We start from the raw sequence: 57,671 nt of genomic DNA on the forward strand, positions 1-57,671 counted from the left end.
CATGTTCGATGCGGCTGGCCTTGTTTATTCTGGTTCAGCAGGAGACGAGCCGGCAGCGATTGTAGAACTTTATGAATTCGCGAAAACAATGGGGTTAGAAGTAGTCGTAGCAGGAAAAGGTAAAAACAACCCACTTAAGCCAACAGCAAATCCTGACACATGTGCAGAGGAAGCTAAACAGAAACATATGAGCGCACATATGCTGGCAGCATTCCAGGATGGCACAAAGACAATGGCTGAGATGAATTTGTTGAGCAATGCGATTGGACTTGTGCCGGATAAAGTCGGAATGCATGGAGTCGACGCTAACTTAGATAATGTCGCTAAGAAGCTAGATTTGAAAGAAAACGGTGGCGTCCTTGACTCACTTGGTGTTGTAGAATATGTAAACGGTTTAGCACCTGGGGTGTTTGTCATTGTCAAAAGTGAATTGGAACCTGTAGATGAAGAACTGCGCTACTTGTTAAAAGTCAACGCCAACCATGGCCCCCATTACACTTTATACCGTCCGTACCATCTGGCAAGCCTAGAAACGCCAATTACGATTGCTAAGGCAGTGCTTCATCATGATACGTCGATTCATCCCCTTGGCGCACCGGTTTCTGAAACCGTAGCAGTTGCAAAACGTGCGATTCAGCCAGGTGAGAGACTAGATGGAATTGGCGGCTATAGCGTAAGAGGCATGTTGGAAACACATCAGGATATGAAGCAGAATGGCCATATTCCGATTGGCCTGATTAGTGGCAATGTCGTCGCCAAACGAGCCATTGAAGAAGGACAGTTTTTAACGATGGATGATGTCGAACTCGACACAATGACTACCGTTTGGAAACTCCGTGCATTGCAAGACCATTTATTTGCTGAATAACAAGGAGAAGGTGGATATGAAGCTTGTACTAATTGCTTGCTGTCTGTTGCTCATTCAATCAGCGTTGACTGCCATCCAAGTTCGCTATTACCAAAAATCGATGAGAGCACTAGTCGGAAAATATAAAGGAGAAAAGGGATACCACCTCTTCTCAGGACAATCCCGCCGTCGAATCGGGCCTGGTTCTATCGTTCTCTTAGTAGTAGATGAGTCTTACATCATCCAAGAATGCCAGTGTATGCGAGGAGTAAGTATTCTGTCTACTTTTAAAGAGATGGAAGAATACGAAGGAATGCACTTGGGCGAGCTGTTGGACAGGCTTCACACTTCAGAAAAAAAACGCAAGTCGCCTGCATTGCAAACTGCCTTACAGGCGGCTGGCGAGCAAGCGCTTACGGCGATTTCAAAGATGAGGAGAACGACCTCGATTTCTTAAAAAGGAGTGAAAGAGATGGACTGGATTGAATGGTTCGGCGAGCATTTTATCGGCATGTTTAATGCAGGTGGAGAACAATTCATGAATCTCCTTACTGGCATTGTCCCAACGCTAGTCGTTTTACTAACCTTCACTTACGCACTAATTAAATTTATCGGAGAGGAACGGGTCACGAAAGCGATCCGTTTCACTTCAAAATACGCACTGCTACGTTACACCGTTATGCCAATCCTATCGATTCTACTGCTTACGAATCCAATGGCTTACACATTTGGGCGTTTTGTCGAAGAGCGCCAAAAACCTGCTTTCTTTGATTCGCTCGTGTCATTTTTGCATCCGGTTACAGCCTTGTTTCCATACGCAAACGCTGGGGAGCTATTTGTCTATCTCGGCATAGCAAATGGATTGACACAAGCAGGTTACTCGACGTCGGAGTTAGCAGTGCGGTTTTTCCTGGTCGGTATTCTGGTTATGCTGATCAGAGGGTTACTGACGGAGCAAATCACAAAATACCTGATGAAGAGAATGTGACAGGAGGGAAACCGGCATGGCATATAAAGCAGTATTTATCAGCAAAGGTTCAGGCGGGTGGGGGACTGGCCTCCGCATTGAACCGAAAGGGAAAAAGACGAAAGTCGTGTCGATCACAGGCGGGGGAATTCACCCTGTCGCCCAACGCATTGCTGAATTGACTGGGGCGGAAGCAGTCGATGGCTTCAAACATTCAGTCCCAGAAGATGAAATGATGTGTGTCGTGATTGATTGCGGCGGAACGGCCAGAATTGGACTATACCCAATGAAACGAATTCCTACAGTTGATATTCTCGCTTCTTCTCCATCAGGCCCATTGGCAAAACATATCAAAGAAGACATTTTCGTCTCTGGTGTTACACCGAAAGAAGTGTCATTGGCAGAAGCAACAGAGGAGAAGACCGATTCAGCCCCTGCAGAGGAAGAAAGTCGTTTCAACCCAGCAAATAAAGAAGAATTTAAGGAAGAGTACGAAAAAGTCAAAAATGAACATCGTTCTCAAAATGATAACTGGCTCATGCGATTTTCAAAAGGAATCGGAAAAGTCACTGGTGTATTCTATCAGGCCGGACGTGATTCGATTGAAATGCTTATTAAAAATATCATCCCATTCATGGCTTTTGTAAGCATGCTGATCGGCATTATCAATTACACGGGAATCGGCGATTTGATTGCGAATACAATGTCGCCGCTTGCTAGCTCCATTTGGGGATTGATCATCATTGTTATGATCTGCACACTGCCATTTTTATCGCCAGTGCTTGGCCCAGGAGCCGTCATTGCCCAAGTAATCGGTGTCTTGATCGGTAGCCAAATTGCGCTTGGGAATATTCCGCCGCAATTTGCGTTACCAGCATTATTTGCGATTAACGGCCAAGTGGGAGCCGATTTCGTACCAGTTGGGTTATCATTAGGGGAAGCGAAGCCAGAAACAGTACAGTATGGCGTACCTGCCGTCCTGTATAGCCGCTTGATTACAGGCGTGTTGGCTGTTGTCATTGCCTATGTGGCTAGTTTTGGTATGTATTAAGGAGGAAAAAGAATGTATCAAACAATCGTAAAAGAAATTGGACAGATGGCACCATCTTTTGCAGACGACAAAATCGTGATTCTTTTTGGGATGGAAGCGCCAGCAGAACTTAGGGAAATTTCATTCCTCCATGAAGTAGACGGGGAATTTGAAGGCAATCCCATTAAAGAAGGCGGTACACTTATTATTGATGAACAGGAATTTGTGATCGAAAAAGTCGGTTCGGCTGCAAATGAAAATTTGCGGACATTGGGCCACATCTCGATTTACTTTACAGAACCGCAAGAAGAGGTATTGCCTGGTGCTGTGTTTGCCAGTCCACATACATTTCCTGTTATAGAAAAGGGTAGCAAAATCACATTTAAGTAGTACAATAATAGTTGGAAATCTTGTTATGTAAAACCACAGGATAGGGTGGTCAAATGTCACTTTTGGGAGATCGAAGACTTTTAGTGAAAATCGCCCAAATGTATTACGAGGAAGGGGCGACACAATCGGAAATTGCCCAGGCCATTGGTGTAAGTCGGCCGCTTATTTCAAAGTATTTAGCAAAAGCAAGGGAGTTGGGTGTGGTAGAGATTATCATTCATGATCACGACACACATCCATTTACCGGATTGGAATCGAAAGTAGAGAAACGCTATGGATTACGGGAAGTTGTTTGTGTAGAATCCAATGAAAATGATGCTTCTAAAGCGCGGATGGGACAAGCGGCAAGCCATTATTTGTTGCGGATGATTCGCGATGGCCAGACGATTGGCATTAGCTCTGGGACAACTTTGTATGAAGTGGCGATGGCATTGTCATCTAGCCAGCACTTTCCAAACCTGCAATTCATCCCTCTTGTCGGTGGAATGGGCGATGAAAGACTCGACATTCATGCCAACCAAATTGTTGCCAAATTGGCTGATGTCCTTAAAGCGAAGTGCAAGTTGTTGCATGCTCCCGTATTAGTCGATTCAAAGGAAGCAAAGGAGATCATTGTCAATCAGTCTTCGATTAGAGAGATTTTTGAGATTGGCGCAAAAGCGGATATTGCCTTGGTCGGCATAGGGGGGACACCAGAGCACTCAACAATGGTAAAGTCTTATCTCCAGCAGACAAAAGGCGTAATCGAGTATGAGAACATCGTAGGCGACATTTGCTACAATTTCATTGGAGAAGATGGTTGTACGATTGATAATGATTGGAATTCCAGAGTCATTTCGATGGATTTAGACCATGTAAAACAAATTCCTCTCGTGATTGGTGTAGCAAGTGGGAAGGAAAAGGTCAAAGCGATTAAAGCAGCACTTGTTGCAAAGTTGATACACGTGCTTATAACGGATGATGGGACGGCGCGGATGTTATTGGATAGTTGAAAAGGAGAAGGCTATTGAGAAAACGAATCTCAACAGCCTTTTTTTGGTTTTCTGCCGATGTTCGGCTACGATGAGATTTGCCTACATTTGAGCAAACAGAGACATACCTGTTTTTGCAAACTGGCCGTGAGAGCTGGACTTAGCGAGAAATGCCGTGTTCAAACGATTTATTAATCGTTTTACGGGTACAAAAGTAGAGAACGAAGTTGATGCTCCCTAGAACGATAAAGCCAGCAACACCGGTAATCCCGTTGATTAGTTCGGGGTTTCCGCCTGCGACAAGAATGAGACCAATCCCAGCTGTCGCATTCATGACACCATGAAAGAAAGCGGCGGGGTAGATCGTTTTTGCTTTTATCGTTATAAAGCATAAAAGCGGCGACAACAGCATGCAAAAAACAGTCATCATCAAAATACCAAATAAAGGCGTACTTGGGTAATTGTGTCCTGCCAGCGTTAGTGGAGCATGCCATGGCCCCCACAGCAAGCCAATCGCAAAAGACGCTTTCCAGAAGCCAAGGCTTTTTAATTCAGTCAATAACAAGCCGCGCCAAGCTGCTTCTTCACCAAAAGCAAAGGCCGCATTGAGCGTGACACCGGCAAGCAAGGCGTTGATTGCCATCATCCATAGTGGATGAAAAGGCAACGCTTCAAAAGCAGCTTCAGTTGCATTCCTCGTATTCTCATCCATTGCGGAGTAATAGGCTTCCATCGTTAAGGAAAGGCTAGTTCCTGGGAAAACTAATGCGACTAAAAGTGTTGCTGAAACAAGGAAGAATGGTAGAAAGGCGGCGAGAACCCACCAAAGAGAAAAGCGCCCTTTTAATAGCAAAGCAGGTGCGAGCGGCTGTTTGAAGACCGCTTTTTGCGTTATCACGGCACTGGCAAACGGGAAAAGCATATACACCATCGCGAATAATTGAAAGGCTAGAGGATTTCTGTAGGCACCGCTCAGCAAAAATACCGCCCCTGTACCAAAGCTGATACCAAAAAGAATACAAACAAACACAATGAGTTTCTTTTTATCCATGGGCTTTCACGTCCTCGTTTTTTCTATATGTACGTAGAGAAGATAGAAAGGATTCATTTCTCTTGATATACCCCTATAGGGTATGTTATGGTTTAAGCAGATACTTCATTTTAGCCGAGAAGGTGAAATAGATGAGTGAGAAAAAAGCAGCGCTCTCGATTACCGGAATGACGTGTGCCGCCTGTGCAACGAGAATTGAAAAAGGGCTTAACAAGATCGAAGGTGTCTCACAGGCGACGGTTAATTTAGCGAATGAGAAAGCGACCATTATCTATGACAGCAACAAAACCGAGCCGAACGTTTTTGCTGAGAAAATCGACAAGCTTGGCTATGGCGTACGTCTTGAAAAAGCGATCTTTAATGTAAAAGGAATGACTTGTGCTGCTTGTGCAACGAGAATCGAAAAACGACTCAAAAAAATGACTGGTGTCACAGAAGCAAACGTAAATTTAGCGATAGAGCGGGCAACGGTTGTCTACAATGAGGCAGAAACAAACGAACAGGAAATGATTCGCGTTGTTGACAAGCTTGGCTACCAGCTTGAACACGAAGCGGCTAGTAACGGGAACGCCAAAGAAGAAGAAAGCCAGAAGCGTTTCGGATTGTTTCTTTTTTCAGCCATCTTGTCACTGCCACTTCTTTGGACGATGGTGACCCATTTTGAATTTACATCGTTTTTGTATGTACCTGATATGTTCATGAATCCATGGGTGCAACTGGCACTGGCGACGCCGGTACAACTAATTGTTGGCGCGCCTTTTTACAAAGGTGCCTACAAGGCATTGGCAAACAAAAGCGCCAATATGGACGTCCTTGTTGCCCTTGGGACGACAGTTGCCTATGTTTACAGCATTTTTCTTGGCTGGGAATGGTACCAGAGCGGCCAAGTTGGCATGCCTGAATTGTACTTTGAAGCGGCAGCTGTCATTCTTACATTAATTGTGTTGGGCAAATGGTTTGAAGCAAGAGCCAAAGGAAGAACAAGCAAAGCCATTTCTACTTTATTAGGATTGCAGGCGAAAACGGCTCGAGTGATCCGTAATGGCAGTGAAGTCGAGTTGCCGATTGAAGAAGTAAAGGCAGGCGATGAACTTGTCATTCGACCGGGAGAAAAAATTCCGGTCGACGGTTACGTAAAAAGCGGTGCCTCTTCCGTCGATGAATCGATGATTACAGGAGAAGCGCTCCCAGTCAGCAAGGGAGCAGATGATCCGCTAATCGGAGCAACGCTGAACAAGCAAGGGTCGCTGCGGATGATTGCTACAAAAGTCGGCAAGGATACAGCACTTGCGCAAATTGTCAAAGTGGTCGAAGAGGCGCAAGGGTCGAAAGCGGATATTCAACGTATCGCTGATAAGGTGTCTGGCGTTTTTGTGCCTGTTGTCGTTCTCCTAGCGGCAGCCACTTTTCTGATTTGGTATGTACTCATTGATCCAGGCAATATTCGAGCAGCGATTGTTCCATTTATCACGATTTTGGTCATTGCCTGCCCATGTGCGTTAGGTTTGGCGACGCCGACTTCCATTATGGCTGGATCTGGCCGAGCGGCTGAACTAGGGCTGTTGTTTAGAGGCGGCGAACATTTGGAAAATACACGATCGCTTACAACGGTTGTCCTCGACAAAACCGGCACTGTGACGAGAGGGACACCGCAATTAACGGACATTGTGCCTGCAGAAGGAATCGACGAAAACGAGCTACTTGCTGTAGTGGCAAGTGCTGAATTTGAATCGGAACATCCATTAGCGAATGCCATCGTGCAAGGTGCTGCTGACCGTGCCGTTTCCTTAAAGAAGGCTGAGGCGTTTGAAGCATTAACTGGCTATGGTATTCGCGCAAAAGTGGACGGCGTTGTTATTCATATTGGTACACGAAAGCTGATGGAACAGGCAACAATCGATTACACGGCGTTAGAAGAGCGTATGGAAGAACTGGAGCAGCAAGGGAAAACGGCGATGTTGGTAGGCATCGATACAAACATTGCTGGATTGGTTGCAGTAGCCGATACAGTGAAGGAAACCTCTAAGGAAGCGGTGGAACGCCTCCATGAACTTGGACTTGAAGTGATTATGCTTACTGGCGATAATGAGCGAACGGCAAAAGCGATTGCATATGAAGTGGGGATCAACCATGTGATAGCCGGTGTGTTGCCAGAGGAGAAAAGCGATGAAGTGAAACGTCTTCAAGCAGAAGGCAAACGAGTAGCAATGGTGGGCGACGGCATTAACGATGCCCCTGCTCTTGCGGTAGCAGATGTAGGGATGGCGATGGGAACGGGCGCTGATGTGGCGATTGAAACAGCCGATGTCACGTTAATGCGTGGCGATATAAACAGCGTCGCTGACGCGTTTCTCATGAGCAAAAAAACGATGCGCAACATTAAACAAAATTTGTTTTTCGCCTTTTTTTACAATTCGGCGGCGATACCAATTGCAGCGGCTGGACTCCTCGCCCCATGGGTAGCAGGAGCAGCGATGGCCTTTTCTTCTGTATCCGTTGTCGCAAATGCCCTGCGGTTGCAACGGATCCGTATGCCTCAGAGAGGAGCTGCCAGTAAATGACGATTAAACGCTGGGTACTAGCGGCTATCTGCTACATGATTCTTGTCGTGTCAGGCTACGGTTTGCTAACTGGAACCAATCCGTTCGAAAGCACGGACATTCATGAGAGCGAGCCTCACGAGTGAGAAATTGGATTAAAAAACCTCAAGCCCCTGGCAATTGCCAGGGGCTTGAGGTTTTCGACTGTGTAAGTTTTAGTTGAGAGCGGCGCGGAAGTAAAGCAGTCTCGTGATCAAAAAGTAAATCAATTGCAAGACGGCGTAGATGGAAATAACCAAGATCGCATTTAGCACTAGGTTGACATCTAGCATGTTGCTGAGCATGACATAAGCAAAGCTGGCATGGATGCTGCCGACAAGCACAGGCACGAAGAAAAGGAAGGCCATTTGCTTATCCAAAATCCGGCGTTTTTCTTTGTCTGTCAAGCCAATGCGGCTTAAGGCAAACAGTTGTTTTTTCGTATCGGCCAAGTCAGTAAACAATTTTAAATAGAGCATGCTTCCTTGAACAATGAAGAAAAGCAAGCTGACAAACAAGCCGATAAACAGAATTAAGGAATACATTTGCATCAGCATATGGTATTGATACGGCTTAGCTTGCACTAAATAACCGTGTTCTCCTGTTGCGTCCATAATCGCTTCGGATACTTCCGTTTCATTTTGCCAATCGTCAAGTTCATAGGCAATGAAGCGATCGTGTTGAACGGCAGGCGCTTGCTCAGCTTTGGCGAACGCTTCGTCTGAAAGGATAAAGGTACTGTTGCTACTAAACAAGACTTCATTGCGCACTTCAAGATCCGTAAAGGTTTGCTCTGTCTCGCCAAACGTAATCGTCAGTTCATTAAATTGATCAGCTGCAAACAGGTCGGCTTCTCTACTATAAGCGATGACCTCATTGCCTTCTAGGGAAACGGGCTCTAAACCAATGTCTGTACTAATGCGGTTATATGTGCTTTCTGAGATGGCTGAACCAAATAATACGCTAGGTTCGTTCATATAAGATGGCGTGCCTTGGAACATGGCGACCAGCGTTTGTTCATCAATTTTAAACAGAACCTCAGAGTCGTATTCTGCTAGCAATGATTCAACCTTTTCGGTCGTAATTATATCGGCCTCATCGTCAACTTCTTCAACCGTCCAGAAAATTGAGTACGGCATATTCCCCATTCCTTCAGTGAGGATCGCATTAAAAAACATATAAACGGTTCCCGAGGCTGTCAGGACGACAGCGCTAATGACAGATGTCAAAAACAGCATGCGTGCGTAATCTTTTAAACGAAACAAAATGTTTGTCCGCGTAATTAAAGTCGTGCCTGAGTATAAGGAGCGTTTGTTACTGTAAAGGCGCTTGTAAAGCGCTACCGTGCCCTGTGTAAATAGAAAATAAGTGCCGACTACCACAAGCCCTAATACTGGGAACATGGTTAGCATGACGGTCATCATGTTGGTTGTGACAGCTAGCCCATAGCCAGCTCCAAGGCAAATCACCGTAAGCACGGTGAGCCAAACGGATGTCTTTGGCATCATCTTTGGCTTGCTTGCTTCTTTCAGCATTTGAATCACTTCTTGGTTGCGAAGTTTCCAAAATGAAAGGAGCGAGAGAACCTGGAATAATAAGAAAAAGCCAACGCCAGTTACAAGATAAGCAGCAGGCACAAATTTGAACGTAATCGGCGCGTCTACAGCAAGCAACATGGTCATGAACATCAAAAACAATTTCGAGAAAAGCGTGCCAAGCAGAAGCCCGCAGATGATGGCGACAATCGAGATAATCGTTTGCTCATAATAGACAAGGGAGCGCAACTGGCGTCTGTTCATGCCAAAAAGCGTTAAAAGGCCAAACTCCTGTGAACGCACTTGCAAAAAGACATTGTTCGAATAGGCGATAAAAAAGATCGAAAATAAGACAATGATTACTTGTGCGGCCACCATGCCGTTTTTGACGACTTGGTGTATGCTTTCCTCGGCGATATCTGGGTGAAAAATAAACTGGGCATAGATAAAAAAGATCATGACGGTGAACACGCAACTTAGAAAATAAGCAGCATAGCGTTGGGCGTTGCCAGTGATGTTTCTACGGGCGAGTGTGCGCAGATTCATGGAAATCGCCCCCTAAAACGCTAAGCGTGTCTAAAATGTTTTGGTAAAACGTTTGTTGGCGGTCGCCTTTGCGGATCTCGGAGAAAAAGGCGCCGTCTTTGATAAAAATGATCCGGTCGCAATAGCTGGCCGCGGTAGGGTCGTGTGTAACCATTAAAATGGTCGCGTCTCGTTCTTTATTCATGGCCGTAAGCGTATCAAGCACCTGTCTTGCTGCTTTTGAATCAAGGTTTCCTGTCGGTTCGTCGGCTAACACCATTGCTGGTTGGTGGATAAAGGCCCGTGCGCATGCAGTACGTTGTTGCTGGCCTCCTGAAATTTCAGAAGTACGCTTATCCAAAATCGAAGTAATGCTAAGCAATTCAGCAATATTGGCAAGGCGTTTTTCCATTTCTTTGTATGGTACTTTGTCCAATGCCAATGGGAGCAAAATATTTTCGCGAACAGTTAACGTGTCTAGCAAGTTAAAATCCTGGAACACAAAGCCAAGTTCTTTGCGGCGAAAAAGTGCTAATTTATTGTTTGACAGTGTTGCCGGATTGGTGCCGTTAATGATGATTTCGCCTGCTGTCGGTTTGTCAATCGTTGCTAACATATTGAGCAAAGTCGTTTTTCCGCTGCCAGACGGACCCATGACACCAACAAATTCGCCTTTATCAACTTGAAGTTGGAAAGGCAGCAATGCCTTATAGGCGAGCCCTTCCTTTTTCGGATAATAGGTTTTCGTTAAATTTTTGACTTGAAGAATGGACATCGTGCGTTCCTCCTATCACAACGTTTGTGTAATCAGTATAGAAAAGAACGGATGCGTTTCCCATTGAATCAGCTTTCAAATTTCTATGTTTAGCTTACATTTTTGTCATGTTTGATGAAGTGTCTTTGAAGAAAAAACAAGTGTAGCCGTCGTGCCTTTGCCAGGCTCAGAATGTAAATAGAGCCTGTGGCCAAGCTCACGGGCGATCGTTTGCGCCAAATAGAGCCCCATCCCTGTAGATTCTTGGTAGCGCCTGCCATTTTCGCCAGTGAAAAACGGGTCAAATACTCGGGGCAAATCTTTTGCTGGGATGCCTACACCTGAATCGGCTATTGAAAATTCAAGTTGGCTACGCTGTTTTTTAAATGAAAAACGGATGCGTGCTTGTTGCTTTTGCGGCGAATATTTTAAGGCGTTATGCAAAAGCTGGGCGATGATGACGCGAAGCCACTTGCTGTCGCTAGCGACGGGTTCAGCTTCCTCAGCGTCAAGTTCTGGGAAAATGCCACGGCGGATGAACTGGCGCTTTTCCTCATTAATGAGCTCCCTAGCAATTGCTGCAGGATCGACGAGCTCCGCCTTTAAGTCGAGAGAAAAGTGGTCAAGCCGAGCAAGGTGAAGCATCAGTTCAAGACCATGGCGGAAGCGGTCATTTTCGGCACTTATGTCGTCAAGCCATTCTTTATCGGTTAGTGTTTGTTTTCCCTCTTGAACGAGCAAGGAAATGACGGAAACAGGCGTTTTCATATGGTGAACCCACTGATTAATAAACATTTGGTGCTGCTTTTGCGCTTGTTCAAGCCTCTCGACTTCTCGTTGAATGTCTTCTTGTGCCCGCTTATGAAGGCGAAGCCATGCTTGCGCTTCACGAGAAGGAGGATTGGTGGCCTCCAATTCATAGCTTGAGTCAAGAGATATCGTTTTATGATGAGCAAGGCGATGCAATTTCTTTAAATATGTTTTTTGGCGGAGGTAATCGACCGCGAGCCATACAATTAAGAAAAAACTAGTTAACAGCAACAAATAAAAGGCGATCGGCGCGTTGATATTTTCATGGCTTATATGCATATACAACGATGCCGTTAAGATGAGCAAACCTGCGTTCATGTAAAAAAACAAAATCACCGCTAGACGGTCTTTTAAAAACGTACGAATCATGATGACCGCCCACCCCAATTGACGTCCAGCCTATATCCTTGTCCGCGGATGGTTTGGATCGCATCAGTGATGCCAAGTTCTTGCAGGCGCTTTCGTAGTCGTGTCACATTTACAGATAACGTATTGTCATCGACAAAATCCACTTCATCCCACAGCGTTTCCAAGAGCTCGTCCCGACTAACAATCGCATTTGGTGATTCCGCTAAGCGCTGGAACAATAAAAACTCTTTTTTCGTTAATTCCAATTTGGCATCGTTATAGACGAGTTCATTTCGGTCAGGGTAAAAATAAAGGTTGTCCAGTTCTCTTACCGTTTGCTGGATGTCCCGGGCATGGGCGTACTCCCCGTATGAACGGCGCAAGGCGCTTTTTACTTTAGCCAGCAGCACTTCTAAATGAAATGGTTTTGTAATGTAATCATCGCCGCCATTCTCAATCGCCATCACTTGGTTCATGTCGTCTGTCCGGGCCGAGATAAACAATACCGGTACATTGGAAACAGTGCGGAGTTGCCTACACCAATAAAAGCCGTCATAAAGGGGCAAATTAATATCGAGTAAGACAAGATCAGGCTGAATCGCAACAAATTCCTGTTTGATCGTTTCGAAATTCTCCGCCAATGTAACTCGATAGCCGTACCGTTCTAAATGGTCAGCCATAATCCGGCGAATTTGCTGGTCATCCTCGACTATATAAATATGGTACATATAAACCATCCTTTTCTTGCACTATTCACTCTCTAGCATAGCATGTCCACTCGCAAAAGGGGACAATCATCGCTAGGTGTTTAAAATCTAGGCAAACGAGAATAAAATAATCAGATAGATGAGGTTAACATTTCCTTTTATCTATATCTTTTTACCTGTCTATAGTATAAATGGAATAGGTAATAATGTTCAGAAATGGAATGTGGCGGTTGGATAAAACAGGTTACTTTTTCATTGTCTTATGTCTATTTGTCTGGTTTTTCTGATGATTTTATAGGAAATAAGAGTCAATTCTTAAAATGTTTGGTATTTAGGGAGGGGTTTTCTTTCGGGCCGCGAATTTTATATAGCATAACAGAGGAGGCCCAAGATATGTATGACATAATGAACCAACTACTTCCAGCCTCTGAAGGAATTTCACGTACCAATTCGCGCATGCTGGAACAAATGAAGACACTACACGCATCAGGCATTCAATCGCTATGCTACGCTCCGTATTTTGTAGCGATGGAGCCTGATACCCATGGAAAAGCAATTCGTGCCGCTATAAAAGCGCACCAAGATCAAGGCGTATTGCCGCTCTTGCCAGGCCATACGCTGCGACTTTCCTATGATCTTCCAGAAGCGTTACGCTCTGGCCGTGCTCTTACCCTAAATGATACGATGTATGTTCTTATCGACATAGAGAATAAGCCAATTACTGAAGTCGACATCCAATTATATGAGTTGGAGCTTGCCGGATATATACCGGTCATTCTTCATCCAGAAAAACAAACTTGCTTCCAAAATGACACAGACAAACTGTACCGCCTTGTAAAAAACGGCGCCCTTGCGCAAATCCAAGCTGCCAGTCTGCTAGGGGAGAATGGAAAAAAGGCGAAAAAACTTGCACAACAGTTCGTTAAGCATAAGCTAGCCCATACGATTGCTAGTTTTGAATGGCCAACAGATGGCGGCGATTGCTCGCTTTCAAAAGCGGTACCCCTTGTAGAAAAAATCGAACATCCATATGGGGATGAAGTCGTGAAAAACTTGGCGAGGATTTTTAATGGCGAACAAATAGCCATGGAAGAACCCGTCCGTGTGGAAAGAAGTCGCTTTTCCTCCTTTTTCAATTGACGTGTGACTGGTACACTGATATTGGAGGTAGGATAAATGATGAACTCAGTTGCAGAAACACTCATTAGCCAGATCCAAGCACAGGGAAAGGAATTTATTAGTGAGTGGCAGTTTGAAGGCTACATTCCGATGGATGAGGGCGTGCTTTTGTATGTAAAAACCCGTCAAGGCCAGCCAGTTGTCATTAGTCTTAAACAAGAGAGCGAAGACCGCTATCATGTGGAAATGGTGCGAAATAATGATAAATTTGACCGCATCGTTCTTGGTGGCGACTACGATGTGCCAGGATCTGAGTTGGCTATACGCATTGATATGTTGCTTGGCGCTGCGAAACATTAAAAAGAAGCAGCGCCTTTTCCGCTTCTCCAAAAATTGTGAACGGATAGCAGAGGGCTATAACGGCTTTGTTCTTAAATTCTTCGTTTACGTTGACGGCTCCGTAATGTCCACTCGATCAGTATACCCTTTCATTGATGTTCCTCCCTATCGATCTGTGGCCAAACGCTAGGCACATCGTATTTTTATCCGTATTGATTGGTTAGCACTGGGTTCGATTCACTTGCATCATTCCTTGGGGAAGCGCCGTTCATTTTTCTCTTTGAAGAGATTCAATCTTTTCACTGCGAGCCTGCCAAGGGAATGGTATACTAACAGAAAAAGCTCTAGTGCAGGGGGAACGAAAGTGGAACAAGTACGATATGGTGGTTTAGAAGCAGGGGGAACAAAAATGGTTTGTGGCGTCGCCAATGAAACAGGCGAGTGGTTGGCGAAGCTGACGATTCCTACCAAACATCCACAAGAAACAATGCCAGAGATTATCGCGTTTTTTGAAGAACAACAAATTGATAGTTTAGGGATTGGCAGTTTTGGGCCACTTGATCTTGTAAAAGGATCTTCTACATACGGCTCACTGGCAAGTACGCCTAAAAAAGGATGGCAAGGCTATTCGCTCCTTGGCGCCTTTGCCCATTTAAACATTCCTATCTCGATTACAACAGATGTGAATGGAGCTGCGTTTGCTGAAGCTGCTGCTGGTGCTGCCAAGGGGCTTGACAGTTGCGTTTATATTACAGTCGGTACTGGCATTGGCGCTGGCGCAGTCGTAAACGGGACGATTTTGGAAGGGCTTAGCCATCCAGAAATGGGGCATATCCCTGTTGTACGCCATAAAAATGATCGCTATGAGGGCAATTGCCCATACCATGGTGATTGTCTTGAGGGGCTTGCTGCTGGTCCCGCTATTCAAGGGCGATGGGGCAAAGCAGGTGTAGAGCTTGCCGAAGTTAGCGAAGTATGGGAAATGGAAGCATACTATCTAGCCCAAGCAATCGCTACTTACACATACGTGCTGTCGCCAAAGCGAGTTATTTTAGGAGGCGGTGTCATGAAACAACGCCACTTGTATCCGCTTATTCGCAAAGCGTTGGCTACGCAAATCAATGGCTATGTGGAGATGGGCGATCTTGAGGAATATGTTGTGCCTCCAGGACTCGGCGATGACGCGGGTCTTACAGGAGCCGTTCTACTTGCTAAGCAAGCATTTGCCCAAAAGGGGCTTAAGTCGGCAAACCTATAGCCAAATAAAAAGGCAAAGTGACAGAGAAAAACGCTTAGCGGAAAGCCGCTTTGCGTTTTTTCTACAAACCAAAATAGAGGAAGCGGGGATGGCGATGTCAGAACGGTACCCACATGCAAAGCGTGTCTATCAATTGACGCTGGAGCTAATGAAGCAGCCAAGCATTTCTGGAACGACACAAGAACGGGAAATGGCTGACCGCATTGTTGCGGTACTAGAGCGAATCCCTTATTACCAAGCCTATCCGCAGCACATCAAACGCGTCCCTTTAAAAGGCGACTCTCTCGGACGGGAAGCGGTTGTCGCGCTTTTGGCGAAAGCGCCTACGACAAAAAAAGCGACCATGTTGTTAAGCCATTTTGATGTTGTTGGCGTCGATGATTTTGGAATGTATAAAGAGGATGCGTTTACTCCTGATTTGTTAAAAGAAAAGCTTTTGGCCGAGCAAGAGGGCTATCTTGACAAGGACGCACGTCATGATTTGGAATCTAACCATTATTTGTTTGGACGTGGCAGTATGGACATGAAGGCCGGACTTGCGATGCAGTTGTCTGTTTTGCAAGACATCGCTGATGATAAAGACGCAAAGGCCAATGTATGTCTGGTCGCCGTGCCCGACGAAGAAAAGCTGTCAATGGGAATGTTTGCCGCTATCCATGAATTGAAAGCGATGCAGGAAGATGGCTGGAACTTCCAAGCATGCATTTGTTCGGAGCCGAATTTTTCTGCTTATCCGAATGATTGGAACAAATACATTTATACGGGCTCAACAGGGAAGCTGCTCCCGTTCATTTACTGTATCGGCAAGGAAACGCATGTTGGCCAACCGTTGGAAGGCATTAATGCTGCTGTTATGGCTGCCCAACTCGCCGTGGAAATGGAATGGTCAGAGCGGTTTTCGAATAAAGTCGATGGTGAAGTTTCTCCGTCGCCAACATGTTTGCGCATTCGAGACTTAAAGGAAACGTACGATGTGCAAACGCCAAATGAATCTTATTTATTTTATAATGTGTTAACGCTAGACTCAGGACCCCAGGAAGTTATGGAGCGTGTAAAAGAGGCTTGCAACCAGGCAAGCACGCTCATTTATGAGCGCCTTCTCCGCCATCGCCAAGCATTTGGCAATGAATCACTGACAGCACTAGTGAAACAGCCAAAAGTCTATACGTTAACTGATCTTTACAAGCTCGGAGTTCACAAGTATGGAAAGCATGCATTTAAGGACGTTTACGAAGAAGCATTATCCGAAAGTGTAGCGGAAACGGCTGATTACACGACGCAAACACTTGCATTTGCACGGCGAGTGTCAGCCCATTTTTTAGACAGGGCACCTTTTTATTTGCTGTTGCTTGCTCCGCCCTATTATCCACATGTGCGTCTTGACCAGAAACAAGATCAAAGTTTGTTGGCGCTTGTAGAGGAGCTCAAGCAAGTTTGTGCCGATCAATTTGGTGAACGACTTGTGCAAAAAACCTTTTTTCCAGGTCTCTCGGATGTGAGTTATTGCCGGGTAACGAGAGAGGCTGCTGCTCCAGATGTGGCATTGAAAGAGCATATGCCATTATACGAACGAAGTTATCACATTCCCTTAAGGGAAATCGCTGCGCTTAACATTCCGACAATAAACTTAGGGCCTTTTGGCAAAGACGCCCATAAGCGGACTGAACGTTTAGAATTGACATACTCTACGGAAGTTGCCCCAGCGTTACTACTTCATGCTGTAAAACGGCTGGCGGAGCAAATGGACTAAAGCAAAACGATAGGTGAAAAATCCTCATGTCTCTGTTAAAGAGTAGGGAGCAAAGTGACGTAAGGGAGCCTTTGTTTCAGGTTATGGCGCCACTTTTACGGGCGCCTTTTTACAGGCTGTTGTAAGAAAGTAGAAGAACCCGGCTATTTGTCGTAAACTGTGATAAGCTATGCGTAGTGTACTGGTTTTATTGAGGAGATTATACATATGAAGAAAACAAATTCCACTTCCTTCGTAACAGCGGGTTTGCTGCTAGGCATTTTTATGGCCGCCATCGACAATACGATTGTAGCGACAGCAATGGGCACCATTGTTGGCGACCTCGGTCATTATGAGCAATTTGTATGGGTAACGGCTGGATATATGGTCGCGATGATGGCCGGTATGCCTATATACGGGAAATTATCTGACATGTATGGCCGGAAACGTTTTTTCGTATTTGGCTTGCTCATGTTTTTGCTTGGCTCTGTCTTATGTGGCCTGTCGCAAACGATGAATCAATTAATAGCGTTTCGCATCATTCAAGGGATCGGCGGCGGAGCCCTGATGCCTATAGCCTTTACGATTATTTTCGACCTCTTCCCGCCAGAGAAACGAGGAAAGATGACTGGGCTTATTGGCGCTGTGTTTGGCCTTTCCAGTGTCCTTGGACCTCTATTAGGTGCATTTATAACGGAAGCGCTAAGCTGGCATTGGATTTTTTATATCAATGTGCCAATCGGTGCGGTGGCGCTGTTTTTAATTGTCCGTTATTACAAAGAAACGATGGAGGCATCGAAACAAAAAATAGACTGGCTTGGCGCTGGATCCCTTGTTCTTGCAGTTAGTTGCTTAATGTTTGCCCTTGAACTTGGGGGCGGTACGTACAGTTGGGGTTCTCCAACGATCCTTTTGCTGTTTGCGGCTGCGGCGGTTCTGTTTACCGTGTTTGCGTTCGCCGAACGGAAAGCAGAGGAGCCGATCATTTCGTTTTGGATGTTTAAAAAACGTCTATTTGCCACGTCGCAGCTAATTGCCTTTGCTTACGGCGGCACATTTGTGCTTTTGGCTGTGTTTATTCCAATCTTTGTCCAGGCCGTATTCGGCGGTACGGCATCTGACGCTGGGACAACGTTAATGCCAATGATGCTTGGCTCGGTAGTTGGAAGCATGATTGGCGGAGCGCTGCAGACGAAAATCTCGTTTCGGGCAATGATGGTATTTTCAGGCGTCTGCTTTTTTACAGGCATGGCACTGCTAGCAACAATGGGTACAGATGTCACAAGAATAGCATTGGCGCTTTATATCGCTTTAGCTGGGCTAGGCGTAGGCTTTTCGTTTTCGCTTTTGCCTGCTGCTTCCATTAATCAATTATCGCCGCGATTCCGTGGTTCAGCCAACTCAACCAACTCGTTTTTGCGCTCATTTGGCATGACGGTCGGTCTCGCTGTTTTCGGTACTGTCCAAACGCTTTCCTTTTCCAACCGATTAAACGGAGCATTCAAGGAAGCACCAATTCAAGTGGAAAGCCAAAACTTACAAGAATTGTTTACGCCAGAAGGCAGAGCGCAAATACCGCCTGATGTGCTTAGCACAATTACGGAAGCGATGTCCGATTCAATTACATTTATCTTCTCCCTTGCGCTCATTCCGATTGCGGTTGCACTAGTAGCGGCGTTTTTTATGGGCAATGACAAGGTTGAGACAAGCAAAAGCATGAAACGGAACCCGTCGTCGGAAGTATAGCATAGGGAGAATGAAGCAAGGAGACTGCACGAATGTATGGTGTTCTCTCCTTGTTTGTTTATTAGGGAAGTCATTACTAGCTGTAAGCACCTTGGCAAATCCAGAAGTTATAACTTGACAAAAAAATTTATTTATGCTATAATTGAATATTATTGTTTTTATTGTATAATAGGATTCTCCTGGCCAGGGGAATCCTATTTTTTTGAAGATGAAGGAGCGTGTATGGCTTGCAAAAGGGGAGTCCTAGTTTAACTTCTATTATTTCTGCATTTGGAAGAGCATACCATAGTCAGTTTGATCAACCGAAGATTTTTGATGATTATTTAGCGGACCGTTTGCTCTCCGAAGACGAATATGAGGAGATCAAGGCCAACATGATTCAGGGGATTGGTTTTTTTAACGAAGAAATTGCCCAAAAATGGAAAGGCCATTCGGAACAGATATTAAAGTGGATTACCCAAGTACAACTTTCTCCAACGCCTTTAGCGCGTGCCTCCTATTGTGAAGGCGTGCTTCTGAATGAAGTGCGGCTAGGGGCCAAACAGTACGTCATCCTTGGTGCAGGTTTGGATACATTTTGTTTTAGGCATCCAGAGCTGCAGGATACATTAGACATTTTTGAGGTTGATTCTCCGATGACGCAGGAATTTAAGAAGAAAAAGTTAGAGCAGGCTGGTTTTGAGATTCCAAGCCACCTTCATTTCGTTCCTATGGACTTCAGCAAGACGTTTTCTGGGCAACCATTAATCGAGGCAGGGTTTGCTGGCAAGAAGACGTTCTTTAGCCTTTTAGGTGTTTCCTACTATTTGACGAAGGAAGAGCTTTCAAGCTTAATTGCCCATTTGTTTGCCCTTGTGCCAACGGGAAGTTCGATTGTGTTTGATTATGCAGATGAGACGCTTTTTGAAGAAAAAGGGGTTTCAAATCGAGTCGAAAACATGGTGAAAATGGCAGCCGCAAGTGGAGAGCCGATAAGTCCTGTTATTCTTATAGTGAAATGGAATGGCTATTGGAACAATGCGGTTTGCTTATCTATGAGACGCTTACGCCTGAGAAAATCAATGAACGGTACTTTTCTAACAGGCAAGATCATTTGTCAGCATTTGAAACCATTCATTATGTTCATGCAGTCAAAAAATAAAAGTGGCTGGTTCATGAAAGTAGAGAATCAGAGGAAAACACATGGCGGCAATCGCCATGTGTTTTTTATATCAAATCTGATTTTTTGAGAAAACGGATGAAACCAGCCTCCCCTGAGTCTGTATCTTTAAAGACGCCGGCATGGGAGAGGACAGTCGCAAACAGCCGACCGACTTCTTGCTTAAGGAGCTCCTCCACATTCGCTGCTGTAAGGTTCGGCTTTTGCTCTTTTAGCGTTAGCGCCCACTCTTTGTGTTTCGCAATGGCTTCATTTTGCTCAATTTGTTCTGCAGCATTAGCACTCGGTAAGACAGTTGCTAGCTCAGCTAGTTCTTGTTTTAAGCGTCCAGGCAATACGGCTAAGCCCATTACTTCAATCAAGCCAATGTTCTCTTTTTTGATCGCGTGCACGTCCGCATGGGGATGAAATAACCCGAGCGGATGGGCTTTTGTCGTCCGGTTATTGCGAAGGACGAGGTCGAGTTCAAACAAGCCGCCCTTGTTGCGGGCAATCGGCGTAATGGTATTATGAGGTGTCCCGTCACTATCTGCATAAATGTCGAGCGATGGGTCGCTATACGTTTTCCAAGCCAAAAGGATAGCAGTAGCAGCTGCTTGCAACGATGCTAGGTCTGCGCTAGCGAGACGAATGACAGACATAGGCCACTTGACAATGCCGGCTTTTATAGTTGGATATCCTTTTAGAGTAAAAGCCATTTTCAATGGCGCTTTCGCCATTGGAAATGTATGGGCTCCGCCTTGGTAATGGTCGTGGCTTAAAATCGAACCGCCGACTATTGGCAAATCGGCATTGGAGCCAATAAAATAATGAGTGTATTGTTGGACAAATTCAAGCAGCCTTGTAAATGTATTGGCGGTAATTTGCATAGGCCGCTGTTTTTCGAAAAGCACAATGGCGTGTTCTTCATAATAGACATAAGGAGAAAACTGCATAAACCACTGTTCGTTGCCAAGTGTTACCGGAATTAAGCGCAAGTTTTGCCGTGCGGGGTGGTTAACTCGACCGGCAAAGCCAACATTTTCTTTGGCAAGAAGCCCTTTAGGATAGTGGGAAGAGGCTTCTTTTTTGGCCGCAGCAATGGCAACAGGGTCTTTTTCCGGCTTTGATAGATTGATCGTGATTTCGAGGTCGCCATAAGGGGTAGGCGCAAGCCAACTTTCATTTAAGGCGATCCTGTCTGTACGAATGTAATGGGCGTCTTTGCAAAACTGATAAAACGCAGCAGTTGCCGCTTGTGGGCCTTGTTGTTCGCAAATACGGAAAAAATACTCAATGACCGTACTTGGACGCGGCAAAATTGCATCAATCAATTTTGTGTCGAATAAGTCCCGGTATGTGACTGTATTCGCTTCAAGGCGACCATTGTCTGCTGCCCAATCAAGAATCGGGGCAACGATGTCGTAAATGGGCTCATTGGTCTCAGGGAGCGTTTCCCCGATCATCGGCGCATCGAGGCCAAGACGGTCCAGAAGCTGGTTTCGGCTATAGTCGACGTCAGCAAGAGGGAGCAGCTTTTTTTTAACGCCGTAAGCAAGCAATTTTTCAATTTGTGTGTAGATCTGTTTTTCCATCTTATTGCCCTCAATCTGCCGCAGCGGCCAAAGGCAGTTCGATTACGCCATCACCGGCACGGCTAATATAGAAGCTTGGTTGAAAGCCAAATTCGCTCTCGTAGCCTTTTTTAACATGTGCTTGAAACGCTTCAATTTTGTCTGTTTGTACAAGGCTGACGGTACAGCCGCCAAATCCTGCTCCAGTCATACGTGTGCCAATGCAGCCAGGGGCTCGGTGTTGCAACTGATATAAAGCATCAAGCTCTTTGCCAGTCACTTCGTAATCGTGTGCCAGCGATTGGTGGGACTCATTCATCAGTTGCCCGAAGGCATGAAGGTTTCCGGCTTTTAGCGCCGATACAGCTTCAAGCACACGTTTGTTTTCGCTGACAACATGGCTAGCTCGTTTGGCAACCGTCGCCGTCGAAAAAGCGGTGCGGTGTTTTTCGAGCACAGCTAGTGTGACATCACTTAATGTGCGAATGTCGAGACCAGTTGCTTGAAGGTCAGCGAGCGCTTGTTCACATTCGGCCCGTCGCTCATTGTATTTAGAATCGGCTAGTCCTCTGCGTTTATTTGAATTGGTAATAACGATATCGTGATTGCCCAGCGTTAGTGGCACAAGTTCGTACTGCAACGAATCCGTTTGCAAAAATAGCGCATGGTCAGCTTTGCCCATGCCAACAGCAAATTGGTCCATAATGCCGCTGTTCACACCGATAAAGTTGTTTTCAACATGTTGGCATGTTTTTATAAGGTCGAGGCGGTCCCAATTGGCGCCTGTTAGGGAAGATACCATATAGGCTGTCACCATCTCGATCGAGGCTGAAGAAGACAAGCCTGCCCCATTCGGAATGTTTCCAAAAAAATAAAGATCGGCCCCGCCTAAATCAAAACCATAATGTTGAAAGGAAGCAATGACACCTTTAGGATAATTGCCCCAATCATCTTCTTTATTGTACGAAAGTTCATTGTTTGGAAAAGCAATCCGTTGGCTAAAATTTTTGCTCGCTAAGCGAAATTCGTTCGTGTTTGTGCGGCGGACTGCTAGGTAAGTCCCCATTGTTAAAGCGGCGGGAAAGACAAAACCGCCATTATAATCAGTATGTTCGCCAATTAAGTTCACACGTCCTGGCGCGAAAAAAAGCCGGTCTGGCAAAGAGCCAAAAATTGTTTTAAATTCAGCAGCAATCTCATTCGTGTTCATAGAGTCACTCCTTTTAGCGTAAAGAGACAGATAAGCAAATGCTATTTGACAGCGGTTGCAAAACTTTCTATGATTATATCAACAAAAACGAACAATAACAAACACTTTTTAACATAATAGAGGTGCAAGTAATGTTAAAAGAAGAAAGACTGCAACGGATAGTAAAGATGCTCGAACAGAGTGACATGATTAAAGTGGCAGATGTAATGAAAGAGCTGCAAGTGGCAGATATGACGGTGCGCCGCGATTTGCAGGCGCTTGAAGAAGCAGGATTGCTTGTGCGTTTACATGGCGGAGCCACAAAAGCAGGCTACAAAGAGCTATCGAACACAGAAAAGCAGAGTTTAAATCAAAAAGAAAAAAAGGCGATTGCGAAACAAGCAGCTTCACTCATTCATGACCATGACACGGTCTTTCTTGGGCCTGGCACAACAAATGAATCGATGCATGCGTACATTCAGGCTAGTGGAGTGAAAATTGTGACGACTTCGTTGCCGATTTTTATGGAATTTAAAGGCGATCCTCGTTTTGAGCTATTATTAGCAGGAGGAGAATACCGTGAACGGACTGGTTCATTCATCGGAGCTCTAACAAGGCAGTTGTTAGGGACACTGCGGTTTAATAAAGCATTTATCGGCACGAATGGCATTCACGGGAGCGAAGTAACGGCGGCTAATGAAGAAGAAGGGGAAGGCCATCGGATCGTCTGCAATCGGACTGAGCAGTTGTATATTACAGCAGACCACAGCAAATTTGGGGTAAGCGCGTTTTATACATTTTGCCGTTTGCAAGAGGCGACGGCAATTATCACCGATAGCCTGCTTGATAAAAACACGTTGAACGAGCTGAAAAATCAAACACAAGTGTTTACCGCTCAATTGTCACAGTAAGCAAAAAGGTTGTTCTCACTTAGGGGACAAGGATTTTTGCAATCTTACACAATGCTTTAAAAAGTGGCTAAACCCCTTTGTTAACCGCTCTAAAGACAATGGGGGCTGTTATCGTTATCCAATTTATTTCCAATATTCATTGCTAGAAAACGAATTTCCGAATATAATAGTTGACTAGTTATGGGTGTTTTATGCGATGAAATAAGGAAATTCTATTGGAAAGAAGAGATGTCCAATGTCAAATTTAAAAAGGTTGGCTTCAAAGAAGCTGATGTTTTTTTGGCTTGCTCTATTTTTATATTGGCTCAAAACATATGTGACGTATAAAACAGAATTTAATTTAGGGGTCAAAGGGCCGTACCAGGAATTACTGCTCGCCTTGAACCCATTAAGCATGGGCGTTTTATTATTTGGGTTGGCATTGTTTGCAAAAGGGCGACGTTCCAACTTATGGATCATTGTGTTTGCTTCCCTGCTTGGCGCCATTCTTTATGCGAATGTGCTGTTTTACCGCTTTTTCGATGACTTTATTACGCTGCCTAACGTAATGCAGGCATCCAACTTAAGCACGATGTCTGGAAACGTGTTTGCCGCCATGCGTTGGTATGATCTATGGTTCTTTTTCGATGTAGCGTTTTTAATTGGCCTCTATTTATGGAAAAGGGAAGTTCCTGAAATACGCTTTCGCAAAAGCGTGGCCACAACTGCGGTTGTTACAGCGATTGCTCTGTTCGTTGCCAATTTAGCTATGGCAGAAATCGATCGCCCACAGTTGCTTGCACGGACGTTTGACCGCAACTATATTGTGAAATATTTAGGTTTGTATAATTACACCATTTATGATGGTATCCAGACCGTGCAAGCGGAATCGCAACGTGCGTATGCAAGCAGCGATGATTTAACGGAAATTGAAAATTACACGGTTTCCCGTTTCGCCAAGCCGAATGAGGACTACTTTGGCATCGCAGAGGGCAAAAATATCATTAAAATCCATTTAGAGAGCTTCCAGTCGTTTCTAATTGATTATGAGCTAAACGGCGAGGAGGTTACGCCATTCTTGAATTCATTAGCCGCCGGGGCTGAGGATATGACGTACTTTGACAACTTTTTCCATCAAACGGGGCAAGGGAAGACAGCGGATGCGGAGTTGATGCTTGACACTGGTTTATTTGGTTTGCCGCAAGGTTCTGCCTTTGTGACGAAAGCGCAAAATACGTACCAATCGCTTCCAGCCATTTTAAACCAAGAGCATGGCTACGAGAGCGCTGTTTTACACGGCGACTATAAATCCTTTTGGAATCGCGATACGATGTATAAACAGCTTGGTATCGATCAATTTTTTGATGCAAGCTATTATGATATGAGCGAAGAACAAACCGTTAACTTAGGCTTAAAAGACAAGCCATTTTTCGAAGAATCGATTCCAATGCTTGAGTCATTGGAAACGCCGTTTTACGCCCATTTGATTACGCTCACGCACCACTATCCGTTTAACTTGGATCCAGAAGATGCAACGATTGAGCGGGCCACTACTGGAGACAATACAGTCGATAACTATTTTCAGACGGCCCGTTATTTGGATGAAGCCCTTGAGCAATTTTTTGCTGACCTAAAAGCGTCAGGCTTGTACGAGGACTCGGTGATTATGATTTACGGAGACCATAATGGCATTTCCGAAAACCATAACCGGGCGATGGCTGAAATTCAAGGTACAGAAATCACTCCTCACCAAAATGCTCAAAACCAGCGAGTGCCACTGCTGATTCGTGTTCCTGGCATGGAAGGCGGCGTGGACCACACATATGGCGGGGAAATTGATGTAATGGCGACGCTCCTCCATTTACAAGGCATTAGTGCCAAACCTTATGTGCAATTTGGGACGGACTTGTTTTCCAAAGAGCATGATGAGATTGTTTCGTTTCGAAGTGGCGACTATATAACGCCAGCGTATACGTCAGTGAATGGTGTTCTTTACGATACGGAGACAGGAGAAATTCTGGAACCGACAGAAGAAACAAATGAAATCCAGGAAAAAGTTGACCAGCAGTTAGATTACTCAGACCGTGTGCTTTACGAAGATTTGCTTCGTTTCCATGCGATTGATGGCTTTGAACCAATTGAGCCAACTAATTATCAGTATGGCAACCCAAATAAAGAACCGACAAACGAAGATGAATAAAAGAACCAGCGGGAGCTGGTTCTTTTGCTGTTCGCATAGACGAACGGCAGGCCATGCTTTTTTTATAAAACAATAGTGGAAGCAATAAATTGAGGCGTTTTCTGTCTAAATAAACTTTGACAACGGTTCCGCGATCATGTATATTACCCTATGGGCGAATGATTTTTGTTTTTTTATTCTATAACATTCGTTTTTAGGGGTGTGAATGATGGAAAACGTTTTTGACTATGAAGATATTCAACTTATTCCAGCAAAATGTATTGTTGGAAGTCGTGCTGAATGCGATACAAGTGTGGAACTTGGAGGCCGTACGTTCAAGCTTCCAGTTGTTCCAGCAAATATGCAAACGATTATTGATGAGAAAATTGCTCGTTATCTCGCGGAAAATGATTATTTTTATATTATGCACCGTTTCCAGCCAGAAACACGCCTTGCTTTTGTCAAAGACATGCATGAACGGGGATTGTACGCATCCATTAGCGTTGGTGTAAAAGAAGAAGAATACGCATTTGTTGAACAATTGGCTGACCAACGTGTAGTGCCTGAATATGTGACGATTGATATAGCCCATGGCCATTCCGAAGCGGTCATCAACATGATCCGCCATATTAAAACGCACTTGCCAGAGAGTTTCGTTATTGCTGGCAATGTCGGCACACCAGAAGCTGTACGTGAACTTGAACATGCTGGTGCAGACGCGACAAAAGTCGGCATAGGACCTGGAAAAGTGTGCATCACTAAAATCAAAACAGGCTTCGGTACGGGAGGCTGGCAGCTTGCAGCGCTGCGCTGGTGCGCGAAAGCTGCAAGCAAACCGATTATCGCCGACGGCGGCATTCGCACGCACGGCGATATTGCCAAGTCGGTCCGTTTTGGCGCAACAATGGTGATGATCGGTTCCTTGTTCGCAGGCCACGAAGAATCTCCTGGCGAGACGATCGAAAAGGACGGCAAGCTTTATAAAGAGTATTTTGGTTCAGCGTCAGAATACCAAAAAGGCGAACGAAAAAATGTCGAAGGCAAGAAAATGTATGTCGAGCACAAAGGTTCGTTAGCCGAAACACTATTAGAAATGGAACAAGACCTCCAGTCTTCGATTTCCTATGCAGGAGGCAAAAAACTAGACGCAATCCGTAATGTTGATTATGTCGTTGTGAAGAATTCCATTTTTAATGGCGACAAAATCTATTAACGATCAATATCTTCATAATGAGGATGGAGTCTGTCTTGGGCAGGCTCCATTTATTTATTTTAAGCTGCTGGCGATAAGGAGGAATAATAAACAAGGAATCAAAAGATTATAATAGTACAGAATTGGACCATTTTTCACTTGACAAGAAAAACGATCGTTGGAATAATGAAATTTGAAAGCGCTTTCTTTTTTGGTTGGCTATTCTTCGGATAGGTAACACTTGCCAACTTAGTTTATTTCATAAACAAACAAAGTTAATGACATGATTGGAGGGTTATGTATGGGGAAAAAAGTGGTGACCTTGGCGGCAGTTTTAAGTTTCTTTTTAATCGGATGCAGCCCAGAAGAAGAGGAAAACGAGATTACGATTTGGAGCTTTACGAATGAAGGTGAGTACGCTGTTGCCGCATTCTTGGAAGTGTACCCAGATGTAAAAGTTAATTTTCAATATATTCCTTCAAGCCAATATGAAACAAAGCTCCGGTCTGCATTGTCAACAGGAATACGGGCGCCTGATGTATTTGCGCTAGAAGCTCAATATGTTCGGAAATTTATTGACCATCCATCATTAGAATCGTTAACAGGAGCGCCATACCACGCAGATGCGTTAGTCGAGGACCATTACGAATATATTCAGGGCATTGAAAAGGACTCAAATGGAGATGTTCGCACAATTGGCTATCAAGGCACGACCGGCGGCTTTTATTTTCGCAGAGATTTGGCGGAAGAGTACTTAGGAACAGATGACCCAAAAGAGGTTAGTGCGATGATCGAAACGTGGGATGATGTGTTTTCGATTAGCAAACGCATTTATGAGGAAAGCGGTGGAACAGTCCGTGGTTTGCCAAATTGGAATTCAATCGGGCAAGTGCAAGATGCACTCGTTAACCAAGCATGGGTCGTCGACAATAAACTAGTCATCGATCAAGCAAAGAGTGATGTGCTGGATTTGGTTGATCAAGCAATTGAGGCGGACGCACTGGCGATGTTAGATGATTGGTCTCCTGGGTGGACTGCTTCTATGCAGCAAGGCTCAGTCCTGTTTTATCCAGGGCCATCCTGGTATTTGCAATATGTCTTGCAAGCAAATGCCCCTGACACTAGCGGGCTATGGGGACTGGCGAGCGGCCCTGCTGCTTTTAGTGGAGGCGGAACATTTTATTCCGTCTATTCTGGCAGCGATAACAAAGACTTGGCTTGGGAATTTGTGAAGTTTTACGGCTTCGACGTTGACTTCTTGCAAAACTTAGCCGTTGACGAACAGTATTATACAAGCCATCGTGAGGCAAATGAAGGAGTGGCAGCAGAGATTACAAGCGATTTTTTAGCTGGCCAAAACTATTTTGAATTCTTTAATGAGGAGTCAGAAAATGTGCAGGCAGTGGTCCGCTCATCATTTGATGGCGATATTAATGACATTTTTAATGAGCTGATGGATGCATACGCCCGGGGAAACTTTCGTTCACAGGAAGAATTTTGGCAGCGGTTCAAACGTGATGTGCAAACGTATTTTCCAGAACTTGAGATCGATTCATTTTAACGGCTCTAGCGCCGGATCCGAGGAGGGCTTTCATGTTCATTAATCGCATTAATAAAGGGAACTGTGGATACTTTTTTATTGCCCCGTTTTTTATCGTATTTTTATTGTTTGGGCTTTATCCGATTCTCTATTCTTTCTATTTAAGCTTAACGAATTGGGATGGGCTCAACGACCCAGAATTCATCGGTCTTGCGAACTACACCCGAGCGATCATTGATCCGTTGTTTCTTCAATCATTGTTTAATACATTTTTTATTTGGATTGTCTCGGTTATCCCCCAGCTTACTGTCAGTTTAGTACTCGCCGTCATTTTGACGAACACATTTTTAAAAGGCAAAGATTTTTTCAGAGCGGTCTATTTCTTTCCGAACATTGTGACGGCTGCTTCGCTCGGATTGCTCGTCAGTCTCATGTTTGACTGGCAAACAGGCAGTGTCAACCAATTGCTACTATCGATTGGTTTCTTGGATCAGGCCATTGATTGGAAAAACAATGCCTTATTTATGCAACTGCTCGTGTCAGCGATTCTATTTTTCCAGTACTTTGGCTACTCGATGCTTATCTATATAGCTGGTTTGCAGGGAATTTCGCCAGAATATGCCGAAGCTGCTAAAGTAGACGGCGCGTCGAAAACCCAGATTTTCTTTAAAATAACCGTTCCGTTACTAAAGCCGATTATTATTTTCCAAGTGATTACTTCATTAATTGGCGGAGTGCAAATCTTTGACCAGCCATACATGTTAACGGAAGGGTCTGGTTCGCCTAACCATGCGACGTTGACGAGTGTTATGTATTTGTATCGGACTGCTTTTGAACAAGGAAGGTTTGGCTACGGGGCAACCATTGCGTTTTGTTTATTTGTTGTCATTGTCAGTTTATCGGTAGTTTCCTATTTGGTTTCAAGAAATCGAAGCAAAATTGCTTAAAGGGGGAGTTAGAGTGAGCAAAGGAGCGTTGCCTGTAAACGATGGAAAACTGTCTATAGAAGGGCGCAGAAAAAAGCGGGCTCATCTCTCCCTTTATACAGGATTGATTGTGCTTGCCATCATTTGTTTGTTTCCGTTTTATTTAATGATCATGTATTCGACTCATTCAAACGCGGATATTGCTTCAACGTTTTTGTTTTTCCCTGGCGGGGAATTGGTTGAGAATTTCACTCGTATGGTTGAAAATGTCGATATTTTTCGCGGGTTTATGAATAGTTTCATTATTGCTGGCGGTTCAACTCTATTAACGCTTTATTTCGGCGGCATGACAGCTTACGGGTTTTCGAAATTCAAATTTCGCTTTAATACGATCTTGTTTTTGCTTATGTTGGCGACAATGATGATCCCCGCCCAGCTTGCACTAATCGGCAGCTATCGTTGGCTCGGAATGATTGGCTTGCTTGATTCCCATGCAGCTATTATTCTTCCAGCTGCGGCCAACACATTTGCCGTTTTTTTTATTAAGCAGTTTCTTGATGGCAGCATTCCCGATGATGTGCTGGAATCAGCCAGGATTGACGGGGCAGGAGAGTTGAAGATTTTTCACCGGATTATTTTGCCGATGATCGTCCCTGCTCTTGCTGCGATTGGCATCTTTACCTTTATTGGTGCTTGGAACAATTTCATTAGTCCACTTGTTTTATTGTTTTCCGAAGAGAAATACCCATTGCCAGTCATGGTGGCCTTGATACAAGGTTACTATAACACAGATTACGGCTTACTGTATTTAGGAGTAGCCTTGTCTGTTTTACCGATTATTATCGTGTTTTCGCTGTTCTCTAAACGGATTATGGGCAGCGTGGCGATTGGAGCCGTGAAAGGGTAAACGGCCCTATTTCCTTACTTTTCTTTATGGCTTCTGGTTATGTTCCAAGCACATGAAATCAACCATACTGCCTCATTAGTTTGCAGGTAGTGAAATCATTGAAGAACCATTTGACGAACCGTTTTCATTCTGGTGAAATAAAGTTATAACAATTGTAGGAAGCATGACAGAACAATGCATGTAGATTGGCAAGGATAAAGATAGGGAAAGAGAGTGGTCCAACAGTGGTTAACTATGACGGTAAGCAATTTGTCGCAAAGGAAAACAGTGAAAATGGCGAAGTTTCTTCGGCTACAGTCTTTAAATACAAACAGGAAGGGCGGATTTTGTCTGGAACGTATAGCGGGGGCGAGATCCTTACAGGCACATTAATTGGTTTAGTTGACGATCAAGGCCATTTGCGTTTTCGCTATAACCATGTAAACGTCGATTACGAAATACGAGGTGGGGAATGCTACTCTATACCAGAACAATTGGCAGACGGCCGAATTCGTTTGCATGAAGAATGGAAATGGAATGATGATAGCAAAAGCGAAGGGACATCGATTGTAGAAGAGATCTTACGTTGATCGTTAACGTTAAAATGCCAAAGAAACGCCTTGGGCAACAGCCCAAAGCGTTTCTTGACACCTTAAATCCAACTCCAGCCGCGACGTCGACCTCCATAATAGCCTCCGTCGTTGTTTCCATTGCCATTTTCGACAACTGATTCGTACTCTGTCCGCTCTTCGACTGATTCCGATTGCGGATAACTGTGCACACGGCGTACAACTTGGTTGTTGACATAAGTCGTATGAGATGGATGCACTTCAGGGATAATGACGACTTCCGTTTGTTCAACCACACGGTGTTGGGTAGGGTGAATGATTGGATCACATTTTTTCACCTTTGTTGGAAGTGTTTCGTAGCAGGTGTGCTTAGACTTTTTACAGTCGCATGAGCATTTCTTATGGTCGCAGCTCATTCCTTACCTCCATGAAGAATTATTTAAAGCGTGGAGCTTTATACGATAATGTATGTAAAAAGCTGAATGCTCGTACTGGTTGGCTTTCCTATTTACGGAAAAATGGCTAAAACGTGTATCAGCAAAGAGGAAGCTTCGCAAGAATTGTAAAGAAACGACTATGTGATTCGAAAGTTTCGTAAAGTTCTCCCTTTTTTGGCCGTTGTATGTTTGCCATTTGCTATACTAATCGTGAAGCATTTCATTTCTTATGAGGAGGGCCAGTATGAAAAGAGTGATTCAAAAAAGGGCGATTCAGTCGGTTATCATTTTTGCTAGTTTTACAGTAGGCATTCCGGCGTTGGCAGAAAGCATAAGCGATCCTCCACCCGTATTGGAACCAAGTGACCCGAATGGAAAACGTGTATTGTTTGATAACAGCCATGGGCAAACAGCTGGTCAATCTGATTGGGTCATAGACGGAGCCTTTTCGGACTTTGCGGATGCGCTAGTGGAAAACGGGTACTATGTCAAGGAACACCGTAGTGCAGAACCGCTAACTAGCACCGATTTAGACGGGTACGATGTGTTTATTATTCCTGAAGCACAAATTCCATTTAAGACTGTTGAGCAAGAGGCGATTGCCTCGTTTGCAGAAGAAGGGGGCGGCGTGTTTTTTATTGCTGACCACTACAATGCAGACCGTAATTTTAACCGGCTTGACTCAAATGAAATTATGAACGGTTGGCGCCGAGGTGCTTATGATGACATAACAAAAGGGATGAGCAATGAAGAAAAAGAAGCACTCGAAGGTGTCGTAAGTTCAGACTGGCTTGCCGAAGAATTTGGCGTTCGTTTTCGTTACAATGCCATTGACCATACAGTAGCAGATACGATTGTTCGCTCAGAAGAGGCGTTTGGCATTACGGAAAACATTAGCGCTCTCTCCATTCATGCTGGATCAACGCTTGCGATTATTGACCCAAACGTCGCTAAAGGCGTTGCTTATTTGCCTGATGGCCTGACGCCGGAAGCGAATAAATGGAACAACGCAGTCGACCAAGGTGTTTATCACGGCGGCGGAATCGAGGAAGGTCCTTATGCGGCTATCGGAAAAAAGGGGTTAGGCAAAGCAGCCTTTATCGGCGATTCATCGCCAGTTGAGGATTCGACCCCAAAATACCGCAACGAAGAACATGGTGGCCAAAAGCGTACCTATGATGGATTTATCGATCAAGACAATGGTGCTTTCCTCGTGCAGGTGGTCGATTGGCTTGCTGAACAGGAATCCTATACCAACTTTACCGAAGCAGGAATCCCTTTAGACGAACCGTCTCCGCTTTTGGACATGGAACAGCCTGAAAAGACGACAGAACCACAGGCTGAGCCATGGCGACAGCCGCAAGGGGAGTATCGATGGTATGACCGTTCTACTTTTGCGGCCGGCTCGTTTGGAAGTGGAAAGGAAGCACCGCTAGAAGTGGAATATGGTTTAGAAACGCCTGATGCGCTTCCATTAGGAGGGCAGACGTTTTCTGTGACTGTAGAGCTCCGTCATTTAACGCCAAACCAAACGGTCAACAGCCTTGACATGCAAGTGTACTTGCCGGGAGGACGTTCGATTTCGCAGATTCAAGGGGAGGATGGAAGTTGGCCTAGCTCTTACGGCTACCATCATATCGGTACGTTGATCGCTGATGCTACAGGGACAGCAACGAAAACGGTCACGATGCGATTGAACCCGTCCGTGGAGGCCGATTCGGCGATGATTCGATTGCGCAATGACCGCCAAAATGTCGTGACGCAATCAGTTGCCCTTACTGCTGCCAGCGAAAAGGTGATGAAACACCCGACGATTCAAAAGAGCTTAAAACGAAAAAGCGTGCCAGCGGCAATAGCAGGAAGCTAGGGGATTTTCCCCTAGCTTTTTTCGTTTACAAACAATGGAACGACTTTGCCTTTGTTAACATCGATTAACCCAAAATCGGTAATTTTCAGCGCAGGGCTAACTGGCAAAGAGAGCGTCGATAGGGACATAATCGGATTGTAATGCTTATAACCTAATGCCGTTAGCGCTTTAACAAACGCTTCGACTTTTGGTGCAAGCTCGGCTAGGGGCGCTTCAGAAAGAATACCGCCGACTGGCAGTTCCAGCATCGCTTTCACTTCCCCGTTCTCTACTGCCGCACAGCCCCCTTGTGCTTGGATGACCGCGTTTGCTGCACAAACCATGTCTTTGACGTTTGCGCCAACAACGAGCAAGTTATGATTGTCATGGGAATACGTTGTTGCCACTGCTCCGCGCCGTATAATGTCTCCGGCGATCAGGCCGTGGGCACGCCCACCTGTTTTGCCGTAGCGTTCAAATGTGGCAATAAGACGAAGGCCGCTGTCTTGCCATTGTAGGAGGCCGTTTGCGACAGGCACTTTTTCCTGTGTTTCCTTCGTAAAGGTCGAGCCATCTGCCACATTCATCACCCGGCAAACGTGCATGCCGTCTTGACGGTCGGCAACCACGTTAAAATCCTCCTTTTTCAAAGGAGCAAGCTTGACGCTTTCGTAAAAATGTTGTGGAAACTGTTTTGGCTTTGGCGTTTGTTTGTACGGGCTAGTTGCATCATAGGCGAGCACACCATTTTTATAAACAGCAGAAAAAACAAATTGGCCGTCTTCTGCAAGAAGACTGAAGTCAGCGATTTTTCCAGGAGCAATAGCACCACGGTCTTCAAGTTTCATCCGCTTGGCAGGAGCCATTGTACAAGCATAAATGACGTCCTCAAACTTCATGCCTGCTGCGAGCGCTTTGTTTGCGAGAACATTTAAGTGGCCACGTTTATATAGGGAATCAGCCATGACATCGTCAGTAACAAAGCAAAAATGTTCGCGGGCGTCGTTTTCAATCAAAAAGGAAAGCACGTCGTCGGTCATCGATTTTTCTTGGATTTCTAAAAACATGCCCGCTTTAATACGTGCTTCCATTCCTTCTCTCGTTTGGTGTGTATGATCAGACCCAATTCCAGCAGCAACAATTTGATGAAGGTCGAGCCCTGTCAACTTTGGCACATGCCCTTCGATAGGAAGAGCAGGGTAGGAACGCCGGAAATGTTTGAGGATTTGGTTTGTTTTTGAATCAGGTTGTGAAATGACATCGACATAGTTCATGATTTCCCCTAAGCATTGGATGTCCTCTGTGTCCATTAATTCGTCCATTTCTGCGATTCCGATTGTGCCGCCAGTCGTTTCCAAACTTGTAGCGGGAACAGAACTAGGGATCGCGTATTTCATATCAACTATACAGGCGGCGCTTGCCTCGATCATGGCTTTAATGCCTTCGATCCCAAACACATTGGCCATTTCATGAGGCTCTGGAACGATCGTTGTCACGCCATTTTGCAAAAGTGCCCAAGAAAAGGTTTCTGGTGTGACCATTGAGCTCTCGATATGCAAATGGATATCAATTAAGCCAGGAATCATTTGCTGGCCTTGGCCATCAATAGTGGCATTGGCTTGGATCGATTCAAGTTCGTCGCTGTGCCCGATCGCCACAAATCGGCCTTGGTCAATCGCGACGTCGCTGGCGATAAACTGTTGTGTATAGGCATTATAGACGCGTACGTTTTTCACTAAAGTATCTACATACATAATAAAGTCAGTCCTCCAACTTCCGCAATGGACAATGGTTGTATTTCGCTTTCGTATAGACATAGGAAGCATTATTGGGTAATAACGATTTTATTGCTTGGAAAATGGAGGGCAACAGGCGTGCCAATGTCAAGGGGCGTTGCCATGTCAGTATGGACTGTAAACGTACCGGCTGCCGTTTCTACGATACATTGGTAACTACGGCCGAGAAAAGTGCAGACGAGCACTTTTCCAGCTATGTGATTTTCAGCGTCCCCTTGGTTTAAATCGAGAACAAGCTCAATGTCGTCAGGGCGGATCGCTCCTGTCATGCCTAATTCAGAACCGGCATGTTTGGCGACTGAAAAGCGTTGTGCTCCCGAGGCAAATGTCCAATAAGCTCCGTTGTCTTCCCTGTCTGAGAACGGCAAGAAGTTCTTGAAGCCGATAAATTCAGCAACAAAGCGCGTTTTTGGATAGCTGTAAATATGGGACGGGGCATCAAGCTGTTCGATGATCCCTTTATTCATAATCGCGACATTGTCGGAAATCGAAAAGCATTCTTCTTGGTCATGAGAGACATATACAGCTGTGATGCCGAGCTCTTGTTGAATGCGGCGAATTTCCACGCGCATTGTTTCACGCAAGTTTGCGTCCAAGTTGCTCAACGGTTCATCAAACAACAACAGGTCCGGTTCAATCACTAATGCCCGGGCGATAGCGACACGCTGCCGTTGCCCGCCGGAAAGTTCTTTTGGAAACCGATTTTCAAAACCTGTTAAATTAACGACATCGAGCACATGGGCAATCCGTTTTTTCATTTCGCTTTGCGTTTGTTTGCGCATTTTTAAGCCAAATGCGATGTTGTTATACACTGACAAATGGGGAAAAAGCGCATAATTTTGGAAAACGAATCCAAAGTTCCGTTTCGAAACGGGGACGCGTGTGTAATCTTTGTCGTTAAACAAAAAGCGGCCCGATTTGGATTCGAGAAAGCCGGCAATGAGTCGCAGTGTCGTCGTCTTTCCACAGCCACTTGGTCCTAGCAAGGATAGGAGCTCGCCTTTCTCAATTTTTAAATCAAACTGTTTTAAAATGTCTTGTTTTTGGTAAGCGACCGTCACTTGGTCTAATGTTAGTAAAGCCATGAGAGACCTCCATTCTTTTACAAAAGTTGCAATCAAGCATAGGAGAAACGGGACCCCGTTTCATTACCGTTTCGTAAAATACGACAAGCCGACTAGCCTTTCAATTGCAAACATCAATAAAGCTGTTAATGCCATTAGCATCACCGAAATGGCAGCAACCGTTGGATCAAAATAATGTTCGACGTACGTCAGCATCTGGATAGGCAGCGTCGAAAGCCCTGGACCGGTAAGAAAGACGGAAATATCGACGTTGTTAAATGACTCTAAAAATGCAATGAGCACTGCAGCGATAATGCCAGATTTAATATTAGGCAAAATGACTTTGAAAAACGCGCCAAGGCGGCTTGCACCGAGGCTCATCGCTGCTTCTTCAATCGAGAAGTCAAACGTGGCCATACTAGAAGCAATCACACGGATAATAAAGGGCAGCATCAAAATCGTATGACCTACAAATAGCGCGACTTCAAGTGGAAGTTGATAAGCAACAATTAAATAGCGCAAAAATGTAAAACCAAGTACGGTGCCGGGAATGAGTATCGGCGAAACAAACAACACATTTAACAGCGCTTTTCCTGGAAACTCGTAGCGGCTTAATGCATAGGCAGCTGGAATCCCAAGCAACAGTGCACACAGGTTGCCTAACAAGCTAACGAGCATCGAAAGCTTGAACGTGTCCATGAAGGCAGACACAGCAAAAATATTCGCGTACCATTCAAGGGAAAAGCCACTTGGCGGAAACTGCAGCACTGTACTAGGCTCAAAAGAAGCGACCGAAATAATAAAGAGCGGCCCGAGCAGAAATAAAAAAATGAGAAAGGAAACAAACCCAAGGCCGATATGTTTTGATTGGTTCATCTGTTTACCCCCTTGGATTTAAAATCGCTGCGATTTTTTGGAAAAGGCCGGTCACTACAAACGTGATGACAATCATAATGGTTGCAATCATCGCAGCAGCATGCCAATCATTTAACGTAATCGCATTTTGATATAAAAATGTCGAAATGACCCGTTGTTGGCCGCCGAGAAGCGCTGGCGTTGTATAGGCGGTAAAACTGCCTACAAATACGAGTGTGCTGCCAATTACAAGGCCAGGCACACAGAGTGGCACCATCACTTTTAAGAATGCTTTTGCTTTTGAGGCGCCAAGACTTTCAGCAGCTAAAAACAAATCAGCATCAATGTTCTCCATCACGCCAACTAATGTAACAATCATGAGTGGCAAAAATAAATGGATAAGGCCGATAGCGACAGCGGCTGGTGTATATAGTATCGATAATGGTTCGTGTATAAGACCAGTTGCCAAAAGAAACTCGTTAAGCAAACCATTGCGGCCGAGAATAATCATCCAGCTAAAAGACCGAACGACTGGGCTAACGAGCAATGGGAAAATGGCGAGCATGAGCATGATTGCTTTTTTGCCGCCTTTTAACTTAGAAATGTAATAAGCGGCGGGAAAAGCAAGAATGACGCAGCAAAAAGTGGTCAATAGAGCGACAAAAAGAGTCGTCCATAAAATTTCTAAAAAGTAGGCATCACCTAAAAAACGAAAATAACCGTTTAAGGAAAAGCTGCCGTTTTCGACAAATGTCGAGCTGATGGTGAGCACGAGTGGAATAAGCATAAAAACAGTTAAAAACAGCAGCCCCGGAATGAGCAAAATCATGCGCATTGAACGGTTCACGAACAAATCACCTCACAGAAAAGAATGGCCCGGCATCGAAATGCCTAAGGCCATGTTCAGTTTTGGATTGAATGCAAAAAGTACGATAAAAATTCATCACTGTCGATCTCAGTGGCAACTTTAACATTTGCCGGTTTTCCTAAGCGCTTTTGCCTGTCGCATACCGTTTGTCCATCGCAAAATTGGCTGTTTGTTTCTACTTCTACAAACATCTCGTTTAAATAGAGCAATTCGGGTTTTAATGCATAAGCAACTGCAAGGGGATCGTGGAGGGCACAAGCTGCCACGTTGTTCCGCGCTTCATACCGTTTTATATAGTCTGCGGTGCACATTTTGATAAATTGCTTGACAGGTGAGTCAACGAGTGATTCAATGTCTCGGCTAGTAAGGAGTGCTTTGCGGGTAACATCTAAACCGACTTGCACAATGGGGGTGAAGCCAGCATGGATCACCTCGCGCGCTGCCTCAGGATCGACATACATGTTGTACTCAGCCACAGGGGTGACATTGCCATGTGTAAACGCGGCACCACCCATATAGACGACGCCTGCCACGAGTTTTGGCAAATCAGGGCATTTTTCAAGCGCTAACGCCAAGTTTGTCAGCGGTCCTGTCATGACAAGCGTTAGTTCGCCAGGATAACGTTTTGCCTGTTCGATTATATAATCAGGCGCATAACCGTCAGCAGGCTGTGCCGTTGGCTTAAAATGAGGCAAAGCGCCGCCAAGGCCATCATTGCCGTGGACGCTATGTTCAAAGAAGCAAGGGCGCCGAAGTGGAGCGTGAGCGCCTTGGATAACGGGAATGTCGCCCTCTTTATGAATGAGTGTTAACACTTTTAACGTGTTAACAGTCGCTTTTTCTAAAGAGACATTTCCGTTCACTGTCGTAATCGCAAGCAGTTGGGCATCGATGCTCTTGGCGGCAAGGATAATGGCAAGGGCGTCATCTACGCCTGTGTCAACGTCAAGTAGGATCTTTTTGGCCACTTCAATGCCTCCTTAATTGGCAATTTCTTTATTCCAGCGGTCAATCCATTCAGCTGATTCGCTGTTTACGTACTCCATGTCAAGGAGGTTTAGCGCCTCAATCGTTTCTTCCCCATACGTGACACCTTCCGCTTCCTGTTCAGACAACTCGACATGGATGTTCACTGGGGAGTCGACTTTCGCTTTTGCAGACGCCTCCTGGACTTCCTTGCTTAAATGCCAATTGATAAATGCTTCTGCTAGTTCTTTGTTATCGCTGTCTTTAACGACATTGACTGTATTCATAACTGCGTAGCCGCCTTCTGTTGGTGTAATGAACTCAGCTTCAGGGACAGCGGCTTGCAAATCATGAAAATACATTTCCATAAATGGACCAGCAGCAATCTCACCTTGGGTAAACATGTTGACGAAGTCCGATGATTTATCGTATTCTTTGACAATATTTCCTTTCAGGTCGGCAATGGCGGCAAATGCTCCATCGGCATTGAATTCGTCATGTCCTGCTACGATGGAAGCGGCATCTAAAAACATCGGTCCTGTTGTTGATGTAATGGAAGGAATCGTCAAATTGCCTGCAAGAGAGTCATTCCATAAGTCGCTCCAGCTTTCAATTGGACCATTCGTTTGCTCAGGATTATAGGCAATGCCGAATTGGCCAATCGTGTAGGCCGGTCCGTATTCTTCGCCAAGAGGGGCTTTTGCTATATCGTAAAGGTTGTCAATATTTTCGATGTTGCTGCGGTCAATTTCAGCGAATAAGCCTTCCTCGATGCCTTGCTGGGCGTAATAATCGGATAAATAAACGACATCTACATTAGCAGTTCCTTGGCGGATTTTGTTAAGGCGTTCTGCATTGTTGCCGATATCGACGACAATGTTGACGTTGTATTCTTCTTCAAATGGCTTGTAAACTTCTTCCTTAAAAAAATCCTCTGCAAATCCCCAAGTGGAAATGACAAGGTCTGTTGGTTTTTCACTGTCGTCTGCCGAAGTGGAGCATGCGCTAACAGCGACCAAGCTTGAAGTGATCACAAATAAGCAAGAAAGATGTTTTTTCATTTAGAAAGTCCTCCTAGTAAAACTTTTTTTATGAAGAAAAAAAGAAGACACACCTGTAGCAGCATTTGCCATCTACAGGTGCATCTTCCTTATGTAAACATAAGCAAAAGCAACCGTATTGAAAAGAAACGTAAATCCTCAACCAGACATGTCCAGCCTGCATTTACGAAGTAGAAAAAAGAATGTTTGTAAAAGCCCATTGCGTTTTTGCATCATAATCACGCAGCACAACCTCGATCGGGTCGTGGAAGTGCGTCGCTAATTGTTCTGCAAGTTTCCGTTTATAGAGAAGGGAAAGATGAAAATCAACTTCCATTTTTAAAGAAGGCACTTCTCCTTCAAGTGCGGTTGAACGGGCTGCCCGTTTATGTTTCGCTTGAATGGTTACAAGTGCCCCAGAGATGGAAACTTTTAATAAAGTTGTGCCAACACCGAACATTTCTTTTGAAACATCATTATATAGATGAGCCAACATTTTTTTATTTTCGTTTGTATCGCCTATCATCCCATCACCTTTAAACGAAAAACAAATCATTGTAAACTATTGTACATAAATTGCTAGTTGTATGCAATAAAATGTTCGGATTTAATTGGGTGCAATTTTCTTGAAGTCGAAAAAGGATATCAAAAACAAGCAAACGACGAACATTGATGATAGAAAACGATATATTTTATTTTCTGTTTAGATTTTTATCTAATTAGATTATAATGAAATTAGTAAGTGGAAAGGAGAATGGCAAAATGATCATCAGCCAACTAGAGAAGGAAAACATCATACGTCATTTTATAGGGAAAGATGGCCGCTTAAAGACGATGCCAGCTAAATTCAAAAAAAAGCTCATTCTGTTAGAACATATGTTAATGGGTTTAGAGGAGGATGTCGTTTATGAAGAACGGGAGATTAACGCTCATATTCAGTCTTTTCATGATGACTTTGCCACTATCCGTAGAGCATGGGTAGATACGGGGTTTATGGAAAGAAAAGAGGGGCGCTACACACTTGTGTCGCCAGCGAAGCGGCCATCTTTTTTTAACGAAACTAATTAGATGCATGTCTAATTTATTGCAACGGGCAGTGGGATCGAAAACGAGACAATGACGTGGCGGCAGCAAACAAAGTCGTGATTTTAGATTGGTTTGACTAGTAGCATCTGAGGCTTTTAGAGCGCTCAGATGCTTTTTTATAGTTGTATTTAAAATACATGGTGCAATCGTTTTCATCCATGATGAAGGAAGTGAGTGGTATGGTTGGAGAAAAAGAGGAACCGTTTGTCGATCTGTGCCTTGGAATGGTTGCTAGATTGCATTCGAACAGGAAATCTTGGCCAAATGACGAATTTGCAATCAAGAGCGAGGGAGCTTTTAGGCCGCTGAAAGGAATGTCGATAACGCAGCCATCCCTCTTTACTTGCTCAATTTACACCTCCATTCTGAACAGTTAAAAAGGCAATGGGAACACCGCTGACTTCGTTAATTTTTTTGCCATTTCATGAGTGGCAGGATCAAACTGAGCAAAACTGATTTGAATGGAGCTTTGCGACATTATTTAAAGGCGGAACATGTGCTTAGTTTTATTGAAGACAGCTGTAAAAAAGCAAAATTTTACGAGGCAGTAACGGCTGCTTATAAAAAACTTCAGAAGGAAATCGCTGTAAACGCCAAACATAAGGAAGAGGCGGCAAAGTGCGCGTTGGCGATGTAGCAGTTCCATATTGGTACTGTTAGAATTTTTCTAAGAATGTTCATAACATGAAAGCGAAAGGCGTTGTCATAGCTGTTATAATAAAAGAGAAGGATGCTTTTAAAGTCTCTAATCAGGAGGGAGCTGGAAGCATGTATAAACGAATTCTTGTTGGCGTCGATGGATCGAACCAGTCTGACCACGCCTTTTCGAAAGCGCTTTCGATCGCCGGAGAATGTGGGGCAACACTCATCATTGGCCATGTATTGGACATTCGCAATTTTCCCAATGAGCATATGCTTTATGCAGGAGAGTTGTGGGAGGAGTGGAAAGGCAAGGCGGACGCCATGCTTTCTCGTTATAAAGAACAAGCAGAGGCAGCAGGCATCAAAACGGAAATCGCGTTTGCATCAGGGAATCCGCGCATTCAAGTCGCAAAAACATTGACAAAGGAGCATGGAGCGGATTTACTCGTTACGTCAGCGACAGGGCGGAACCGAATTGAACGGTTTTTTACCGGCAGCGTCGCTGAAGCGTCCATTCGTCATGCGCCATGTGACTATTTGATGGTCAAAGACTATGAAACGGCTTCTCCTTACTATAAGACGATTCTTGTCGGCGTGGATGGCTCCGATCAAGCGGAAGACGCTTTGTCGGAAGCGGCATGGTTGGCCAAACAATATGAGGCGGCACTTACGATTGTTTATGTGGAGCCAATTGGCATTTATACAGGAGGAGCGATGGCCGCCGCCCCGCTATCCTATGAAGATAACAATCGACTAGAAGCTGAGCGCATGTTGACATCGTATAAACAAAAGGCCGAGGAGTCTGGGGTTTCAACAGTAAAAACGGAATACTTGCATGGGAACCCCCGTGCCAAACTTTCTACCGATCTACCGAAATCGCTTCAAGCGGATTTGCTCGTTTGTGGCGCAACTGGAACAAATACAGTCACCCGCCTTATGATTGGTAGTGTGGCAGAGGCAGCGATGCGCCATGCACCATGCGATGTGCTAATGGTAAAGCGGGACAACAGCCGTTAGCCTGCAAGGAGCCGTCCTCAAAGAGGACGGCTCCTGTTGGTGCAGTGATAGGAAGGTACAGCCAAGGGGACAAGCATTTGCCTTCCTACACAGTACCGTAATCGCCTCAGGTATTTAGCGATACTCGGCTACTATGCGTACACTTGGAGATAATAAAGAGAAACAAAAAAAGAGAGGACGATAAACACAAAGCTTGATAAGCCTAGTGCGAATAATATGGATAAGAGTGGTGCATATGAGCAAACCGTTATTTAACATTCCTTATAATACATTTGAACGACTTAGCGACACAGAGCGTTATTTGTTAACCTACATTCATGACCATCTGGATGAAATTGCGACGATGTCGATTGTTACATTAAGCGAACGGGCAGCAGTCTCTACTGCCACCGTTGTCCGGCTGATGAAAAAAATTGGTTTTAAAGGCTATACGTCGTTTAAATACAAGCTTGAACAAGATAAGCAAATGGTAGACAAAGAAGGAAGTTTGAGCGACATTGGCAACGAAATAAAGCAAGCGTTGCAAAAAAACGAAGAGGAAGTGCGCCGTACGATTCAGCTGCAAAGCATTGGCCAAATTGAGGACGCAGTGCAAAAAATGCATGACGCCAAGAAAATATACATCTTTGCCCGTGGCTTTTCGCAAATGATTGCGAAGGAAATGACTGTTAAGTTGCAAGTCCTTGACAAAACGTGTGAGATGCATGATGATCCGAATATTATCCGCATCAAATCGCAAAAAATGCATCATGATACGGACTTGGCGATTTTTATTTCATTAAATGGTGAGACGAAAGAACTTGTGCAAGCTTGCCAAAACTTGAGCATCCGCCAAGTGACGACCATTACGTTAACGACCAAAGTAAATTCAACACTGAATAAGTTGTCTGATATGACGTTGATCGGGTACAAAAGTGAACACTCGTTAATCCCAGATTATGAAGTTCGTTCACGCCTTTCCTTAAACGTGATCGCCAGAGTGCTCCTTGACGCCTATGTCATCCGTACAAAAAAATCTGTAAAACCGCCCCATTGAACTAGAGGGCGGTTTTTTCTTATAAGATCAACGTTGAAGGCGCTTTTACCAAATATTGTTTTTCAGGATGTGAAAACATTTTCATATATACCAATGGGATAATAAAGACATCAAGAACCGCAATTCTGAGACATTAACGAAGTTGGTGAGCAAAATGATTTATACATGCACGATGAACACAGCAATCGACTTATATGTGCAGTTGGAAAAGCTTATGCCCGACAAAGTCAACCGCACGATTGATGAAGATTACCAGCCAAACGGCAAAGGCGTCAATGTATCGATTATGCTAAAACGCTACGGAATTGAAAGCGTCGCCACAGGCTTTATAGCTGGTTTCACTGGGGAATTTATTCAGGATTCTTTACAGAGGCTAAACATCAAGACTGACTTTGTGCGCGTCGAGGGCATTACACGGATTAACGTGTTTATGAATGCAGATAAGGAATACAAAATAGTCAATCAAGGGCCGTCCATTAGCAAAGAAAGACAACGCTTGCTAATAGAAAAAATCGGCCAAATGGAAGCAGGCAGCACATTGATTGTTTCAGGAAGTTTACCTGTAGGCGTGTCAGAAGCCATTCTCGCCGAGATTGGCGCCATTTGTAAAATGAACGGTGTTCATTATGTCCTTGATACGAGCATTTCTTCTTTAGACGGCGTGTTGGCCTCTCAACCTTATTTATTGAAGCCGAATGAAGAAGAGTTAGCAGGTTTCTTTCAAGTGCAACATCGATTGAGTGAGAAGGAGCTTGTCTACTATGGGTATGAACTGATAAAACGTGGAGCAAAACAAGTGCTTATTTCTCGCGGAAAAGAGGGCAGCATTTATTTAAATGAGAACACTTGCTTGTTTGCAACGTCTCCTAAAGGCAAAGTACTGAATACAGCTTGTGCTGGCGATGCTTTGTTGGCAACGTTCATTGGCCATATCCAGCAAGGCACACCTGTGGAAGAAGCGCTAGCGAAAGCAACAGCAACAGGGGCTTCTACTGCCTTTTCAAAGGGGTTAAGCGATTTAAAAGATGTTCCAAAGCTTCTTGATCAAGTAAAAATCACACGGAGGGGATTCACATGGCAAAAGTAAAGATCGTAGCTGCAACAGGCTGTCCTACGGGCATTGCTCATACCTTTATGGCAGCGGAAGCGCTGAAAAAAGCGGCGAAAAACATGGACGTGGAGATCAAAGTTGAGACGCATGGCCAGGCGGGAATCGAAAATGCGTTAACAAAAGAAGAAATTGAAGCGGCAGACGGTGTGATCGTTGCTGCTGACAAGGATGTCAATACGGAACGCTTTCATGGCAAACGGCTCGTTGATGTCCCCGTTGCGAAGGCATTGCGAGGCGCGGAAGAACTAATCCAACAAATTACTGATAAAAGTGCGCCGATTTATCGAACTAAAGGCGGAGTGCTGCCAGAAGATGCGACTGGCGAAGACAATCAGCCAACTGGCAAAAAGAGCATTGGTCGTTCGCTTTATAAGTCACTGATGAATGGCGTTTCCCACATGCTTCCATTTGTAGTTGGCGGCGGCGTATTGATCGCAATTTCCTTTTTGTTCGGCATTTATTCTGCTGATCCAAACCATGAGTCTTACAATGCATTTGCGGCATTTCTGAATAAGATTGGTGGCTTGAGTTTTAGTGTGATGGTACCGATTTTAGCCGCATTTATTGCCGAAGCGATCGGCAAACGTTCTGGCATGGTCGCCGGATTTATCGGTGGTTTGCTCGCGGTTGAATCGGGCGCTGGTTTTTTTGGCGGCATCATTGCCGGTTTTGCTGCTGGCTATTTAATTGTGCTGTTGCAATACCTATTCAAAAAATTACCTCGTTCATTAGACGGGCTTAAAACAATTTTCCTTTTTCCGGTACTTGGCATCTTTCTAATTGGCGCGGTCATGTATCCATTGATGTCGCCAGTCGCCGCTCTAAACGAAGCAATGATGGCGTTTTTAGCTTCCGTTCAATCATCAAGTCCGCTGCTGCTCGGATTAATCGTAGGAGCCATGTGCGCATTTGACATGGGCGGGCCTGTCAACAAAGCCGCATACGTAACAGGGACATTGTTGCTTTCTGAAGGAAATTTGTACTTCATGGCTGGCGTGTCCGCTGCGTGTATAGCGCCACCGCTTATCACTGCATTTGCGGTCTTATTCTTTGGAAAGTACTTCAATAAAGAAGAGCGAAACTCAGGGATGGTGAACTTTATTTTAGGATCCACCCATATTACAGAAGGGGCGATTCCGTTTGCTGCCAAAAACCCGATTGTCGTCTTGCCGATATTGATGATTGGTTCAGCCATTGCAGCAATTATGACGTATATGTTTGGCGTGCAAGTACCAGCACCCCATGGAGGCTTTCTTGTGCTACCGGTTGTGACTGGCGCGATCAAATGGGTGATAGCGATTTTAACGGGATCGGTTATTGGCGGGGTACTGTTCGGGCTATACCGTAAAAAAATAGCTAATGGAAAACCAATCGAAGGGTAAAAGGGGAGACAGCGATGATTACAGAGAAGCAAATTCAATTGCACTCAAGCGCTTCAACGCAGGAAGGCGTTTTTCAGACGATTGCAGATATTGCCGTGGAAAACGGCATAGCTGTAGACAACGCTAGTGTCGTTGCTGGATTAAAAGAGCGGGAGGCATTAAGTACGACTGGCTTCCAAGATGGTTTTGCAATTCCACATACACAGTCTGACTCGATTACAAAACCAGCGGTTATAATCGTCCGCACCGAAACAGGAATTGAGTGGGAATCATTTGATGGGAAGCCAGCATTCTTTTTTATTTCATTGCTCGTGCCTCAGGGAGAAGCGGGAACAACGCATTTACAAGCGTTAGCGGCTCTGTCTCGGGCATTAATGGACGATGGGTCGCGCCAAGCTTTCCTTACTGCGCAATCTAGTGAACAACTTGCACATTTAATTAAAAACGCCATTCAAGGAGATGAGTAATTTGGGCATTGTATCGACTACACCAATGCTAAAAAGAGCAAAAGCAAATAAACATGGGGTGGTGGCATTTAACGTCCACTCGTTCGACAGCATTTTTTGGGTGCTCGAAGCTGCGGCAGACTTGAGATCACCGGTTATTTTGCAAACAACAGTTGGTACTGTAAAAGCGCTTGGCGCCAAAAACATAGTGGAAGTTACCCAGGTCGCCTCTGAACATTTTCAAGTGCCAACAGGCCTTCATTTAGACCACTGTACGGATTACCAAGTGATTAAAGAGGCGATCCGGGCAGGCTATTCCTCGGTTATGATCGATGCTTCCATGTACCCATTTGAAGAGAACGTGGCCCGTACGAAAGAGGTCATGGCTCTTGCCCAATCGTTAGAGGTAAATGTTGAAGCAGAACTCGGCAAAGTTGGCGGTGTGGAAGAGGATATTGTCGTTGCAGAAGAGGATGCCAAAAAGGCGGTGCCCGAGGAATGCAAAAGGTTTGTTGAGCTGACAGGCGTACCAACGCTTGCACCGGCAATCGGAACCGCCCATGGCATCTACAAAGGCAAACCAAATATTGATTTTAAACGGATTGCCCGTATTGCTGAACTTGTTGACGTACCGTTAGTGCTCCATGGCGGTTCCGCTGTTCCTGATGAGGATGTTCGCCGCTGCGTTTCGTTAGGAATGGCAAAAGTCAACGTTTCAACCGAATTAAAAAATGCTTACTCTGCTGCTATCCGTGATCATTTTTCCTCTAATCCAAATAGTCTTGACCCTCGCGCCTATTTGCAAAAAGCGAAAGAGGCCGCTATCGAAATAGCCAAAGCAAAAATCAGGTTAGTAGGAAGCGAGCATACTGTATTCCCGGCGTTTGCTTAAAAAGCAATTTCCCTCTTTTATAGGAAGAGGGATTTTTTTGTAAAGAAAGAAAATGAATCCGTACGTGCCAAGCATTAGGCGCATACACTGGTTTTGAATGAAAGGAGTGAAGGCAATGAAGCCTACAAATGAAGACATTCAACACCAATACGGGATAGACCAAAATGCCCAACCGAGCCAACCGCTCGAGGCGGATCCAGTCTACAGAAATAGTCATGGGGCGGCAAATCAGATGGGGAATATGGCTCAACAAGTGAACTGGCATCAGCCTGCCCCGCAATACGCAATGAACCAAAATGTGCAACACACTCTTCAATATGGGAGTAACACACAGCCATTAGCACAGGAATATGGGAGTAACACACAGCCATTAGCACAGGAATACGGGAGTAACACACAGCCATTAGCACAGGCATACGGGAACAACACGCAGCCATTTGCACAGGCAGAGGTCAATCAGTCTTCACAAGAGGCAGTGAAAGAACAATGTCAAAAAATGAAAGACCATCATGTCGAAATCAAGATGGCAAACGGACAATCAATTGACGGGATTTTAACGGAAGTGAGAGATGATGGCATCATTGTCTTAGTCGGAGAAGATGTCTATCAAGAAGACTCCCGCCAATTTGGTTGGCGGTATCGCCGCTATCGTCGCCGCTTTTTTCCTTTCGGTGGATTTTTTGGCCTCGGCTTTTTTCCATATTTCTTTCCACCCGTTTTCTTTTATTAAAGCAAAAGAGTGTGTGTCGAGGGTTGAACGACACACTCTTTTGCTGTCTTCGCCTGTATCGATTAACGCGTTTATCCGTTGGAAGCGAATAGGTACCCGCTAATCAATCTCTTACGCCTGCGCCTTCTCGGGAATGGGCAAGCCGGCTGGAAGCGGCGGCAGCGATCGCGCCGACAATATCATCAAGGAATGTATGACATTTCCCGCCTTTATGTTTGTTTAACTTACCGAGAATGCCAGGTTTGATTTTATCAACATAGCCAAAATTGGTCAGCCCAATCGAGCCATAAATGTTAACGATCGAAAGGGCAACAATTTCATCAATGCCATAAAGGCCTTCATCTGATTGGACAATTTCTTGAAGAGGGGAGCTGAGCTTGCCTTGTTCGGCGAGACGGTCAAGCTCGATTCCTGTTAATAAGGCATTTTGCACTTCTCGTTTAGCCAGCACTTTCATTACATGCGGCCGGCACATTTCCTTAGTCAAGTCTGGAACATAAGCGCTTTGTAATTCATAAACAAGGTCCGTAATTTCTTCAATGGTAACCCCTCGTTCTTCTAATGCTTCCAACGCTAATTCAATCGTGATTTTATGTATCATCGAACCAATCCCCTTTCAAAGCTATACCTATAAAGATACCCTATTTTTCATTGAAATACACGTTTGCTTAAAGGAAAAGGACTCCGCCCTAGGAAACAGAAAGAGGAAGAAATGTGCTGCATCTGTTTGGATTGCTGCTTTATGGCTTTGTAAATAGGAAGGAAAAATAAAGGTTAAAAGAAGGTGGGGCTTATAGTAGGGGCTTTCGCAAAATAGAGGAGTCGTTGGATCAAAGCAGCAATCCAAGATGCAGTAATGAACGAGAAAAGTCCGAAAACAATGAAGCCAATTGGAAAAGCGAAAAAAAGTGAAGTTGAGAGACAGCTAGCCGTGATTAAAGATGGTTTTTCTTTAAGGAGAACACTTCTTGCTCTAGTGAGACCATTTTGACATAAGAAAATCATGAACAGTATCTGCCCGCTTCTTGTCTTCTAACCGTTCGGCAGTGCTATGTTCAATTAGATAGCCGACTCCATCCAATCTTTTTTCCATTCGTTTAAGCCGGTTCTCTGTATTCTGTTGAAAAGCCGAATTTTTGGTTGAATTTGGTTTGCTCGTTGTTAAACTTGCGCTGATTCTCATTGAAAGCAAGCTGCTTCTTTTGGAAATGACACATTTCGTCATTAAAAGCGAGTTGATTTTGCTTGAAATGATCAAACTCGTCAAGTAGCTTTTCCTGTTGATTGTCTAGCTTTGTCAGTATCTTGAGGACTTGTTCAGTCACTTCATTCGCCTCCATTTTGTATATTACAGCGCATGTTCCTGGCATAAACCACCTCCTTTTAATGGCATCATAAATAGGCATAATGTGATTTACAAAAACGAAAAATGATAAGGCGTTTCTACATTAGGTTGGTATTATTTAACGAGGATAGCAAGTTGTGTCGTTCGAAGTAGTCCTATATGGAGGCACCATTGTAGCGAGTGTAGGCACTTTATGTCCGTTAATTATTCCTTATATGGCCAATATTCTACATTAGGTTCATAATTCCTCCTTAAAAGTCATTTATTTTACGAAAAAACGGGCTTATCGATCGGAAGCCGTGGATTTACACGAAAAAACACGGAATGCTGCATAATTTTTATTGTCGATGGCAAACTAACAGCAAAATAGGCAAGGAGGGAATGGAAATGGCCAAAAGAGATGACCGCTCCAATAATCCAGAAAGAATTGAAAATATAATTGGCAACACGCTGCAAAACATGGATGAAGCTAGAGATTATGCCAAGGCTCATTCAGAGGAACTAAGTGCAGAAGAAAAACAGGAGATCGAACAAAAAAATGAACGCCGCGAGCAAAGCATCGATGGCTTACGCGAAGAATTAAAAGACGAAGTCAACGACCAAAAGGACAACAGCTAAGAATCGTTAAAACTGGCATCTGGGAACTTCCCAAATGCCAGTTTTGTTTTTAGCAGTCAACGAATTAAAGAGTTAATTGTTATTATCTTTAAACCAATCTTTTTGCTCCCGCAATGCACGAATAAAGGCCTCTAACTTACGCGAAATCCATTTGTTTTTATGGCAAGCAGCGTAAATGCCTATGGATTCTACGGGCGTTTTTGTCGGCATTTCTTTTAAAGTCCCTCCTTTAAGGGCATCGCGAACAGCGAATTGAGGCAAAAAAGATTGACCTAATCCACATTCGACACATTTTTTGATTGCCTCGATACTTGGAAATTCAATTTTCTTCATGTTCAATTGTGCTTCTTCAGATAAATACCGCTCAATGATCGGGCGCCAACTGCATGCATATTCCGTGACAAGCATGGTTTCAGGGATGGTTCGGAACGCATGGTCAGCTGTTTCGACAAGTATTAATGTTTCACTAGCAATTTTTTCGACAGCAAGCTCTTTAGGTTGCCACTGATTTGATTCGACAAGAATGGCTGCTTCGATTTCGCCTTTTTTTAGTTGGGCAGTGAGGTGTTGGTAATCAATCAGTCTAAGCGTTAATTCAACTTTAGGATAGGTTTTTGTAAAGTTTGTAATAAAAGTCGGAAGCCAATATAACAGCAATGATTCACTTACGCCAATGGTCAACTCTCCCGCTAAATCATCTGTGTTAAAAACGACTTCTTTAGACTTGGCATAAAGCTCAATAATTTCAAGGGCGTACGGCAAAAAACGTTTACCCGCTTGTGTCAACACCACTTGCTTGCCTAAGCGGTCGAAAAGCAAGTACCCAAGTTCATTCTCTAATTCCTTAATGTGGTTCGTAACAGACGATTGGGCATAACCGAGGGAATCAGCGGCTTTTTTAAATCCACCGGTATCTACAATTGTTTTAAACGTGTTCAAGTGGCGCAGCTCCATCTAATAAACTCCTATCAATATTAATGATCGTTTTTATTCGAAAGTTCAATTTTACAGAATCACATCTGTATTATAAACTTTTCAGTACACACAAGCAAAGAGGAGTGGGAGAGCATGAAAGTAATGGCCTTGTTTGGAAGTGCCCGTATAGAAGGAAATACAGAACAACTTGCCGACGTCGCCTTAAGGGGAATCAATCACCGAAGAATTCATTTGCTGAAATGCGGTTTTGACCCTATTGTTGATGAACGCCATGCGCCAAATGGATTTACTGCTGTGAACGATGGCTATAAAGAAGTTCTTGATGACTTTCTCAATCAAGACATTGTTCTGTTTGTGACGCCTTTATATTGGTTTGGCATGTCAGGGCAAATGAAAGGATTCTTTGACCGTTGGAGTCAATATATGCAAGACCAGAAATTCGGCTTCCATGAGCGCATAAGGGGAAAGAAAGCGTATGTAATAGTTGTTGGTGAAAATCCTCATCCACGCATAGCCGCTTTGCCGTTAATCCAACAGTTTCATGCTATTTTTGAATACACAGGGATGGAGTTTAGTGATTATATCATTGGAAAAGGAAATCAGCCAGGTGCCATTAAACAAGATCAGTTGGCTTTGGAAAAAGCTGATTTTTGGAACAAAACGTTTCAACAAACTTTGTATGAAAGCGAAACAGGTCTCAAGGGTCCTTCTAAAGGATGACTTCGATGAGAACAATTGGACTGGACTTTGCCATAAAAACACCCCAAATATAGATGATTATTCTACAAATGGGGTGGCGATCTATTGGTGGTTTTCTGCACGATAAGATGTATTGTATGTGTAGGTTGAGAAGCTCGTCAGTCAAAATAAAGTTCCAGTGAAGTCCTAAATACAGAAATGCAAACAAACACTTGTACTAGCCTTCATGTTCCTTTGATCTACGAGGCATTAGATAATTCGAATAGATTTGCTTTGTGGATCAAACGGGACAATTCAGTTATTTCAGTGCATTTTTGTTTAATACGTAAGTGATAAAGCACCGAGTGATAGCCCTGCCGAAGTACCAAATAAGAGGATGTTGTCGCCTCGGTCAATTTTTCGTGACGAAAGCAGGTCGTGAAAAAGCATAGGAATTGAAGCGGCGATGCAATTGCCGTGCGTAGCAAGATGGTCACCAATTTGTTCTCGTTTAAAGCCGAATTTCTCAAATATTGTAATCCCTTTTCTGGATGTTTGATGTGGGATAATAAATTTATACTCTTCTTTGCTAATCGAATTTAAAAAGAAATCTTCTAAAAATGAAGGAAGATATCTGACAGCAGCTTTGTAGACTTTTCTACCTTCCATCTGGAATCGATTATCATTTAGCGTCGTTTCCGGATCATTGGGGGGACGAAGCGTTCCGCCACCTTTGACACAAGTAAAATCTGCGCCACTGCTGTATGTTTTCAACAGAAATTTATTAATTCTTGAATCGCCATTAGAGGATGTAACGACAAACGCTGCCGCCCCATCACCAAAAATGGTACGCACTTCTTTTTCCGATTGGTCCAATGTTTTACTCGGGGTGTCTGAACTGATGATGAGGATATGTTTATAGACTGCGTTGTTGATTAAGTTTGAAGCAACAAACAAAGCAAGTGGAAAGCTGTAGCATGTAGTGTCGACGTCAAAGCATGGAATACCGGATTCTTCTAAGCCTAGTTCACGTTGGTATAAACTTGCAGCACATGGAATCGCTTGTAAAGGAGAGCGGTTTGCACCAATAATACAATCAATGTCCTCTAACGCAAGGCCACTTTCCTCAATGGCCTGTTTCGCGGCAGCTACCCCTAGCGTTAAGGCTGATTCATTTTTGTCAGGATCAATGTAATAACGAGATTGTACGCCTGAAGCTTTCTCCATCCACCCTTTTGGTAAAGACATTTCCTTTTCAAGTTCGTCATTTTTCATTACGGTTGAACCGACAGCTTTGCCAGAACCTAGGATCTTGGCGTTTAACATCTTCTCCACTCCTTTTTGTCTTTGTTTTGTTCCGTTCTGATTAATAGCAGCGTTTATTTTCTTTTATCGCCCCCTTTTCAGACTAAAAGTGAGATTGTTATTGACTTCCTTTTTATTAGGGCCAGAAAACGAGATGAAAATGTTTCTGGCCATGCTAAAAATCATCATTCAGAATGACTTGTTGGTAGCGATCCCCTCCAAAATAATGTCAATCATTTTTTCAGGTTCATCCCCGTGTTCAGATTGAAGCCCTTCACCAAGAACTTGATGATAAAAAATATAGCCGAAGATGATATAAAAAAATAAGTTGGCAATAACAGACTCATCCATGTCTTTAAACTCACCTTGTTCTTGTTTTTGCCTGATAAATGATTTTGTCGATTCCATCGCAGGAGTAGTGATGTTCGTTACAATTGCTTTCTTAATCTCGTCCTGTGAATACGCTTCTCGAAAGAGGACTTTTATAATGGATTGGTTTTGGGCGAGCTGTTCCAGCCTGTCTTGAAAAGCCATTGTCAATGTTTCTTTCGCATTATTTGGTTCAGGTGCACGGAAAATCTCTTGAATCGTTTCCACATATTTTTTTGAACCAAGTTCGATAAAAACAGGCGCTAAAATATGGTACAACAGATTTGATTTTGACTTGAAGTTACGAAACAATGTTACTTCGGCAACGCCAGCTTGTTTAGCGATATCGGCTGTTGAACTAGCCTCATACCCTTTTTCGGCGAATAGCTTCGCAGCAGCTTGGATAATTTGTTCTTGTTTTGCTGTTTTTTTCTTCGATTCATTTAGCGAATCTAAGAAAAGCTGAAATGCTTCTGTTATTGATGGGCTATTGTCGTCGTTTTTCATTTTGATCACCTATTTACTGCAGATGCTTTTTAAATTTTGCAATGGTCGCGATGGAAAGCAGAATCGTAAACCCGAGCAATACAAGACTTTGCGGCCATAGAAGCTGTAAAGAGTTCGCTTTTAAGAAAATGCCCCTTAAAATCTCCAAAAAATACGTTAAAGGGATCAAACCTCCCAATATTTGAATCAGCATTGGCATCGATTCTCTCGGAAAAACAAAACCAGAGAGGATAACGCTTGGGAGAATAACGGCAAAGGACATATACATGGCTTGGAGTTGGTTTTTTGCGATGGTGGAAATGAAAATACCCATCGCTAAAGTCGCAACAAGAAAGAGCAAACTTAATAATACCAATAAGAAAGGGTCGCCGGCAATTGCTACGTCAAACCAAAACACGCCTGCTAAAAGAACAAAGGCAAAAGACATTGTCCCAATGACCGTATAAGGCACAAGTTTTCCAATAATTAACTCTACTGGGCGAATGGGCGTAACGATCAGCTGTTCAATCGTGCCTTGTTCTTTTTCACGGACTAGGGCAAAAGCAGTCAAAATTAATGTGACTTCTTGCATGATGAGACCAATTAAAGCCGGAATATTAAATTCCATGCTGTCCATGGAAGGATTATAAAACACCTGTGTTTCATGCTTTAATGGGCTATTAGGGACTTCTGCCCCACTCCGGACCAATTGTTCTGCCTGAACCGTATGTGCATAATTTAGCAAAAGCGACTCGCTTCGAAACAACGCCTCTTGCGCATAAGTCGGATCGGAACCGTCAATTAAAAATTGTACAACCGCTGTATCCGTGGCAAGCTCTTTTGAATAATTCGCTGGAATAATGAGGCCTGCATGAATGTCGCCCTTATCCAAGAGATGTTCCAATTCACTGACGTTATGTTCATAACTAATAACGGTAAAGTCGCCTTGGCTTGTTAAACGGTCAATTAGTTCTCTGCTTTCTGCCGTATGCGACTGGTCTAGGATAGACAAGTGAACCGATTCGACATCGTCATTCATCGCATAGCCAAGCAAGACGAGCAGTAAAACAGGAAGGACAAGAGCAATGGCAAGGCTTGCTGGATCTTTTTTTATTTGAATGAATTCCTTGCGAACGATTGCTTGCAGTCGTACGAAACGAAAACGCTTTTCTCGGTTATTCAAATGGATCACCCTTTTTTAGATGGGAAGCATGTTCTTGCTCTTGCTGTTCTACCAGCTTAACAAACAAATCATCTAAGTTTTTGACACCGTATTGGTCCATAATCTCTTTTGGCCCGCCGTTAACGAGCAAGTTTCCGGCATACATAAACCCGATGTTGTCACAAGTTAAGGCTTCGTCCATGTAATGGGTCGTGACGAGGACAGTGACGTCATCTTTTTTTAATTGATGGATGATCTCCCAAAATATTTTGCGCGAGACAGGGTCTACGCCCGCAGTTGGCTCATCAAGTATGAGCAACTCCGGTTCATGGAGCATGGCACAACATAATGCAAGCCGCTGTTTCCAGCCGCCTGACAACGCTCCTGCCCGTTGGGAAATGCGGTCCTCTAACTTTGTTAATTGCAAAAGCGTTTGGATACGCGAAGCAAGTTCTTTCTTCTTTAGTCCATAAATAGCGCCATAAAACTGCAAATTTTCAAGTACCGTTAACTCTAAATACAAGCTGAATTTTTGCGACATATAGCCGATTCGTTGCTTAATCTGCTCTGGTTGTTCGGCAAGACTATAACCGAGCACAGTTCCACTACCAGAAGAGGGCGGAAGAACACCGCACAACATACGAATGACAGTCGATTTTCCAGCTCCATTGGAACCAAGAAAGCCGTAAATTGTATTTTTTTTCACGGAAAGGTCTAGGGGCTGAACAGCCATCTTAGAACCGAACTTTTTTGACAACGCGTTACAATGAATAGCATCCTCTGTCATGTGATCAAATCGCTCCTGACCGTCCTATAATGAATCAATCCAAATTTCTACATCCATCCCGGCTCTTAATAGCTCGTCGTTGCTTTCAATGGTAATGTGCACAGGGAAAACTTGACTGGCTTTGTCTTCGTTGGTTTCAATGGTTTGCGAGCTGTATATCGCTTCATTTTCAATAAAGTGAACAGTCCCTTCGAATGTTTCTTCAGGAAAAGCAACAGCGCTTATTTGAACGGACATGCCTTCAGAAAACTCGGAAAGTTCACTTTGCGGCACATAAATCGTCGTTTCCAAAGGAGCGTCTGTTAAAATCGTTACAAGTGGAGTGCCAGTTTGAACAAAATCGCCTTCATCAATTAGCCATTCCAATACGGTGCCGTCTTTTGGTGAATGAATGCTTGCTTTTGATTGTTGGTATTGAGCCTGCTCTAGGCGGGCTTGTGCTTGGTCCCGTTGGCTGTTAAGTGCGTCTAGTTGCATATTAGAAGCAGCTTCATTTTCTGCTTGCTCAATTTCGGCATCGGCCAATCGTACCGCTGCTTCCGCTTCTGCCGTTTGTAGCTCCAATAAATGCTCGTCTAAAGACACGAGCAAATCATCTTTCGTAACGGCTTCTCTCTCAGCAACATGGATGTTTTGGATTTCCCCTTGTAAAGGGCTGTAAATCGTTTGTGTTTTCGCTTCGATCGAACTAGTGTAAGCTGTTTCTTCGGTTTGCGAACAGCCAATTAATAAAAACAAAGAAAAGGAGAAGATTGCTGGTTTTGCAAAAGACATAACAGCACCTCGTTATTGAATGTAAGTACTTACTTTCAAATATAATGGAAGAAAAAGAGAAAATCAATGGAAAGTGAAAAATTTTTTTAGGAGCATGTCAGTGACAGAGTAGTCGTTGGCACGCTCATTTGCTTAAAAGTGCTGTTATTTCTCGATTTTCTTCTGGAGCTTTACCCTGTGCGAAAAAATGCTGCGGAGCCAAACGATGTGTATAAAGGAGATGAAAACACTTCCAAGAGTTTCCCTCAAAATCGTCAAATCGCTTTTTAGACTGTTTTCCTTTTTCGTGTCTGTTCTGGAAGGACTATCTTATTTTGCTATGTGTTCACTTGCCTTTGTTCCTGACCCACATAATGGGATGACGATCGTTTCTGTTTCACAGCGTCGGTAAACGTGAAAGGCGGCATAGGTAGCGGTGCTTGTAGGTTCCACATCAAAACCTTGCTTTGCCAGGGCTAAGCGTGCTTTCGCTATTTGTGCCTCGCTAACAGTTATAAAGGTACCGCCTGTATTGCGAACGGCCTCTAAAATTTGCGTTGCCCGAGCTGGTGCAGCGATTGCAATCCCTTCAGCAATCGTCGTTTGGCCTAGTGTAGGCGTTACAGATTGTTCTCTTCTTGCAAATGCATTAGCAAGAGGAGCACATTTTTCAGCTTGCACGGCGACGATTTTCGGACATTTGCCAATTAGACGATTGGCTAAAAGCTCAGAAAACCCATGATAGGCACCGAGCAAAAGTGTGCCATTGCCGACTGGGACAATCACTGTGTCTGGTGCTTCGCCAAGCTGTTCATAAATTTCATACGCATACGTTTTTGTCCCTTCATAAAAGTAGGGATTGTAGACATGACTTGCATAAAAACCACCTTTTTCTAAGTTGGCAGCTTTTCGCTGTGCGGCACGTGCGACATCTTCACGTGTACCAGCAATAGTATGAACCGTTGCATTGTATGCTGTCATTTGTGCTTGTTTTTTCGGAGAAACTGTATTGCTGCAAAACACTTCACAAGCAATGCCAGCCCTAGCCGCATAGGCCGAAATAGCAGTCCCTGCATTGCCGCTGCTATCGGCAATGACAGATGTGGCCCCAAGTTCCAGCGCTTTTGCGATGAGGACAGCGGCACCACGGTCTTTAAAAGAGAGCGTCGGCATTAAATAGTCGACTTTTACATAGATATTCGGTTTATCCGCAGAAACGGGTAGAAGGGG

General features: G+C 44.3%; 55 protein-coding genes and 2 pseudogenes (2 of these 57 cut by a window edge). 33 read left to right on the forward strand and 24 right to left on the reverse strand.

All coding sequences use genetic code 11. The features are described from left to right. The 6 genes in view from N6H06_RS04885 to N6H06_RS04910 are tightly spaced (at most 53 nt apart) and all read left to right on the forward strand, a layout consistent with a single transcriptional unit that may run on beyond the window. Window positions 1-868 carry the 3' portion of an NAD(P)H-dependent oxidoreductase gene (locus tag N6H06_RS04885; protein WP_095238391.1) on the forward strand. 389 nt of this gene lie to the left of the window's left edge, so the window shows 868 of its 1,257 coding nt (coding positions 390-1,257); the start codon falls outside the window, past its left edge; its stop codon occupies window positions 866-868. A 16-nt stretch (window positions 869-884) separates the two neighbouring features. Next, window positions 885-1,304 carry a transcriptional regulator GutM gene (locus N6H06_RS04890; protein ID WP_062746082.1) on the forward strand — a complete coding sequence of 140 codons (420 nt, stop codon included), beginning with the start codon at window positions 885-887 and terminating at the stop codon, window positions 1,302-1,304. Between the two features lie 15 nt (window positions 1,305-1,319). Beyond that, complete coding sequence (gene srlA, locus N6H06_RS04895) at window positions 1,320-1,835, forward strand: PTS glucitol/sorbitol transporter subunit IIC (protein ID WP_062746084.1); 516 nt, start codon at window positions 1,320-1,322, stop codon at window positions 1,833-1,835. A gap of 16 nt (window positions 1,836-1,851) precedes the next feature. Beyond that, window positions 1,852-2,865 carry a PTS glucitol/sorbitol transporter subunit IIB gene (srlE, locus tag N6H06_RS04900; RefSeq protein WP_062746086.1) on the forward strand — a complete coding sequence of 338 codons (1,014 nt, stop codon included), beginning with the start codon at window positions 1,852-1,854 and terminating at the stop codon, window positions 2,863-2,865. 12 nt (window positions 2,866-2,877) lie between these two features. Beyond that, window positions 2,878-3,234 (forward strand): PTS glucitol/sorbitol transporter subunit IIA, encoded by a 357-nt coding sequence (locus N6H06_RS04905; protein ID WP_062746088.1) that lies wholly within the window; start codon window positions 2,878-2,880, stop codon window positions 3,232-3,234. Between the two features lie 53 nt (window positions 3,235-3,287). Then, complete coding sequence (locus tag N6H06_RS04910) at window positions 3,288-4,226, forward strand: sugar-binding transcriptional regulator (protein ID WP_062746089.1); 939 nt, start codon at window positions 3,288-3,290, stop codon at window positions 4,224-4,226. A 139-nt stretch (window positions 4,227-4,365) separates the two neighbouring features. Here the strand turns inward: N6H06_RS04910 and N6H06_RS04915 are convergent, their stop codons facing one another. Next, entirely contained in the window at window positions 4,366-5,256 is an 891-nt protein-coding gene (locus tag N6H06_RS04915; protein WP_212954224.1) for a CPBP family glutamic-type intramembrane protease, read from the reverse strand. A gap of 131 nt (window positions 5,257-5,387) precedes the next feature. On the opposite strand from N6H06_RS04915, the gene N6H06_RS04920 reads away from it, so the two are divergent. Both N6H06_RS04920 and N6H06_RS04925 read left to right on the forward strand, forming a co-directional pair. Then, window positions 5,388-7,817: a heavy metal translocating P-type ATPase gene (locus N6H06_RS04920; RefSeq protein WP_263705765.1), complete on the forward strand. Its 2,430-nt coding sequence runs from the start codon at window positions 5,388-5,390 to the stop codon at window positions 7,815-7,817. Then, complete coding sequence (locus N6H06_RS04925) at window positions 7,814-7,942, forward strand: hypothetical protein (protein ID WP_263705766.1); 129 nt, start codon at window positions 7,814-7,816, stop codon at window positions 7,940-7,942. The genes N6H06_RS04920 and N6H06_RS04925 overlap by 4 nt, the downstream gene beginning before the upstream one ends. Before the next feature lie 69 nt (window positions 7,943-8,011). Here the strand turns inward: N6H06_RS04925 and N6H06_RS04930 are convergent, their stop codons facing one another. The 4 genes from N6H06_RS04930 to N6H06_RS04945 all read right to left on the reverse strand — a co-directional run bounded on the left by N6H06_RS04930 (window position 8,012) and on the right by N6H06_RS04945 (window position 12,535). Continuing rightward, complete coding sequence (locus N6H06_RS04930) at window positions 8,012-9,916, reverse strand: FtsX-like permease family protein (RefSeq protein WP_263705767.1); 1,905 nt, start codon at window positions 9,914-9,916, stop codon at window positions 8,012-8,014. Continuing rightward, window positions 9,891-10,670: an ABC transporter ATP-binding protein gene (locus N6H06_RS04935; RefSeq protein ID WP_062746097.1), complete on the reverse strand. Its 780-nt coding sequence runs from the start codon at window positions 10,668-10,670 to the stop codon at window positions 9,891-9,893. The genes N6H06_RS04930 and N6H06_RS04935 overlap by 26 nt, the downstream gene beginning before the upstream one ends. A gap of 105 nt (window positions 10,671-10,775) precedes the next feature. Continuing rightward, window positions 10,776-11,828 carry a sensor histidine kinase gene (locus tag N6H06_RS04940; protein ID WP_263705768.1) on the reverse strand — a complete coding sequence of 351 codons (1,053 nt, stop codon included), beginning with the start codon at window positions 11,826-11,828 and terminating at the stop codon, window positions 10,776-10,778. Next, on the reverse strand, window positions 11,825-12,535 hold the full coding sequence (locus N6H06_RS04945; RefSeq protein ID WP_062746100.1) for a response regulator transcription factor: 711 nt from the start codon (window positions 12,533-12,535) through the stop codon (window positions 11,825-11,827). The genes N6H06_RS04940 and N6H06_RS04945 overlap by 4 nt, the downstream gene beginning before the upstream one ends. Window positions 12,536-12,907: 372 nt before the next feature. Here N6H06_RS04945 and N6H06_RS04950 point away from each other — a divergent pair, with 372 nt between their 5' ends. From N6H06_RS04950 to N6H06_RS04975, 6 genes and pseudogenes are all read left to right on the forward strand, one after another. Then, window positions 12,908-13,654, forward strand: a complete 747-nt coding sequence (locus N6H06_RS04950) for a CpsB/CapC family capsule biosynthesis tyrosine phosphatase (protein ID WP_263705769.1) — start codon at window positions 12,908-12,910, stop codon at window positions 13,652-13,654. Window positions 13,655-13,690: 36 nt separating this feature from the next. Continuing rightward, window positions 13,691-13,993 (forward strand): hypothetical protein, encoded by a 303-nt coding sequence (locus N6H06_RS04955; protein WP_062746104.1) that lies wholly within the window; start codon window positions 13,691-13,693, stop codon window positions 13,991-13,993. 388 nt (window positions 13,994-14,381) lie between these two features. Further along, the gene (locus N6H06_RS04960; protein ID WP_263705877.1) at window positions 14,382-15,230 is read left to right on the forward strand and encodes an ROK family protein; all 849 of its coding nucleotides are present in this window, start codon (window positions 14,382-14,384) and stop codon (window positions 15,228-15,230) included. Continuing rightward, on the forward strand, window positions 15,181-16,980 hold the full coding sequence (locus N6H06_RS04965) for a M20/M25/M40 family metallo-hydrolase (RefSeq protein ID WP_062746105.1): 1,800 nt from the start codon (window positions 15,181-15,183) through the stop codon (window positions 16,978-16,980). Before N6H06_RS04960 ends, N6H06_RS04965 begins: the two co-directional genes overlap by 50 nt. 207 nt (window positions 16,981-17,187) lie before the next feature. Next, on the forward strand, window positions 17,188-18,705 hold the full coding sequence (locus tag N6H06_RS04970) for an MDR family MFS transporter (RefSeq protein WP_094425881.1): 1,518 nt from the start codon (window positions 17,188-17,190) through the stop codon (window positions 18,703-18,705). A 227-nt stretch (window positions 18,706-18,932) separates the two neighbouring features. Continuing rightward, window positions 18,933-19,846: pseudogene (locus N6H06_RS04975) on the forward strand (class I SAM-dependent methyltransferase). A gap of 65 nt (window positions 19,847-19,911) precedes the next feature. On the opposite strand, the gene galT reads toward N6H06_RS04975, so the two are convergent. Together galT and N6H06_RS04985 are read right to left on the reverse strand one after the other, a co-directional pair. After that, window positions 19,912-21,438: a UDP-glucose--hexose-1-phosphate uridylyltransferase gene (gene galT, locus N6H06_RS04980; protein WP_095238402.1), complete on the reverse strand. Its 1,527-nt coding sequence runs from the start codon at window positions 21,436-21,438 to the stop codon at window positions 19,912-19,914. A 10-nt stretch (window positions 21,439-21,448) separates the two neighbouring features. Beyond that, window positions 21,449-22,627: a galactokinase gene (locus N6H06_RS04985; RefSeq protein WP_095238403.1), complete on the reverse strand. Its 1,179-nt coding sequence runs from the start codon at window positions 22,625-22,627 to the stop codon at window positions 21,449-21,451. 131 nt (window positions 22,628-22,758) lie between these two features. On the opposite strand from N6H06_RS04985, the gene N6H06_RS04990 reads away from it, so the two are divergent. The 7 genes from N6H06_RS04990 (at window position 22,759) to N6H06_RS05020 (ending at window position 30,809) form a co-directional block, all read left to right on the forward strand. Next, the gene (locus N6H06_RS04990; RefSeq protein ID WP_263705771.1) at window positions 22,759-23,517 is read left to right on the forward strand and encodes a DeoR/GlpR family DNA-binding transcription regulator; all 759 of its coding nucleotides are present in this window, start codon (window positions 22,759-22,761) and stop codon (window positions 23,515-23,517) included. Between the two features lie 235 nt (window positions 23,518-23,752). After that, window positions 23,753-25,696: an LTA synthase family protein gene (locus tag N6H06_RS04995; RefSeq protein WP_062746118.1), complete on the forward strand. Its 1,944-nt coding sequence runs from the start codon at window positions 23,753-23,755 to the stop codon at window positions 25,694-25,696. A gap of 208 nt (window positions 25,697-25,904) precedes the next feature. Next, complete coding sequence (guaC, locus tag N6H06_RS05000; RefSeq protein ID WP_302475440.1) at window positions 25,905-26,888, forward strand: GMP reductase; 984 nt, start codon at window positions 25,905-25,907, stop codon at window positions 26,886-26,888. A gap of 280 nt (window positions 26,889-27,168) precedes the next feature. Continuing rightward, entirely contained in the window at window positions 27,169-28,428 is a 1,260-nt protein-coding gene (locus N6H06_RS05005) for an ABC transporter substrate-binding protein (protein WP_263705772.1), read from the forward strand. A gap of 32 nt (window positions 28,429-28,460) precedes the next feature. Beyond that, window positions 28,461-29,354 (forward strand): carbohydrate ABC transporter permease, encoded by an 894-nt coding sequence (locus tag N6H06_RS05010; protein WP_263705773.1) that lies wholly within the window; start codon window positions 28,461-28,463, stop codon window positions 29,352-29,354. Between the two features lie 13 nt (window positions 29,355-29,367). Further along, window positions 29,368-30,240: a carbohydrate ABC transporter permease gene (locus N6H06_RS05015; RefSeq protein WP_263705774.1), complete on the forward strand. Its 873-nt coding sequence runs from the start codon at window positions 29,368-29,370 to the stop codon at window positions 30,238-30,240. 224 nt (window positions 30,241-30,464) lie between these two features. Next, on the forward strand, window positions 30,465-30,809 hold the full coding sequence (locus N6H06_RS05020; protein WP_062746128.1) for a hypothetical protein: 345 nt from the start codon (window positions 30,465-30,467) through the stop codon (window positions 30,807-30,809). Window positions 30,810-30,871: 62 nt separating this feature from the next. Here the strand turns inward: N6H06_RS05020 and N6H06_RS05025 are convergent, their stop codons facing one another. Continuing rightward, window positions 30,872-31,204 carry a spore coat protein gene (locus N6H06_RS05025; RefSeq protein ID WP_263705775.1) on the reverse strand — a complete coding sequence of 111 codons (333 nt, stop codon included), beginning with the start codon at window positions 31,202-31,204 and terminating at the stop codon, window positions 30,872-30,874. Between the two features lie 265 nt (window positions 31,205-31,469). On the opposite strand from N6H06_RS05025, the gene N6H06_RS05030 reads away from it, so the two are divergent. Beyond that, window positions 31,470-33,092, forward strand: coding sequence for a DNA-binding protein (locus N6H06_RS05030; RefSeq protein WP_212954212.1), 1,623 nt, complete (start codon window positions 31,470-31,472; stop codon window positions 33,090-33,092). Window positions 33,093-33,103: 11 nt separating this feature from the next. Here the strand turns inward: N6H06_RS05030 and N6H06_RS05035 are convergent, their stop codons facing one another. From N6H06_RS05035 to N6H06_RS05065, 7 genes are all read right to left on the reverse strand, one after another. After that, a complete protein-coding gene (locus tag N6H06_RS05035; protein WP_263705776.1) occupies window positions 33,104-34,825 on the reverse strand; it encodes an adenine deaminase C-terminal domain-containing protein in 1,722 nt (573 codons plus the stop codon). Window positions 34,826-34,896: 71 nt separating this feature from the next. Further along, a complete protein-coding gene (locus tag N6H06_RS05040) occupies window positions 34,897-35,952 on the reverse strand; it encodes an ABC transporter ATP-binding protein (RefSeq protein ID WP_263705777.1) in 1,056 nt (351 codons plus the stop codon). Between the two features lie 63 nt (window positions 35,953-36,015). Then, a complete protein-coding gene (locus tag N6H06_RS05045; protein ID WP_062746137.1) occupies window positions 36,016-36,807 on the reverse strand; it encodes an ABC transporter permease in 792 nt (263 codons plus the stop codon). Window positions 36,808-36,811: 4 nt separating this feature from the next. Then, a complete protein-coding gene (locus N6H06_RS05050; protein ID WP_062746616.1) occupies window positions 36,812-37,621 on the reverse strand; it encodes an ABC transporter permease in 810 nt (269 codons plus the stop codon). A gap of 68 nt (window positions 37,622-37,689) precedes the next feature. After that, on the reverse strand, window positions 37,690-38,622 hold the full coding sequence (locus tag N6H06_RS05055; RefSeq protein ID WP_263705778.1) for a nucleoside hydrolase: 933 nt from the start codon (window positions 38,620-38,622) through the stop codon (window positions 37,690-37,692). Window positions 38,623-38,634: 12 nt separating this feature from the next. After that, window positions 38,635-39,681: an ABC transporter substrate-binding protein gene (locus N6H06_RS05060; protein ID WP_062746140.1), complete on the reverse strand. Its 1,047-nt coding sequence runs from the start codon at window positions 39,679-39,681 to the stop codon at window positions 38,635-38,637. Between the two features lie 163 nt (window positions 39,682-39,844). After that, window positions 39,845-40,186 (reverse strand): DUF2294 domain-containing protein, encoded by a 342-nt coding sequence (locus tag N6H06_RS05065; RefSeq protein WP_193754459.1) that lies wholly within the window; start codon window positions 40,184-40,186, stop codon window positions 39,845-39,847. Between the two features lie 236 nt (window positions 40,187-40,422). Between N6H06_RS05065 and N6H06_RS05070 the strand changes: the two genes are divergently transcribed. The 9 genes from N6H06_RS05070 to N6H06_RS05110 all read left to right on the forward strand — a co-directional run bounded on the left by N6H06_RS05070 (window position 40,423) and on the right by N6H06_RS05110 (window position 48,002). Further along, on the forward strand, window positions 40,423-40,728 hold the full coding sequence (locus N6H06_RS05070; protein ID WP_062746144.1) for a DUF2087 domain-containing protein: 306 nt from the start codon (window positions 40,423-40,425) through the stop codon (window positions 40,726-40,728). Between the two features lie 514 nt (window positions 40,729-41,242). Further along, window positions 41,243-41,383 (forward strand): hypothetical protein, encoded by a 141-nt coding sequence (locus N6H06_RS05075; protein ID WP_263705779.1) that lies wholly within the window; start codon window positions 41,243-41,245, stop codon window positions 41,381-41,383. Between the two features lie 131 nt (window positions 41,384-41,514). Then, window positions 41,515-42,405: a universal stress protein gene (locus N6H06_RS05080; protein ID WP_263705780.1), complete on the forward strand. Its 891-nt coding sequence runs from the start codon at window positions 41,515-41,517 to the stop codon at window positions 42,403-42,405. A gap of 235 nt (window positions 42,406-42,640) precedes the next feature. After that, a complete protein-coding gene (locus tag N6H06_RS05085) occupies window positions 42,641-43,441 on the forward strand; it encodes a MurR/RpiR family transcriptional regulator (protein ID WP_062746150.1) in 801 nt (266 codons plus the stop codon). Between the two features lie 154 nt (window positions 43,442-43,595). Then, on the forward strand, window positions 43,596-44,528 hold the full coding sequence (gene pfkB, locus N6H06_RS05090; RefSeq protein ID WP_263705781.1) for a 1-phosphofructokinase: 933 nt from the start codon (window positions 43,596-43,598) through the stop codon (window positions 44,526-44,528). After that, a complete protein-coding gene (locus N6H06_RS05095) occupies window positions 44,516-45,934 on the forward strand; it encodes a PTS fructose transporter subunit IIC (protein WP_263705783.1) in 1,419 nt (472 codons plus the stop codon). The genes pfkB and N6H06_RS05095 overlap by 13 nt, the downstream gene beginning before the upstream one ends. A 14-nt stretch (window positions 45,935-45,948) precedes the next feature. After that, a complete protein-coding gene (locus tag N6H06_RS05100) occupies window positions 45,949-46,401 on the forward strand; it encodes a PTS sugar transporter subunit IIA (RefSeq protein ID WP_263705784.1) in 453 nt (150 codons plus the stop codon). Window position 46,402: 1 nt separating this feature from the next. Next, entirely contained in the window at window positions 46,403-47,272 is an 870-nt protein-coding gene (locus N6H06_RS05105; RefSeq protein ID WP_062746156.1) for a class II fructose-bisphosphate aldolase, read from the forward strand. 115 nt (window positions 47,273-47,387) lie between these two features. Further along, window positions 47,388-48,002: a hypothetical protein gene (locus N6H06_RS05110; protein ID WP_263705785.1), complete on the forward strand. Its 615-nt coding sequence runs from the start codon at window positions 47,388-47,390 to the stop codon at window positions 48,000-48,002. 103 nt (window positions 48,003-48,105) lie between these two features. Here the strand turns inward: N6H06_RS05110 and N6H06_RS05115 are convergent, their stop codons facing one another. After that, window positions 48,106-48,603, reverse strand: coding sequence for a phosphatidylglycerophosphatase A family protein (locus tag N6H06_RS05115; RefSeq protein WP_062746160.1), 498 nt, complete (start codon window positions 48,601-48,603; stop codon window positions 48,106-48,108). Window positions 48,604-49,099: 496 nt separating this feature from the next. Beyond that, window positions 49,100-49,372, reverse strand: a complete 273-nt coding sequence (locus tag N6H06_RS05120; RefSeq protein ID WP_263705786.1) for a hypothetical protein — start codon at window positions 49,370-49,372, stop codon at window positions 49,100-49,102. Window positions 49,373-49,728: 356 nt separating this feature from the next. Here N6H06_RS05120 and tlp point away from each other — a divergent pair, with 356 nt between their 5' ends. Next, complete coding sequence (gene tlp / locus N6H06_RS05125; protein ID WP_193754461.1) at window positions 49,729-49,965, forward strand: small acid-soluble spore protein Tlp; 237 nt, start codon at window positions 49,729-49,731, stop codon at window positions 49,963-49,965. 72 nt (window positions 49,966-50,037) lie between these two features. Here the strand turns inward: tlp and N6H06_RS05130 are convergent, their stop codons facing one another. Then, complete coding sequence (locus N6H06_RS05130; protein ID WP_062746166.1) at window positions 50,038-50,919, reverse strand: LysR family transcriptional regulator; 882 nt, start codon at window positions 50,917-50,919, stop codon at window positions 50,038-50,040. 114 nt (window positions 50,920-51,033) lie between these two features. On the opposite strand from N6H06_RS05130, the gene N6H06_RS05135 reads away from it, so the two are divergent. Continuing rightward, the gene (locus N6H06_RS05135) at window positions 51,034-51,621 is read left to right on the forward strand and encodes a flavodoxin family protein (RefSeq protein ID WP_062746168.1); all 588 of its coding nucleotides are present in this window, start codon (window positions 51,034-51,036) and stop codon (window positions 51,619-51,621) included. Window positions 51,622-51,918: 297 nt separating this feature from the next. Here the strand turns inward: N6H06_RS05135 and N6H06_RS05140 are convergent, their stop codons facing one another. From N6H06_RS05140 to N6H06_RS05165, 6 genes and pseudogenes are all read right to left on the reverse strand, one after another. Further along, entirely contained in the window at window positions 51,919-52,905 is a 987-nt protein-coding gene (locus N6H06_RS05140; RefSeq protein WP_263705788.1) for a 3-oxoacyl-[acyl-carrier-protein] synthase III C-terminal domain-containing protein, read from the reverse strand. A gap of 168 nt (window positions 52,906-53,073) precedes the next feature. Then, a complete protein-coding gene (locus N6H06_RS05145) occupies window positions 53,074-53,760 on the reverse strand; it encodes a TetR/AcrR family transcriptional regulator (protein WP_062746172.1) in 687 nt (228 codons plus the stop codon). Between the two features lie 13 nt (window positions 53,761-53,773). Then, window positions 53,774-54,931, reverse strand: a complete 1,158-nt coding sequence (locus tag N6H06_RS05150; RefSeq protein WP_263705789.1) for an ABC transporter permease — start codon at window positions 54,929-54,931, stop codon at window positions 53,774-53,776. Next, a complete protein-coding gene (locus tag N6H06_RS05155) occupies window positions 54,915-55,688 on the reverse strand; it encodes an ABC transporter ATP-binding protein (RefSeq protein ID WP_263705790.1) in 774 nt (257 codons plus the stop codon). Before N6H06_RS05155 ends, N6H06_RS05150 begins: the two co-directional genes overlap by 17 nt. 24 nt (window positions 55,689-55,712) lie before the next feature. Continuing rightward, entirely contained in the window at window positions 55,713-56,462 is a 750-nt protein-coding gene (locus N6H06_RS05160) for an efflux RND transporter periplasmic adaptor subunit (protein WP_062746178.1), read from the reverse strand. Window positions 56,463-56,771: 309 nt separating this feature from the next. Next, window positions 56,772-57,671: pseudogene (locus N6H06_RS05165) on the reverse strand (threonine synthase); it runs 228 nt beyond the window's last position.

This window comes from Shouchella tritolerans (assembly GCF_025770735.1).
Classification (GTDB): Bacteria; Bacillota; Bacilli; order Bacillales; family Bacillaceae_D; genus Shouchella; species Shouchella tritolerans.

Bases quoted from the DNA above. Each gene is read 5' to 3' on its own strand.
- N6H06_RS04890 (WP_062746082.1), top strand. From the start codon at position 885: ATGAAGCTTGTACTAATTGCTTGCTGTCTGTTGCTCATTCAATCAGCG.
- srlA (WP_062746084.1), top strand. From the start codon at position 1,320: ATGGACTGGATTGAATGGTTCGGCGAGCATTTTATCGGCATGTTTAAT.
- srlE (WP_062746086.1), top strand. From the start codon at position 1,852: ATGGCATATAAAGCAGTATTTATCAGCAAAGGTTCAGGCGGGTGGGGG.
- N6H06_RS04905 (WP_062746088.1), top strand. From the start codon at position 2,878: ATGTATCAAACAATCGTAAAAGAAATTGGACAGATGGCACCATCTTTT.
- N6H06_RS04910 (WP_062746089.1), top strand. From the start codon at position 3,288: ATGTCACTTTTGGGAGATCGAAGACTTTTAGTGAAAATCGCCCAAATG.
- N6H06_RS04915 (WP_212954224.1), bottom strand. From the start codon at position 5,256: ATGGATAAAAAGAAACTCATTGTGTTTGTTTGTATTCTTTTTGGTATC.
- N6H06_RS04920 (WP_263705765.1), top strand. From the start codon at position 5,388: ATGAGTGAGAAAAAAGCAGCGCTCTCGATTACCGGAATGACGTGTGCC.
- N6H06_RS04925 (WP_263705766.1), top strand. From the start codon at position 7,814: ATGACGATTAAACGCTGGGTACTAGCGGCTATCTGCTACATGATTCTT.
- N6H06_RS04930 (WP_263705767.1), bottom strand. From the start codon at position 9,916: ATGAATCTGCGCACACTCGCCCGTAGAAACATCACTGGCAACGCCCAA.
- N6H06_RS04935 (WP_062746097.1), bottom strand. From the start codon at position 10,670: ATGTCCATTCTTCAAGTCAAAAATTTAACGAAAACCTATTATCCGAAA.
- N6H06_RS04940 (WP_263705768.1), bottom strand. From the start codon at position 11,828: ATGATTCGTACGTTTTTAAAAGACCGTCTAGCGGTGATTTTGTTTTTT.
- N6H06_RS04945 (WP_062746100.1), bottom strand. From the start codon at position 12,535: ATGTACCATATTTATATAGTCGAGGATGACCAGCAAATTCGCCGGATT.
- N6H06_RS04950 (WP_263705769.1), top strand. From the start codon at position 12,908: ATGTATGACATAATGAACCAACTACTTCCAGCCTCTGAAGGAATTTCA.
- N6H06_RS04955 (WP_062746104.1), top strand. From the start codon at position 13,691: ATGATGAACTCAGTTGCAGAAACACTCATTAGCCAGATCCAAGCACAG.
- N6H06_RS04960 (WP_263705877.1), top strand. From the start codon at position 14,382: ATGGTTTGTGGCGTCGCCAATGAAACAGGCGAGTGGTTGGCGAAGCTG.
- N6H06_RS04970 (WP_094425881.1), top strand. From the start codon at position 17,188: ATGAAGAAAACAAATTCCACTTCCTTCGTAACAGCGGGTTTGCTGCTA.
- galT (WP_095238402.1), bottom strand. From the start codon at position 21,438: ATGGAAAAACAGATCTACACACAAATTGAAAAATTGCTTGCTTACGGC.
- N6H06_RS04985 (WP_095238403.1), bottom strand. From the start codon at position 22,627: ATGAACACGAATGAGATTGCTGCTGAATTTAAAACAATTTTTGGCTCT.
- N6H06_RS04990 (WP_263705771.1), top strand. From the start codon at position 22,759: ATGTTAAAAGAAGAAAGACTGCAACGGATAGTAAAGATGCTCGAACAG.
- N6H06_RS04995 (WP_062746118.1), top strand. From the start codon at position 23,753: ATGTCAAATTTAAAAAGGTTGGCTTCAAAGAAGCTGATGTTTTTTTGG.
- guaC (WP_302475440.1), top strand. From the start codon at position 25,905: ATGGAAAACGTTTTTGACTATGAAGATATTCAACTTATTCCAGCAAAA.
- N6H06_RS05005 (WP_263705772.1), top strand. From the start codon at position 27,169: ATGGGGAAAAAAGTGGTGACCTTGGCGGCAGTTTTAAGTTTCTTTTTA.
- N6H06_RS05010 (WP_263705773.1), top strand. From the start codon at position 28,461: ATGTTCATTAATCGCATTAATAAAGGGAACTGTGGATACTTTTTTATT.
- N6H06_RS05025 (WP_263705775.1), bottom strand. From the start codon at position 31,204: ATGAGCTGCGACCATAAGAAATGCTCATGCGACTGTAAAAAGTCTAAG.
- N6H06_RS05030 (WP_212954212.1), top strand. From the start codon at position 31,470: ATGAAAAGAGTGATTCAAAAAAGGGCGATTCAGTCGGTTATCATTTTT.
- N6H06_RS05035 (WP_263705776.1), bottom strand. From the start codon at position 34,825: ATGTATGTAGATACTTTAGTGAAAAACGTACGCGTCTATAATGCCTAT.
- N6H06_RS05040 (WP_263705777.1), bottom strand. From the start codon at position 35,952: ATGGCTTTACTAACATTAGACCAAGTGACGGTCGCTTACCAAAAACAA.
- N6H06_RS05045 (WP_062746137.1), bottom strand. From the start codon at position 36,807: ATGAACCAATCAAAACATATCGGCCTTGGGTTTGTTTCCTTTCTCATT.
- N6H06_RS05050 (WP_062746616.1), bottom strand. From the start codon at position 37,621: ATGCGCATGATTTTGCTCATTCCGGGGCTGCTGTTTTTAACTGTTTTT.
- N6H06_RS05060 (WP_062746140.1), bottom strand. From the start codon at position 39,681: ATGAAAAAACATCTTTCTTGCTTATTTGTGATCACTTCAAGCTTGGTC.
- N6H06_RS05065 (WP_193754459.1), bottom strand. From the start codon at position 40,186: ATGATAGGCGATACAAACGAAAATAAAAAAATGTTGGCTCATCTATAT.
- N6H06_RS05070 (WP_062746144.1), top strand. From the start codon at position 40,423: ATGATCATCAGCCAACTAGAGAAGGAAAACATCATACGTCATTTTATA.
- N6H06_RS05080 (WP_263705780.1), top strand. From the start codon at position 41,515: ATGTATAAACGAATTCTTGTTGGCGTCGATGGATCGAACCAGTCTGAC.
- N6H06_RS05085 (WP_062746150.1), top strand. From the start codon at position 42,641: ATGAGCAAACCGTTATTTAACATTCCTTATAATACATTTGAACGACTT.
- pfkB (WP_263705781.1), top strand. From the start codon at position 43,596: ATGATTTATACATGCACGATGAACACAGCAATCGACTTATATGTGCAG.
- N6H06_RS05095 (WP_263705783.1), top strand. From the start codon at position 44,516: ATGGCAAAAGTAAAGATCGTAGCTGCAACAGGCTGTCCTACGGGCATT.
- N6H06_RS05100 (WP_263705784.1), top strand. From the start codon at position 45,949: ATGATTACAGAGAAGCAAATTCAATTGCACTCAAGCGCTTCAACGCAG.
- N6H06_RS05110 (WP_263705785.1), top strand. From the start codon at position 47,388: ATGAAGCCTACAAATGAAGACATTCAACACCAATACGGGATAGACCAA.
- N6H06_RS05115 (WP_062746160.1), bottom strand. From the start codon at position 48,603: ATGATACATAAAATCACGATTGAATTAGCGTTGGAAGCATTAGAAGAA.
- N6H06_RS05120 (WP_263705786.1), bottom strand. From the start codon at position 49,372: ATGCCAGGAACATGCGCTGTAATATACAAAATGGAGGCGAATGAAGTG.
- tlp (WP_193754461.1), top strand. From the start codon at position 49,729: ATGGAAATGGCCAAAAGAGATGACCGCTCCAATAATCCAGAAAGAATT.
- N6H06_RS05130 (WP_062746166.1), bottom strand. From the start codon at position 50,919: ATGGAGCTGCGCCACTTGAACACGTTTAAAACAATTGTAGATACCGGT.
- N6H06_RS05135 (WP_062746168.1), top strand. From the start codon at position 51,034: ATGAAAGTAATGGCCTTGTTTGGAAGTGCCCGTATAGAAGGAAATACA.
- N6H06_RS05140 (WP_263705788.1), bottom strand. From the start codon at position 52,905: ATGTTAAACGCCAAGATCCTAGGTTCTGGCAAAGCTGTCGGTTCAACC.
- N6H06_RS05145 (WP_062746172.1), bottom strand. From the start codon at position 53,760: ATGAAAAACGACGACAATAGCCCATCAATAACAGAAGCATTTCAGCTT.
- N6H06_RS05155 (WP_263705790.1), bottom strand. From the start codon at position 55,688: ATGACAGAGGATGCTATTCATTGTAACGCGTTGTCAAAAAAGTTCGGT.
- N6H06_RS05160 (WP_062746178.1), bottom strand. From the start codon at position 56,462: ATGTCTTTTGCAAAACCAGCAATCTTCTCCTTTTCTTTGTTTTTATTA.